This is a genomic window from Saccharothrix sp. NBAS 001, assembly GCF_056640475.1.
This window is the reverse complement of sequence record NZ_CM153251.1, coordinates 4,180,337-4,238,007: the sequence shown is the minus strand read 5'-3', so window position 1 is coordinate 4,238,007 and position 57,671 is coordinate 4,180,337. Positions and strand designations below refer to the sequence as shown.

Sequence of the window (57,671 nt, the reverse complement as noted above, 5' to 3'; positions counted from 1 at the left end):
ACCCTCGCCGAGGCGACGGCGTTCCGCGACGGCGTGGTGGTCGTGCAGGCGGACCGGGTGGTGGACGAGTTGCCCAGGGTGGACATCCCCGGCGACTGGGTCGACCTGGTGGTGCCCGCCGACCGCCCGGCCGCGCTCGAACCGCTGTTCACCCGCGACCCGCGCCGGATCGGCGACGTGCACGTGCTCAAGGCGATGCTCGCGCTGCGAGGCGTCTACGAGCGGCACGAGGTGGTGACGCTCAACCACGGGATCGGCCTGGACACCGCGGCGATCGAACTGATCCTGCCCACCTACGGGCAAACGTTGGGGCTCAAGGGCCGCATCGCCCGGCACTGGGCGCTCAACCCGCACCCCACGCTGATCCCCGCCATCGAGTCGGGCTGGGTCGAGTCGGTGCACAGCTTCGGGGGTGAACCCGGCATGGAGCGGTACACGGCGGCCCGCCCGGACGTGTTCTTCACCGGCCGCGACGGGTCCTTGCGGTCCAACCGGCTGCTGTGCCAGCTGGTCGGGCAGTACGCGGCCGACCTGTTCATCGGCTCGTCCCTCCAGATCGACCGGGACGGCAACTCCTCCACCGTCACCGGCGGCAGGCTGACCGGCTTCGGCGGCGCGCCGAACATGGGGCACGACCCGCGCGGGCGCAGGCACGCCTCCCCGGCCTGGCTCAGCCTCCTGCACGGCGAGGCACCGGCGTTGCGGGGGCGCAAACTCGTCGTGCAGATCGCGCAGACGTTCCGGGCCGGTGGCACGCCCACGTTCGTGGAGCGCCTGGACGCGGAGGAGGTCGGGCGGGCCGCCGCGATGCCCGTGCCACCGGTGATGATCTACGGCGACGACGTGACGCACGTGGTCACCGAAGAAGGCGTCGCGTACCTCTACAAGGCGCACTGCCTCGCCGACCGGCGGGCCGCGCTCGCCGCCGTGGCCGGGCTGACCCCGATCGGGGCAGGTGCGGCGGGCCGGGTGGAGGCGCTGCGGCGCGACGGGCTGGTCGCGTTCCCCGCCGACCTGGGGGTCGACGTCCGGCTGGCCGACCGGTCGTTGCTGGCCGCGCGCAGCATCGGCGACCTGGTCGAGTGGTCCGGCGGGCTCTACGACCCGCCCGCCCGGTTCCGGGACCGGTGATGCGGGATCCGGAGTGGATCGCCGACGCCGCCGTGGCGGCGTTGCGGGCGGAAGCCGAGCTGACCCCGAAACCCGGCCTGGTCGACCGCCGGGGCTCCGGGGCGCACGCGGACATGGACCTGGCGACGCTGCTGGCCTCCGCCGAGGCCCTGCGCGCGACGTTCGAGGAGTGCGCGGTGGCGGGCCGGGAACTGCCGCCGGGCCTCGGGTTGCGGGCGCGGCTCGGGGCGGTCGGCCGCGCCGGGGAGTCGCGCATGGCCGACGTGACCGGCGGCGTGAACACCCATCGGGGCGCGATCTGGGCGTTGGGCCTGCTGGCCGCCGGGGTGGCGGCGGACGTGACCCACGGGCCGACGTGGTTCGCCGCACGCCTGGCGCGCCTGCCCGACGTCGGGCTGCCGCAGCAGGCGCATCGGTCCCACGGCGCGCTCGCCCGTGCCCGGTACGGCGTTGCCGGGGCCACGGGCGAGGCGTGCGCGGGCTTCCCGCACGTCACCACCATTGCGCTGCCGGTGCTGCGGCGTGGCGTGGGGGAGACCGCGCGGCTGGACGCGTTGATCGCCGTGATGGCCGTCCTGCCGGACACCTGCCTGCTGCACCGCGGCGGCGCGGCCGGGCTGGCCGCCGTGCAGCGGGCCGCCGGCGACGTGCTGGCCGCCGGCGGCTGCGGCACACCCGAGGGCCGGCGGCGACTGGACCGGCTCGACCGCATCACCGCGCGGCGGGGCCTCTCGCCGGGCGGCAGCGCCGACCTGCTCGCCGCCGCGCTGTTCCTCGACACGTTCGAACCGGGAAGGACACCCATGCAGACCTTGAACTTCCGCTTCCCGGCCGACCGGGTCCCGGACCGGCGGGCGCACGTCGGCGTCGTGGCGTCCGGCGACCTGGAAGTCCTGCTGGACCGGCCCGGGTCCGACGACCACGCCGAGGTCCGGGTCCGCACCTCGATCGACGGCACCGCCGATCTCTGGCACGCGGTGCTGACCCGGTTCTTCGCCGACACCCCGTTGCTCGGCCGCTGGGAGATCAACGACTCCGGCGCCACGCCGGGCGTGGTCGCGCTCAGGCTGCGGCAGGTCGCCGACGCGGCGGTGTCGGGGTGACCGGGACCCGGGACTTCGCGGAGCTGCCCGCACGGGCTCGGGTCGAAGCGCTGCTCGACCCCGGCACGGCCCGCGTGCTGTGCGGTCCGTTCGACCGGCAGGAGTCGCGGTGGCTGGTGCGGCAGGGGATCGTGCCGCAGGCCGACGACGGCGTGGTGGTCGCCCGTGGCGCGCTCGACGGGCAAGCCGTCGTGGTCGCCGCCGTCGAACAGGGCTTTCTCGGCGGCGCACTGGGCGAGGTGTCCGGCGCGAAGATCCACCAGGCGCTGCACCTGGCCGCCGGGGACTGCCGGGCCGGGCGGCCGACCGCCGCCGTGCTCCTGCTGGAAAGCGGGGGAGTCCGACTCCAGGAGGCCACCCTGGGGCTCGCGGCGGTCGCCGACATCTGTTCGGCCCTGCTGGACCTGCGGGCGCTGGCACCGGTGGTGGGCGTGGTGGCGGGCGACGTCGGCGCGTTCGGCGGTGCCGGGATCATCGCCGGCCTGTGCGGCCACCTGGTCGTCACGCCCCAGGCGCGGGTCGGCCTCAACGGGCCCGCCGTCATCGAGCAGGAAGCCGGCGTCACCGAGTTCGACGCCGCAGACCGAGCACTGGTCTGGCAGGTCATGGGCGGCACCGGCCGGCACGCGGCAGGGCTCGCCGACACCCTGGTCCCGGCCGGCGCGCTCCGGGACGCGGTGCGTGCCGCACTCCGCGCCGACCACACCGACCCGCGCAGCCGCCGCATCACGCGGACCGAAGCGCCGGCGGTCGGGGAGGAGAGGCCGGCGGTCGACAGCCGGGGACGGACCTGGCTCACCGCGCTGGCGTCGCGGACCCACGCGGTCGTCCCGTCCGTCCTGCGCGGCGACGCGGACGGCGTGGCCTACCTGGCGGTCGTGCCCGACCCCGGGAACCCGTTCCCCCGCGCGCGTCGAGGAGAGGTCGGCCTGGCGGAGTGCTCGGCGCTGGCCGCCACCGTCCGCCAGGTGATGGCCGACGACGCCGGCGCGGCGCGCAAGCGAGCGATCATCGCCGTGGTCGACACGCCGGGACAGGCGTACGGCCTGGCCGAGGAGACGGCCGGGCTGCACCAGGCCATCGCCTCGGTGATCGACGCCTACCACGGGGCAAGGGTGGCCGGTCACCCGGTGATCGCCCTGGTGGTCGGGGCGGCGATGTCCGGTGGGTTCCTGGCCCACGGCCTCCAGGCGACGAAGATCCTGGCGCTCGACGACCCCGGCGTCCACGTGCACGCCATGGGCACCGACGCGGCGGCCCGCATCACCGCCCGGACCACCGGGCAGCTCGACGAGCTGGCGCGCACGGTGCCGCCGCTGAGCCACCGGATCCGCGACTGGGCCGAACTGGGGTTCACCGACGCCCTGCTGACCGCGGAGAACCCCGACCGCCCCACCCCGGCCGACCTCGGCGCAGTGCGGGAGGCGCTGGCCGACGCCGTGCGGCGGGCGCGCCTGGACCCGGCACGCCTGCCGTCACCGCCGTCGAAACGAGTTCGTGAGCTGATGGAACGCCAGTGGAACTGAGGCCGCACGACCTGGTGCGGCTGGCGCTCCCGGCGCTCCCGGCAGGCACGCCACACTGGGCAAGTGCCGCCTTGGCCGTGATGCCTTGGGCGGTGGTGCGCCGAGAAATGTCCACTGTGGACGAAGTTCCGATCGGCGTCCGGGGGTGGCGTCGGTCGCAGCGCCTCGCCACGCGGATCCCCGCCACCACCGTCGTCTCGGTCCGCCGCCCGGAGGACCTCGTCACGCGTGTCGGTGACTTGCCTGAGCTGCCCGCGATCCGGACCCTGCGCGCCGTCCGGGCGATTTTGGGCGGCCGCGAGCTGTCCTGGGGGCCGACCGGGAGCGTGGGGTACCACCTGGCTACCCGTGCCGATGTGGTTACCACGTCCAGCGACCTGGACATCGTCATTCACCTGCCGCTGCTGCCTGACCGGCGTTCGCTGGTCGCGTTGCACGACGACTTCCGTGCCCTGCCCGCCGTCGTCGACTGTCAGATCGCCCTGCCCGCCGGAGGACTGTCGTTGGCCGAGTTGGTCGGCTCTCGTGACCAGGCCATGCTCCGCAGCGACACCGGCCCCCGGCTGGTGACACTGCCCTGGACCCTCCAGAGCCGCGCACGGCACTTGAGCCCGCCCTGACGTAGGTGACGTAGTGCCCCCTGACAATCGCACCACGCCCTGCGGTGAGCCTGTTCGTCACCAGCGAAGGGCTCGGCCACCCTGCGGTCGGCACCACCGTCCGCAAGACCGCCGACGGCGTGCCGGAGGACCCCGCAGCCGGCTGATCCGGATCGCGTACCGGAAGGTGGTCGACCTGCTCCGCTCCGACCAGGTCCGGCGTCGCGAACGGACCGCCGGGATGGCCGAACTCGTCCTGCGCGAGCCCTCCCGCCAGGGCGACCCGCCGCCGGACACCGACGACAGCCCCACTCTCCTGCTGCTGTGCTGCCACCCGGCGCTGAGCACCACCTCCCCGGTGGCGCTCACCCTGCGGGCGGTGGGCGGCTTGAAGACCGGCGAGATCGCGCACGGGACGACCGAGGCCACGACGGGCACCCGGATCAGCCGCGCCAAGCAGCAACTGGCCCGCGCGGGCGCGCGCTTCACCCCGCCGACCGACGCCGACCGGGACAGCCTGGTGGCCGCCGTGGCGCAGGTGCTCTACCTGATCTTCAACGAGGGCTGCACGGCGACCGCCGGCGACGAACCGGCCCGGGTCGACCTGACCCGAGAGGCCATCCGGCTCACCCGCGTGCCGCACGACAACCTGCCCAAGCACGCCGAGGTGACCGGCCTGCTCGCGCTGATGCTGCTCACCGGATCGCGGCGGGCCGCGCGCCGGCCGTGACCGCGAGCTGGTGTCACTGGACGATCAGGACCGCTGCCGGTGGGACGCCGACCTCATCCGCGAGGGCACCGATCTGGTCGACGGGGTCTGGGGCCGGCGCGAGGTCGGCCCGTACCAGCTCCAGGCGGCGATCGCGGCCGTGCACGCCGTCGCCGTGACACCGGAGACCGACCGGGTGCAGATCGCGGTGCTGTACCTGTGGCTGGAGAAGGTGAACCCCACCGGTCCGGTGCGGTTGGGCCGGGTGGTGGCCGTGGCGCGCGCGTACGGACCGGCCAGGGGGCTCGCCCTCCTCGACGACCTCGACCGGCGCTACCGACTCGACGGGGAACGCCTGACGCGCCAACGGGAACGCGCCGTGCGCGCCCACCTGCTCGACCTGTCCGGCGACGCGCTCGCGGCGGCGGGCCCGCACCGGCAGGCGGCGGCGTTGACCGACAACCTCGTCGAAGGGACCTACCTGCTCGACAAAACAGGAGGCTCGGCCACCACGTCGGCTGAGACTCCAGCCTTCGCCGATGAAGGTGTTGCCGATCCTGTCGGAAGCCGTTCACGCACAGGGGGTCCTGTCACCGATGGTGAGCACGGTGGTCTGCGCGGTCCTGGCCGGGGCGTCGTCCTTCGCGGCGATCAGCGACTGGCTGCACGATCTCGACGGCCCTGCCCGTTACCCGGTTCGGTTTCGATCGCATCCCTTCCAGCGCAACGATGTAGCGGCTGTTCACGTCAATCGCCGTGGACGGCAGAACCCTGCGCGGCGCCCGCCTCGACAACGGCTTCTCGACGCTGTCCGCAGGGTCGTGGGCTCCTGGATCGTGTGGTGTTCGTCGCCGACGCCCTGCACTCCCAAGCCGGCCACGCCCGGCAGATCGCCGCCCACGGCACCCATCTGATGACCGCGGCGAAGGGCAACCAGCCGACGCGGTCCGCCCAGTTCAAATCCTTGCCCTGGCCCGACAACGCCGTCGGGGACCGCACCCGCGACCGTGGCCACGGACGCCGCGAGATCACGTCGTGGCCGGTCGAGTCGCACGCACCTTCCGGTGATCCTCATACCGTAAGGCACACGCCATCGGATGCGAATTGAGCGTGTTCGGACGCCCGAAGCGCTCTCAACACCCTGCCCCACCACCGCGAGCCGTTGGATCTTCCCGTCGCCGCGGGTAACGGCCCGGCGAGGCGGGCGCGATCGTCGGGGCAGCGCGTTCGACCTCGGGTATGCCGACGGACGAAGTGCGCCACGAAGCCCATTATCGGCTGTTGCCCACACCCCGGTGCGGCTGTCAACCGCCATCCGTAGATTTGCGGTGCTGGAATTCGGCGGATGCCGGTACAGGTCGCCGCGAATAGTTTGGCAAACTGGTAAGGGCCGTGTATATCTCGAATAAGAAGTCACGGGATCGGCGATGGAATGGTCGCGTGGAATGGGGGCGGCGCCTTGGTTGCGTCAGAAGTCGCGAAGGTGATCGAGACCTTCGCGTCCGGGTGGAACGATCACGACATAGTCAGGCATTTCTCGGTGTTCGCCGAGGATGCGGATTTCGTCGACGTCGTCGGGCGGCGACTGCGCGGTCGGGAAGCGATGTTCGCGGACCAGTCGGCCCGCCATGCGCAACGGTTCGCCGAAAGTTCGGTGCGGACTCTCGACCTGGACGTCCGATTGCTCCGAGAGGACGTCGCAGTGGCGCACTACAGCTGGGAGATGATCGGCGCCCGCGGGCCCGACGGGGCGGCAGCCGGCACCCGCCGCGGGATCTTCACGTTCGTCCTGTGCCGTGACGCCGGGCATTGGCTGGTGGTCACGGCGCACAATACCGAGTCCGTCGTCTGACGACGGCTTCTCGATCTGGGGGAACAGTGCGCGAATTTCACGTGATCACTCACCCGATGTCCGATAGGCGCGAAACGGTGCCATTGTCGCGGTTGTCGCCCGAGGTCGCACAGGCGGCGCAGCCGGTACTGGGCGCCCGCCCGCTGGAGGTCCCGCTGCTGGTCCTGGAGAGCGCTCGGCGCTCGGAGGGTGTGCTCGCGCTGGCACCGCCCGGCGGTGTCCTGCCCGACTACGACACCCTGGGGCCGCTGGCGGCGACCGCGTCGCTCGTCTCGACCGAGACGGGATTCCTCCAGGCCAGCCCGCCGGTGTTCCGGTTCGAGGGGCCGCTGGGCCGGGTCGTGGACATGTGCCGCGAGGCGGGCGCCGAGATCGTGCGACACGACCAGGCCGAGTTCCGGTCCTGGTTCAAGGCCGAGGTCGGGCAGTTCCCACCGGTGGACGTGCTGTGGCAGTACGCGCAGCCGCTGCCCCCGGGCAAACTCGAAGCGCTGCTGGTCCCGTTGATCTACCTCAACCACATGTGGCGGCAGGGCAATCCGGAGGACGCGCCGGCGGTCGGGGCCAGCGCCATGCCCGAGCCGTTGCACGAGTTGCTGGTGCTCGTCACCGACAAGGTCGGCGCGATCCCGAGGTTCAGCCAGATCGTGATGACGATGATGGCCTGGCAGCTCGACGACGCGGCCGAGGACGAACCGGTCACCTACCGGGACCTGGTGTCGCTGGATCGGATGCGCCACCCGTTCTGGCTCAACGACGGCAACCAGAGCGAACTGGACCTGTACCGGTCGTTCTTCGCCGTGGAGGCGTTCGGCGCGCCGTTGTACGCATGGGGCGCCTACGCGCTGGAGTGCGCGGCGATCGACGACCGGGCCGGCGGCACGCTCGCGTTGACCATGGTCCGCGCCACGCTGCGCAACGTCTACACGTACACCAAGATGTTGATCCCGCGCATTGACGCGCACCAGTTCCGCCGATTGCAGCTCACGTTCGGCTGGGTCGGCGACGAGGTGAATGGCGTCGCGTCCGGCTACCAACTGCCATTCATGCTGATGCTCGACGCGCTGTTCCACGTGAACTACCGGCACGAGGGCGTCGTCGCCGCGCGTGCGAACAACCTGCGATTCGTGCCCGAGCACTGGAAGAGCTATTTCCGCATGATCTACAACCGGCAGCCCGCGGTGAAGACCTGGGTCACCGCGAGTGGCGATGCGGAGCTGGGCGCCGCCTACCTCGGCTGCGTCGAACTCTTCGGCCTCTTCCGGAAGATGCACCAGCACCTGGGCGGCCAGGTCATCAAGGGCGGCACGACCACCGGCCGCATCTTCGCCGACGAGCAGGACAACTACGGGAAATTCATGGCGGAGATGGGCGCGCTCGTCGCGGACACGAACGCGACCGGCGACCTGGCCGAGCCCGTGCTGCCGGACAGCCCAGCCGCCGCGGCCAGTCGCGGCGACCGGCGATGACCGAGGTGACCATCGCCGGTGTGCCTTTCGAGGTCCCGGCGGGCACCACTCTGCAACAGTTGTGCGACACCCACCCGACCCCCGTCGTATTCGGCTGCCGTGCCGCGCAATGCGGTGCTTGCGTCATCCGCGTGACATCGGGTGGAGAACACCTGAGCCCGCCCCGTGACGACGAACTGGACGTCCTCGACGTGCTCGGCGTGGATTCCGACCACCGCTTGGCCTGCCAATGCACCGTGTTCGGTGACGTCTGTCTGGAAGTCGCGGAATAGCGCGACCGCTCCCCGTGTACCGGAGGAATTTCCATGACCCCGCGCAACCCCGACCGCGTCGTCATCGTCGGCGGTGGTACGGCCGGTTGGATGACCGCGTCCTACCTCAAAGCCGCGTTCGGCGAACGCATCACCGTCACTCTCGTGGAGTCCGACGCGATCGGCACGATCGGCGTCGGCGAGGCGACCTTCAGCGACATCCGCCACTTCTTCCAGTTCCTGGGGCTCAAGGAAGAGGACTGGATGTCGGCGTGCAACGCGACCTACAAGCTCGCCGTCCGGTTCGAGGACTGGCGGCGTCCGGGCCACCACTTCTACCACCCGTTCGAGCAGATCAAGTCGGTCGGCGGGTTCCCCCTGACCGACTGGTGGCTGCAACACGGCCCCACCGACCGGTTCGACAAGGACTGCTTCGTCATCGCCTCGCTGTGCGACGCGGGGCGCAGCCCACGTCGGCTGGACGGGACGCTGTTCGAGGAGGAGCAGTACTCCGACGCTGAGAGCGCTGCCTCGGTCACGATGTCCGAGCACCAAGGCCGCACGCAGTTCCCCTACGCGTACCACTTCGAGGCGGCGTTGCTGGCGAAGTACCTCACCCGCTACTCCGTCGAGCGCGGCGTGCGGCACGTGGTGGACCAGGTGGTGGACGTGCAACTGGACGCGCGTGGCTGGATCGACCACGTGGTGACCAAGGAGCACGGCACACTGGAGGGTGACCTGTTCATCGACTGCACGGGCTTCCGCGGGCTGCTGCTGAACAAGGCCCTGGGGGTCCCGTTCGAGTCCTATCAGGACACTTTGCCCAACGACAGTGCTGTTGCGCTGCAGGTGCCGTTGGACATGCAGGAGCGCGGCATCAGGCCGTGCACCACCGCGACGGCCCAGGAGGCGGGCTGGATCTGGACGATCCCGCTGTTCGGCCGAATCGGCACCGGCTACGTCTACGCAAGTGACTATTGCTCGCCGGAGGAGGCCGAACGCACCCTGCGCGCGTTCGTCGGGCCGGAGGCGGCCGATGTGGAGGCCAACCACATCCGGATGCGCATCGGTCGCAGCGCCGAGTCGTGGCGGGCCAACTGCGTGGCCATCGGGCTGTCCAGCGGGTTCGTCGAGCCGCTGGAGTCCACCGGGATCTTCTTCATCCACCACGCCATCGAGCAGTTGGTGAAGCACTTCCCGGCGGCGGACTGGCACCCCCGGCTGCGGGAGCGGTACAACGCGGCCGTGGCCAACGTCATGGACGGTGTGCGGGAGTTCCTCGTGCTGCACTACAAAGGCGCCGCGCGCAACGACACGCAGTACTGGCGGGACACCAAGACCCGGGCGATCCCGGACTCGTTGGCCGAGCGGATCGAGCAGTGGCAGGTGCAGCTGCCCGACAGCGAGAACGTGTTCCCGTACTATCACGGGCTACCGCCCTACTCGTACATGTGCATCCTGCTCGGCGCCGGTGCGATCCCGGTCCGGCCCTCGCCCGCCCTGGCGCTGGCCGACGACCGCGCCGCGCGGGCGGAGTTCGCCTCGATCCGGGCGACTGCGCAGCGGCTCGTGGACACCCTCCCGACCCAGCACGAGTACTTCTCCAGAATGCGCTGAGGCCGCCATGTCCGACGCGATGACAGCACTCGACCTGGCCGACGGGTTCCGGACGATGATGCGAGGATTCCCGACCGGCGTGGCGGTGGTCACGACGACCGATCACGATGGCAGGCCGCGGGGCATGACGTGTTCGTCGTTGTGCGCGGTCACCATGGAGCCCCCGACCCTGCTGGTCTGCCTGCGCGCTGCCAGCCCGACACTCGCAGCCGTCCGGCGGCACGGGGCGTTCGCGGTGAACCTGCTCGACGACGCGGCCGGGCCGGTCGCGGAACTGTTCGCCTCGGCCGCCGTGGACCGCTTCGACCGCATCGACTGGCGGCACGACGAGCGTGCGGCCGGACCACACCTGCACCGCGACACGCACGCGGTGGCGGACTGCCGCACCACGAGCACGGTCCCGACCGGCAGCCACGTCGTGGTGTTCGGTGAAGTCACTCGAATCACCCAATCCGACCGCGTTCCGCTCGTGTACGCCGACCGCGGCTACCGCCGATGGCCGGTCCCGCTGACACCCACACCCTTCCCGCGCAGCCCCACCGCGACCTGAGGTCACGTGCAGGGGCGGCAAGCACGTGGCGTTCCGCAAGCCCGGGACGGGTTCGAGGGTCCGGTGCTTGGCTGTGGCGTCCGTAGTCGGCGGTGACGTGGAGCGTCTGTGGGGGCAGGAGGATGCGGTGGCGGAGGGTGTCGAGTCCTGCGCGTCCGTGCGTCTGTCCCGTGGGGGAGCGCTCAACCCGGAGGTTGTCCGCAGTCGCCGCCCGAGCGCGGCCACTGCGGACTGCTCTGGCAACACCGCACACGCCGGCGGGAAGGCCGCGTCCCGGCACCAGACCGTTGGTGCCGGGACGCGGCGAGGGTGGGCGGGGGCTTGCTGGTATTGATCGGCGCGCGTGCGCGCTGCCCTTGCCCGGCGCGCACCGTCCCGGTCGGCGTGTGAGCGCGGGTCACAAGGCAGCGAGCAGGTACTTGATCCTGGGCGCGAAGCAGTCGCTGCTCTCGCGGGTCGCGGTGTAGGTGAAGCCGGCGGGGACGGTGCACGCCCACAGGCCGGTTTCGGGCAGCCGGATGTAGAACAGCGGTTCGCACCAGATGTCGGCGCGCACCGTGATGTAGGTGTATCCGGCCGGCACGCTGCCGCACGACCACCGCCCCTGGTCCGCCGTAGCGGGCGTGGCCGCCACGGCGAGCGAGAACACCGCCGACAACAAGACTCCGAGCACTCGTCCGATCCGCACGACTCCGCCTTCCGCCGCTGTGGTGGACCCGTCGCGGGCCCGCTACAGCACAGCAGGTGGGTCGACGCCCGACCATCAGCCGATTGGTTCAACCAATCCGCAATCCCGTAGCCCGAAACCCGACATGGCACCTCGACCGGTCCCGACGCCCGCCCCGTGACGGCGCGACGGACCCCTCGCCGACCAGCGGTCGTCAGGCGGGCACTCCCGGCTTGTGGTGTCGGACGTGGCCGACCCGCGAATGGCCCTCGACCCATTCCGGATCCGCACAAATCGGGGTCGACGGTGTTGAACCCGTTTGGCCCATGGCACAACAGGTGGTGGTCGGCGAACCCACCAGCCAAGCGCGGCGCGCACCAGGGCCGGCGGCATGGCGACCGGGTGTTCGGCACCGGACACGGTCGTGTCGCTCGATCGAGTGGAGCACCCCGAAATCCGTGTGTCGAAGTGGCGTCCCGGCACTCGACCGGATCTTCTCATCCGGTCAAGCGTTCGAGGATTGGTGGTCCAGGTGCAGATCGCGCACAGCCGGAGATGTCGATCCCGTCGGGACGACCGGAGGCGACGGCACCGGGCGGACCGGCCGTCCTGTGCGCCCGGCCGTTGCGCCGACGTCGGGGGCGGGCTGACGTGACGAACGACGAAGTGCACTTCCCGAACCCGGTCATCGCCGCCCAGGCCGCCGAGCTGCCGCTGGTCGCCGATCCCTTCGAAGGCCACACCATGCCCGCCGGGCAGGAGTTCCTCGGCGAGCACGGCCCCCTTTCCGCGGACGACGTCGTCGCGGAGGCGAAGCACTCGGGGAAGCCGGTCATCCTCAACATCGGCGACTCGTCCACGTCGGGCTGGGACAGCGACGTCGTCACCCGCAACAGGGAGTTGCGCGCCCGGAACGAGCCGCTGCTGTCCGCCTTCTTCCAGTACCGCACCTATTCCGACCTCCTGCGCGACGTGGTGGGCTCGGACTACCTCGTGGTCAACGCCGGCGTCCCCGCGCACACGGCGCTCCAGGGCGGTCGTCGGCTCAAGCGCCTGCTCGACCGGCTCCAGCGCGACGGCGTCGAGGTCCACTGGGTCACGGCCTACTACGGCAACAACGATTCCGTGTGGGACCTCAGCAGGCAGGACAAGGACTGGCTCGGCATCGACGTCGACTCGTTCGCCGACTCGACCGGTCACGCCGAGCAGGGCATCGCGGTCGTCACCAGGTCGCTGCCGGGCGACTACCGCGCGGCGCTGGGCCACATCGTCCGGACGTGCCGCGAGGCCGGTGCGGTCCCCGTCGTGATCGAGCCGGTCACGCCCCTGTACTGGGAACCGGCCACGCGGGTGCGCGGCGAGAACCTGGTCCACCACCGGCAGCCGACCGCGAGTCCCGCCTACCGCCTCCTCGACGAGGCGCGAGACCTGTGGTCGCTCGGGATGGGCGTGGAGGGGCGATCGGACCTGCGGATCGCCGTGCTCGCGGAGGCCCGGGAGAAGGACTTCGTGCTCCCCCGGATCAAGCGCCCCCACCTGGTGGCGCTGGCCGAGATCGTGGAAGCGCTGGAGGTCCCGACGGTCCGGGTCGACCTCGACCGCACCGAGGACGACTCGCGCTACTTCGTCGACTACTGCCACCCCGTCGGGGACGCCAACCGGATGATCGCGGACGAGATCGCCGCCATCGTGCGGGCCGGACGCCCCGAAGCCGGCACCGCGCGTGCGGCGGTCCCCGGCAGCGAGGAGCCGCCGAGGCTGGATCCGTTGCCGGTGGACCACTACACGCTCTACTGACTGCGGACGGAGGACGATCGTTGCGCGCTTCGACCTGGCAGCCGTACGCCTTCTCGCCGCCGGAGCTGGCTCCCGTGCGGAATCCGACGATCCTGGCGTTCTCGTGCTACTTCCACGACAGTTCCGCCTGCCTGGTCGAGAACGGCCGCCTGGTCGCCGCGGCCGACGAGGAGAGGTTCACCCGCAGCAAGCACGACCCCGGATTCCCCGAACACGCGATCCGGTACTGCCGCGACGCCGCGAGCGGCGAGGAGATCGACCTCGTCGTCTTCTACGAGGACCCGGCCGCCAAGTGGGAGAGGATCCAGGACACCCTCCGGCGCAGGCCGCCGAGCCCCGCGACCGCCGAGCGGATCCGGCAGGTGTGGCGCGAGGTCAAGTCGAGGGACCGGATCCAGGCCGAGTTCACCCGCAGGACCGGCCTGCCCCACCGCGTCGTCTTCCTCGACCACCACGTCTGCCACGCGGCGAGCAGCTTCTTCGTCAGCGGCTTCGACCGCGCGGCCGTGGTCACCGTCGACGGGGTGGGGGAGCGGGTGACGACGTCGTACGGCACCGGTGCCGGCAGCACCCTGGTGATGCGGGAGTGCGTCGGCTTCCCGCACTCCATCGGTCTGCTCTACACCGCGTTGACAGTGTTCCTCGGCTTCCGTGCGAACGATCACGAGTACAAGGTCATGGGCCTCGCGCCGTACGGGGAGGTGGACCGGGCCCGCAACCCCTACTACACCAGGCTGCGGGACGCGTTCGCGCTCCACGAGGACGGCAGTTTCGCCCTGGACATGCGGTACTTCGGTCATGACGATTTCGAGTCGAAGGCGTACTCCGAGCAGATGGCGGGTCTCCTTCGCCTGCGCCCCAACGCCAAGGACGGCCCGATCACCGACGACCACGCGAACCTCGCCGCCGCGCTCCAGCTGTGCACCGAGGACCTCGTACTCAACCTCTTGGGCGCGGTGCGGGAGAAGACCGGCGAACGACGGCTCTGCTTCGCCGGCGGCGTCGCGCTCAACAGCGTCGTCAACGGCAAGATCCTCTCCCGCACCGGTTTCGAGGACGTGTTCATCCAGCCCTCCGCCGGCGACAGCGGAACGGTCGTCGGGGCCGCCAAGTACACCCAACACCTCGTGGACCCGGCCGCCCCGCGCGAACACGTGGTCCACTCGTCGTACGGTCCCGCGTACTCCTCCGACGCGATCCGCCGGTTCCTCGAATCGGGGGGAATCGCCCACAAGGAGTTCGCCACCGACGACGACCTCCTGGCCGAAGTCGCGGACCTCCTCGCCGGCGAGCACGTCGTCGGCTGGTTCCACGGCCGGATGGAGTGGGGCCCGCGCGCCCTCGGCAACCGCAGCATCCTGGCGAGCCCGTTGCGCGACGGCATGCGCGACGTCCTGAACCTCAAGGTGAAGCACCGCGAGCAGTTCCGCCCCTTCGCCCCGGTGGTGTGCGCGGACGACGCGGAGGAGTTCTTCGACTGCGACTCGCCCGTGCCGGAGCCGACCGACTACATGCTCATGGTCTACCCCGTGAAGCAGGAGCACCGCGCACGCATCCCCGCCGTCACCCACGTCGACGGAAGCGGCCGGCTGCAAACGGTGCGAGAACCCCAGAACCCGCTCTACTACCGCCTCATCAAGAAGTTCGGCGAACTCACCGGCGTCCCGGTCCTGGTGAACACCAGCTTCAACATCCGCGGCGAACCGATCGTCTGCACCCCCGAAGACGCCTACCGCTGCATGATGGGCACGGAGATCGACTACACCGTCCTGGGCCGCTTCCTGGTCAAACGCGACGACAACCTGCGCCATAGCTGGACACCGGAAGTCGTGGACTAGCACCACGACTCCGGTCGACGGTGTTCCGCGCTAGCACACTGCCCTGCAACGATTTGGCCGAGCCACCTTGGACGCGTTGGCCGCCTACCGCGCCGGAGGTGGAGTCGCACATCGCACGTGGGCGCCGGCCAGGACCAGCAGGTGCCCCACCGCAGCGGTGGACGACGGTGAACTCTCGGCGGGTTCGGCGATTAGGCGCTGGTGGAGATCATCGCCGCCGGACCGGCGCTGAACGTGGCCAGATCCTGCCCGCCGTCACCGGAAAGATCCACGGCGGGAGGCCGGTGACGTCACGGAACCGGCCGGACGTCGAGTGCGGAGTTCGCCGACGACCGGGTGACGAGCGGTGCGCCGCCTGGCAAAGCGCGAGAACATGCGTGCGGGCTCTCCGCCGTCCGACGGGCGGGTCGGGGTGCGGGGCAGTACGACAAAAGGCTGAAGCCGGCAACCGTGAAACCCGAGAGGGAAACGTGATCAGTCGACGAGGTGTGATCAAGGCAGCGGGGACGGTGGTGGCGGCTGCTGGGGCACCGGCCCAGTTCGGCACGGCGCAGGCAGCGCCGCGTCCGGCACGCGCCGCTGCGGCCGGTGGTGACGTGTTGGCACTGGTGGAGAAGGGCGACCGCCGCCTGGCGTTCTTCGACGTCGACACGGGGCGGCGGCTGTCCGAAGTCGTGCTCGGTGATTTTCCGCATGAGGTGGTCGCCGACGCCGAGCGCAAGTTCGCCTATGTCGGCCACTACGGCGTCGAGTTCTCCTCGGTCATCGGGCAGGGCGGGGCTGCGGTCTTCGTCGTGGACCTGCGGGCGCGGAAGCTGGTCCGGACGATCCAGGTGTCGCCGTTCAACCGCGTTCACGGCGTGGGGATGGACGGTAGCGACCGGCTGTACGCGTTGAGCGAGGAGAAGGGCGTCCTGCTGGGGTTCGACGCGCCGGCGACCGCCACCGAGCCCTCGCGCGCGGTCGACACCGGCGGGATCAAGACCCACCTGTTCGCCCTCACCCGCGACGGCGAGCGGGCGTACGTCACCGGACTGCTTTCGCACACGGTCAGCCTGGTCCGCCCGCACGACGGCTCGGTGCGACCTCTCCTCGCGACGCCCGGACAGTCGCCGGAGAGCATCTGTCTGAGCACCGACGAGCGGACGCTGTACGTGGGTGCGCGCAAGACGCCGGCTGTCATCGCGATGGACGCGCGCACCCTGAAGATCAAGGACCAGGTCACGGTCGCCGGCGACCCGCTGCGGGTGTACCCGGTCTCCGATGATCAACTGCTGGTGACCGACGTGGCCAACCGGAAGATCTCCTTGATCAGCACCGGGTTCCGGCCGATCTGGACGACGGCTCTGGCGGGCCGGCCGTCCGGGGCCACGTTTCACGCGACCAAGCCGATCGCCTACATCTCCCTGCTCGACACCCAGCAGGTCGTCATAGTCGAGCTGGACAAGGGCGCCATCACGGGCTCCTTCGCGACACTTCGCCAACCCGATGCGGCGGTGCTGGTCCCGGGTTGAGCGGTCGGACCGGTCCGGTGCCCAGGGTCGGCACGACCGCCCCCGCGTAGCAGCCGGGCCGCCACGACGACCCCCAAGTCGTCGCGGCAGTCGGTGATCTGGTCTCGGCGACAACAGCATCGGAGTGGCAACCCGGCGGGGCGAATCCGATGGAGTCAAGCCAGCGCGCCGGTGCACACCGGCTGCCGCCGAACGGCCTCGCCCGGTGCGCCGGCACGATCGGCACGCGCTCGTGGGAACGACCGCGCTAACGATGCGGGCCAGCCCGAGAAGTGGAGCGCGGTGGTGGACTACGCGACTTGGCCGAGGCCGTGTGCCTGTCTTTGGCGGAGGAGCACGGCGTCCGCGCCACCGCCGAGCCGGCCGGCGGCGCAGTGCTCGCGATCCAGCCGACCCGCGCATCCAACTCGGCCGCCGTCGCGGCGGTTTCGGCCAACGTGCGTGGATCGGACGATCCGGCGGCGGCCGGTACGACCGCGTCCCCGGCCGCCGTCCGGCTTCGGTCCGCCCCTCCCGCGCCGTCCGCGCCAGTGCGGGGCCGATCGGCTCGGCCACGACCACGCCCGCCGTTCCGCTCGCCATGACCTGAGGCAGGTCCATCCGTACGTGGTACCCGGCGGCCAGGAACGCGGGCACCACGACCGCCGGGCCGGCCAACCCGCGCAGTGCGGTGGTCAGGTCGGGCCCGCAGACGTCCGCGAACTCGACCCGAACCCCGGCGTCCACTCGGGCGCGCACGGCGTCGGCGATCTCCTCGACCACTGCCGCGCCCGCAGGATCGCACGTGCCGTGCGCCACCAGCGTCAGCGTCGACTGCCGGACCAGTGCGCCAATCCGCGCCTGTGCGGGCCACAGCACACGGGTGAAGTGCGGGGACGGTCCACTGTGCTGCTGCACGGCGATCCGCCGACCATCCACATCGGACCGGATGAGGTGGTCCAGCAGTTCGGCGTTGCTCTGCGAGCCCGGCGACCAGGTCTCGGCCAACCCGCGGCGCGCACCGCGGCCTTCGCCTTGTGCCCTCGGGCCAGGTGCGTCGCCCGCCTCAACCAGGCCAACAGTCTCGGGCGCAGCCCCCAACCCTCGGCCGCCTCGGTCCAACCCCGGAGGCCGATCCCGGTGCTGACGGCCACGAAGTCCATGGGCGAGCGCGCCAACTGTCTCGTCACGGCGGTCACCCCGGCGGTGTAGCCGGCGAGCAGGGCCGCGTCGCACGGGTTCACCGGCGTCTCACCTGCACGAGTCCGCACCGGCGACGGCGCGCAGGGCGTGCGCGGTCGGTGTTCTGCCAGGGCCGGTCGGCGTCGGTGTGCTGATACGGCCCCGCTTCCGGAGGATCGGCCACGGTCGCCGCATTCCGTGGAACTCCGTCGGCTTCGCCGTCCGGTTCGACTCCGCTCAGGACCGGCCGAGTCGTTGTGGCCAGGGCGGTGAAGACAGTTTCCGAACTGCCGCCGACCGGCCGGTGAAAGCGTGCTCGCAGTACTGCGGAGTACACGTCGGACAACGAGATGGCCATAGTCGGGCCGCGCTGCGGAACACCTTGCCCAGTTGCTCGCGGAACAAGTCGACCGGTGCGTTCTAGTTGGCGTGGTGCGGCGCGTGCCGGTGTTGTGCCGTAACGCACAGGCGTCGGGTCGGTGGTTCTTCGTCGGGCGGAATTTGCCATATTTGCGGTCTGGGAAACCTCCGGTGCTGATAGCGGTGTGTCGTGGCGGACATTGATCATGAAGTGGTGGAGACCACTGGTTCGGTACACCCGGATGGAGGATTGTGTCGGTCTCCGACAATGGGACACCGTGGTAGGTGCACCCGCTCTGAAGTGCGATGGACACTCGACGAGGGGCCCGGTCGGCACCTGATGCTCGTGTGCCCGCCAAGAGCCTGGACAGCGTTGAGATCGTGGTTCGAGCTGGTTGGAGGTGTATTGTGTAGCGACCTTCCGGTGACGGGTCCGATGGGTTTCCAGTGCGTTCGCGGGTGCACTGCAATTAACCTGTGCAACGTTCTGCGGCGACTCCGGCGTAAACGCGTCGGTTGTGTTGTGCGATATCTGGAGTCCTGGGGATTCGGGTCGATCGAGGGGCTTGGTCGAGGCGTCCGGATCGTCGAAGTCGGCACTTCGTGTCCGCAGAAGTTGTTGCCGATTGCGCTGCTCGTACTTGGTGCCTGAAAAAGGGGAGAAGGCATGACCGATCCAACCGATCGGCGGCGCGAGGTGGCTGCGGTGGTGCGGTCCCGGTGGGGTGATCTGCTCGCCGAGATCGGGGCCTCGGTGGTCGACCGGGACCGGAGCGGCACGACCGCGCCCGCGGACCTGCTGGCGGAACTCGGGTCTACCGGCCTGCTCGCGCTCGGCCTGCCGGAGCGGGTGGGGGGTCGGGCGGCCGACGAACCGACCTGGGGCGTGGTGCTGGAGCAGATCGGCTACCTGTGCGCGGACTCCGCCCTGCCGCTGATCCTCAACTGCAAGATCGACATCGCCAGGCTGATCTGCGAGTCGGGGCGCGACGACCTGATCGACCGCTACGCGAAGCCCATCGCGCAGGGGCAGATGGGTGCCGGCTTCGCCTACACCGAGGGCGCCGACGCGTTCTCGTTCACGACGGTGCTGCGGCCTCGTGGGAGCGGATATGTCCTGTCGGGCCACAAGTCCTACGTCACCGGCGGTGTGATGAGCGGGGTGTTCCTGGTCTACGCCGCCGACGATGACGGGGACCTGCTGGCGTGCCTGGTGGAGCCGGACGACCCCGGCGTCACGGTCACGCCGGCCGACCCGACGGGGATGCGCACCGCCGGTCCGGCGTCGGTGACGTTCGAGGACGTCGTGCTGCCGGCGTGGCGTGTCCTCGTGCCGTCCGATGCCCTCGCCCACGCGCAGCGGTTCCTGCAACGGCAGCGGCTGTGGATTCCCTGCGGACCGCTGGGACGTGCCCAGGCGGTGCTGGAGGAGTGCGCGGTCCGGACGTCGGGCACGGTGCGGTACGGCGAGCCCGTCGCGGAGTTGTCCAGCGTGCAGGCGTCGTTGGGGCGCATGTACATCGCGATCGAGTCGGCGTGGGCGATGGTGCACCGCGCGTTGGCCTTGGCGGCGTCGGGTCGGGAGGAGCCGGTGTTCGACCCGGTGATCGCGGCGGCCAAGCACTTCGCGGTGGAACAGGTCCGGTTCGTCCTGGACCGGGCGCTGAACGTGTTGGGGGGACACGCGTTTTACGGGACGCCGGACCTGGGCCGGTACCTCCGCGACTTCGCGGGGTTGGTGCTGCTCGCGGGTACGCAGGACGTCCTGGAGGTCAACCTGGGGGCGGGCGTGGTGGTCAGGACGAGGGAGAGGATGGGTGAGGGTCGTGGTGTTCGAGTTGAACGGGATGCTCCTGCGTTCGGCGGGCAACCAGCGGACGGTGTCGATTCCGGCGACGACGCTGGAGGGCGCGGTCACCGGGCTGGCGACCCGCTTCCCCCAGATGAAACGGCTTCTGCTGGGCAACACCGGGCAGCTGCGCTCGGCGCACCGGGTCAGCCTCAACGGTGAGTTCCTCGCCCGGCCCCGGGGCGATCTGGTGCTGGCCGAGGACGACCGGGTGGAGTTGTTCACCGCGGTCGCGGGGGGCTGACACCGCGTCATGGGAGTGGCAGAGGACAACGGGACGCTGTGGGGGACCCGCGCGGAGGACTGGGCGGTGGTCCAACAGCACACCGCCCGGCCCGTCTGCGCCGCGGTGTTGGACGAGGCGGGGCCGTGGACTGGTGTGCGGGTGCTGGATGTCGGCTGCGGGGCGGGTGAGTTCGCCCGGATGGCGCACGCGCGGGGCGCGGTGGTGAGCGGCTTGGACGCCAGCGCCGCGTTCGTCCGGCACGCCCGCGAGGCAGTGCCGGACGGGCGGTTCGTGGTCGCGGACCTGGAACGGATGCCGTTTCCGGACGGGGAGTTCGCGGTGGTGACCGCGTTCAACAGCCTGCACTTCGCGCGGAGGCCCGTGCACGCGGTGGCCGAGGCGGTCCGGGTCACTCGGCGGGGAGGGCGGATCGTGGTGGCGACGTGGGGCCCGCCCGAGGAGTGCGACGCGATCGTCTACCTGCTCGACCTGGGTGGGCTGATGCCCCCGACGGCGGACCCGGCGGGGGAACTCGCGGACCCGGAACGACTCCGGGGCGTGCTCGTCGAGGCGGGGCTGGCACCCACGCGCTACCGGGTCGTGTCCTGTCCCTGGTGGTACCCGGACCTGGACACCGCCCTGCGGGGTCTGCTGTCCACGGGCCCGGCAGCGCAGGCGATCGGCTATTCCGGGTGGGAGCCGGTCCGTGCTGCGGTCCGCGACTCGATATCGCCTTTCCGGCACGACGACGGCTCCTACCTGCTGGCCAACACCTGCCACTACACCGTGGCCACAGTGGACTGGTGACCTGACCCGTCCACCACCGCGTCCGTTGTCGTGAACGACATGGCTCCCAGACAGGGCGACGAACGGCAGCGCCGGCGACGGCGCACCACTTCGTGGAACCCGGGCGGTTCGGCCGGGTGCGTGCGGAAGCCGCGGTTGTGGCCCGTTTCCGTGGACTTCGTCGGGCGCGTGCGGACTCGTTCACTTGGCGTACCGGCGGGGCGGCGGTTCCCGACTGGCCGGCGGGCTCGCGGGTCGGTGTGAGGCACCAAGGAGGGCTTCGGCCGCAGTTCGGTCGTCCTACCCGATTGGTGGATCCTGCGCGGTCTGTCGGACGGAACACTCCAAGTCGTGGACGCATCAACGACCGCACCGCATCCGCCTGTCGCGGTGTTCAGGGACCCTCGACCCGGCGGGGCCGTCCCCGATTTCGGCCTTCCGGTCCGCGTCCTGGCGCAGCGGGTCACCGCCGCGTTGATCGCGGTGCCGACGCACGCCGGTCCGGTGGAGCGCACCGCCGCCCTGCGGCGGGCGGCGGCGGTCGCGGACGGGTTGGTGGCGGCGCTGTCCGCCCAGGGCGCGGCGGTCGTCGGCGAGGACCTGCCGGCCGGGTCGATCAGCGAGTCGTTCTTCCGCGTGCGCGAGGTGGACCTGTCCGACGACCAGGCCGCCCTGCACGGGGCCTCGATAGTGCGGCGTGGCCTGGTGGACCTGTGCGATGCGCCGCTGTCGGGTGCCGACCTGGCCGTCGAGGTCGCAGGGATGGCGCAGGCCGTGCTCGACCTCACAGGCGCCACCGCCTCGGATACCCGACTCGACGTGCCGGTGGTCGACACGCCGGCAGTCGACGGGACGTCACTGGAAGAGCGGTGGACGGCGCGGTGGATCATCGGCCACCAGGTGCACGTGCTGTTCAACATCTGCGCGGCGGTCGCGGTGACCGACGCCGTGCACCATCTGCGCCACGGCGCGGTCCAAGCCGCTCTGCGGAGGCTCGGGGACGCGACGACGTTCGTGCGCGGCTTCCCTGCGGCCATGACGCACGCGAGCACTATCCCGGTCGAGTACTACACCGCTGCGGTGCGCCCCTCCATGCAACCGCCGGAGGTGGCGCGTCCGTTGAGCGGACGGCAACACCGTGGCTACAAGACGTTTCGTGCCGCGATGAAGGATCTGCTCGTCGTGTTGCCCGATCCCTACGAGCAGTTGGCCGCCCGCGATCCGCAACTCGCCGCAGCCCGTGACGCGTTGCTCGAAGCCGATCTGATCGACGGCGAACGGCACGTCACACTCGCCTATTCGATGGTGCACCTGCAACGCTCGATCGCCCAGTTGCCCGACGGCCCGGACAACGCGGTGGGGGAGCTGCGGCTGATGCGTCACCGGCGAGCGGCCCAGTACGCGCCACTGCTCCGTTTCGGTGATCACTACGTCGCCGACGCCGTGGCCGGCCTGCGGCACTGATCCGAACCAGCCGACCGCGCCGAATCCAGGGAGCCGACGCCGATGCCCGAGCCCGCCGCCACCGTGACCAGCGAGCTGGAGCTTGCGCCACCCGACACCGCTCAGGTGGAACGCTTGGCGCGTGACCTGTGCTCCGACGGCCGGTACCAGGTGGGCGCGCCGGAGTGGGTGGCTCGCACCCGGGACGCCTGGGACGAGGCCCCGCTGCCCCTGCGTCGCGCGGTGCGCCGGTTCCGGCGTCACTCGGGCACCCAGGGGGTGTTGGTGCTCCACGGGCTCCCGATCGACGACGCGGCGCTGCCCGCCACACCGTCCACACCGGACTCGGTGCAGCGCGAACCCACCGTCGCGGCGGCGGTGCTCGCGATGTTGGCCTGCGGGCTCGGTGACCCGGTCGCGTACCTGGCCGAGAAGTCCGGGGCGCTCGTGCAGGACGTCGTTCCCGTGCCGGGCAGGGAGAACTTCTCCGGCAACGCCGGGTCGGCGCTGCTGACCTTCCACAACGAGAACGCCTTCCACCCCCACGAACCCGATCACGTGCTGCTGCTGTGCCTGCGCGCCGACCACGACCGCACTGCGGGCCTGCGCACCGCCTGCCTGCGCGAAGTGCTGCCGCTGCTGCCCGACGCCACCCGTGAGGTGCTGTCCGCACCCGAGTTCATCCTCCGACCACCACCCTCCTTCGGAGCCGACGACACCGCCCGCACACCACAACCGGTGCTGTTCGGAGCGGCCGACGACCCCGACATCAGGATGGCCCAGATCGCCTCCGCGCCGGTCACCCCGCGCGCCGAGGCCGCGTTGGCCGAACTCGCCCGCGCCTTCGACACCGCGGCCCGCACCACGCGACTGGCACCCGGTGACATGGCGATCGTCGACAACCGGGTCACCGTGCACGGCCGGACCCCCTTCCGCCCCCGCTACGACGGAGCCGACCGCTGGGTGCAGCGCACCTTCGCCGTCACCGACCTCCGCCGCTCCCGCGACCACCGCCCCGACGACGGCTACGTTCTCGTCCGGTGACCACAGCCCTCCTCCGTCGCACGCCCGGATTCCGCCGGCGCACAACGGGGTTGCGGACGCGATGACGACGAATCGCGCTCGGGAATCGCCACCCGGGCGATACGTGGCCGGCCCGAGTCGGTCCCGATTCGGTCAGGACACGACTCCGATCCAGGACGCCGGCCCTGTGCCTCTGCCTCGCCCGAACCGGTCACCGTCCGCCAGGTCGACGGCGGGCCGGCGCGGTTCCCAGCAGCCGTGCGATCCCGTAGTCGAAGCGGGCGTCGTAGGAGTCGTCCACCATGACGTCCATCCCGACCGCCGCCAGCGCCGGGTACGCGTCGGCGTCGAGGGGCTCGGTGACCTCGCCCTGCGGGCGTCCCGTGGGGGTCTGCTGCTCCTGGGTCAGTCCGAGCGTGAGGTAGACGATCGACCAGCACAGCCGCGCGGCGTCGGCCTTCGGGTGGCCGGCTTCCAGGAGTGCGCCGACGACGACGTCGGCCACGCGGAGGGTCTTCCCGGTGCCGTTGAACGTGCCGGCGACCAGACGGCCGCCGTCGCGGTGGGCCAGCATCGCCGTCCGGTACCGGGCGGCGACGGTGCGGACGCGCTCCACCGGGTCGGCGGGCAGGTCGGCGGTGCGGACCGAGCCGATGATGGTGTCGGCCATCGTCTCGATCAGGGCCTGCTTGGTCTTGACCTGCCAGCTCACGGAGTTGAGGTGGGCACCCAGGGTGCGCGCGACGCCACGGAGGGAGAGCCGCTCCAGGCCCTCCTCCTCCAGGGTGGTGAACGCGGCGGCGATGACGTCGTCCTGGGTCCAGCGCATCGGATGCCCCCTACTGCTCCCGCGTTCATGGTCATCGTACGGATCAAGCGCCGTACGCCGCCCGGGACACCTCGTCCCAGGCTTCCCACTCGGTGATGCGGCCGGCGTACTCCTTCCGGATCACCGCGAGCGGGCCCTCCCCGAAGAAGACCCGCAGGGGCGGCTCCTCGGCGTCCACGACCCGCAGGATCGCGGCCCGGGTGGCGGCGGGGTCGCCGCGCTTGGCCGCCGGGCGGGACATCGAGGCGCGGCAGGCGTCGTAGGTCGGGGATCGTTCGGCGTGGACGGCGGACGGACCGGCCCAATCGGTGGCGTAGCCGGCGGGCTCGACCAGCGTGACCTTGATCCCGAAGCCCGCCACCTCGGCGGCCAGGCTCGCGGTGAAGCCCTCCAGCCCGAACTTGGAGGCGTGGTAGAGCCCGAGACCGGGCAGGGAGAGCACCCCGGCGATGGACGACACCTGGACGATGTGGCCGCCGCCTCGGGCGCGCAGGTGCGGCAGGACGGCCTGGGTGATCCACAGCGGGCCGAACAGGTTGACCTCGATCTGGTCGCGGGCCTGTTGTTCGGTCACCTCCTCCACCATGCCGAACAGGCCGTAGCCCGCGTTGTTCACCACGACGTCGAGCCGCTCGAAGCGGGCGACCGCCTGCTCGACGGCGGCGACGACGGTGGCCCGGTCGGTGACGTCGGCCCGGAGGGGGAGGACGGCGTCCCCGTATTCGGCGACCAGCTCGTCGAACGCGGTGGCGGATCGGCTGAGCGCGGCGACGCGGTCGCCGCGTTCGAGGGCCGCCTCCGTCCAGAGGCGACCGAATCCCCTGGACGCGCCGGTGATGAGCCAGGTCTTTCCGGGCATGGCCGGTCTCCTCGGTTCTCGGGGTCTTCCTCGGGATCTGGCAGGTGCGGGCGTGCGGGGCGGCGTCGACCAGACCCGGGCCGGAGTCGGCGCTTTCGCGTCCGGCACGACCACCTCGCACTCTTGTGCAGTGACCAAGTGTCCGGGTCAGTAAACTTGGTCACTGCACAAGTGTCAATGCGGATGCCTTGCCTTATCGGCCAGACCGGCCGTTGAGGGCGTGGACGAACGTGACGGTCTCGTCCAGCGGTGCCCTGCCCACACGAGTGCTCTCGACGCCGGGGTCCTCGTAGCCGATCGACATGCCGCAGTAGAGGATGACGCCGTCGGGCGGGGACAGGATCTCCGCGACGGTCGTGTGGTAGACCGACCACGCCATCTGCGCGCAGCTGTGCAGCCCTTCGGCGCGCAGCAGCAGCATGATGGTCTGGAGGTACATGCCGACGTCCGACCACTGGGGCCGGCCCATGCCGCGGTCGATGTAGCAGAACAGGGCTGCGGGCGCGCCGAAGCACTGCCAGTTCTCGGTGACGGCTTTTTGGCGCGCCTCCCAGTCGTCGCGGGAGATCCCCAGCGCGCCGTAGCGCTTGTCGCCGAAGTCGGACCGGCGCTCGTGGTAGGGGGACTTCAGGTCCTCCGGGTACATCCGGTACTGCGGCTCGTCCCACGGGTCGCCGGCCGTCGCGCGTTCGCCCGCGCGTTTTTTGAGTTCGGCCAGCGGTTCGCCGGTCAGCACGTAGGAACGCCACGGCTGGAGGTTCGAGCCGGACGGCGACCACGCCGCGGCGGTCAGCACGCGCTCCAGCGCCTCCCTCGGGACTTCCCGGTCGGTGAACCTGCGGACCGCACGCCGGCTCGTGACCGCCTCGTAGACATCCACGTGAACGCATCTCCCTGGTAGATGTGGGTTTGCGGGCCACCCGCGATACCTGCCGCCGCCATCCGTAGCCGACCGTCATCTGACGGACGTCCGCTGCCCGTCCGCCGCCTCATGCGCCAGGATCGGGATCAGCGTCTCGCCCCGGACACGGACCAGATGCCGTGCGCGGCCGGATGTCCCGCCATCATCGCGGTTTCGATCATGCCGGCGGGTGCTCCACCTCGGCCACCGGTTTCGGGCGGCGTTCGGGATTTCCGACCGTGCACGACGCGGCCGAGCCCACTCCACCGTCCTCGGTGAAGCGGGCTCGGCCGTTTTGTTTGTGGTGTCAGGTTTTGAGGCCGTTGCCCCAGGTGTCGTGGTGGGCGGTGTGGTTGTCGTCGAGCCACCAGTGGGCGAGGTTGGTGGCGGTGTCGCGGGCGAACACGGTGGGCCGCCCGGTGTAGAGGATCGCGGTGGGGTCGCCGGCGAGCCCGCCGGCCCAGGAGTCGCGTCCGGTGGGCGCGCCCGGCCGGTACCACCAGTGCGAGAGGTTCCCGTCGACGTCACGGGCGTAGACGGTGAGTTCGTCGCCGTTGAACACCAGCGCGGAGGGGTCCCCGGCGACCCCGCCGCCCCACGAGTCCCGCCGCGCGGTGCCGCCGTCGTCGAGCCACCAGTGCGACAGACTCCCGTCCGTGCCCCGGGCGAACACCGTCAACCGGCCCTTGTACACGGCCACCGCAGGATCCCCCGCGACCCCGCCGCCCCACGAATCCCGCCGCGCGGTGCCGCCGTCGTCGAGCCACCAGTGGTGCAGGGAACCGTCGACCGAACGCGCGAACACCGTCAACCGGCCCTCGTACACGATCGCCACCGGCCGCCCCGCCACACCCCCGCCCCACGAATCCCGATGCGTCGGCTCACCCGGCACATACCACCAGTGCTGCAACGAATCGTCCGTACCCTGACCGAAGAACGTCAACTGCCCCCGAAAATCCACCGCAGACGCACCAACGTTCGGCGTGGCGGGCGTGCCCGGTCCGAGATCGTTGAAACGGTAGAGGTCGTAGTCCCGCATGTAGCGGATGATCTTGTCGGAGTAGGTCGGGTCGGTGGCGTACCCGGCCCGGTGCACTTCGCGGATGAACTGGTCCGGGTCGTTGACGTACTGGAACGCGGGCGCGTACCGGCTCGCCGTCGACAGCAGGCGGCCGTAGTCGGCGAACGAGTCGCCGACAGACGCATACACCCGGAACCACGCGGTGACCGTGTGGCAACCGCTCGCGTCGCACTCCTGCGTCGGGTAGTCGTTGCAACCGATGGCGATCGGTCCGGGATCCGTCCCGACGCACTTGATGCCGAAGTAGTTCTTGTCGTTGACCGCCAAGGTGCTGCGGCCCCAGTTCGACTCGTGCAGCCCCTGGGCGATGCCGACCGAGGCGGGCACCCGGTAGTTCCGCTGCACGTCCTGTGCCGCAGGGGCGACTGCGGCGATGAAGTCCTCTTGGAAGCCGAGCGTGCCGATTCCCGCACTCTGCCAGGCAGAGTCGCGCACTCGGTCCTGGTTCACCACGTCACCCGTGGCGGCCGCGCCGGTCGTGGGGCCCAGGACGGCCGCTGTCGCCAGCAAGACCATGAGCCATCTCATACGCATGATTCCTCCGTGTCACTGTGGTTCCACGTCGGAAGCTAGGAACTCGTCCTGTGAAACTCCTTCGCGCCGGCTCGAAGGAGTTTCGAAGGTGCGCCCCCCATCGTTGTGCCCAGTCCAACCCGGAAGGGGAGCACGACCATGAGGAAACTCTTGGTAGCCGCGATAGGAGCGGCAACCACGCTGGCCCTGTTGAGCCCGACGGCGCACGCGGCACCGGTGTACGGGGGCCAAGGCCCGGAACTGAACGCCACCGCGGTCGCCGACGTCGTCGTGAACGCGGCACCGATCACCCGCAGCGAGGTGATCGCGAGAGCCCAGGGGTGGTTCAACCCGCCCATCCCGTACAGCCAGAACAACTGGCACAACGGCTGGCGCGCCGACTGCTCCGGCTACGTGTCGATGGCCTGGAACCTCGACACCTCGCTGTCGACGGTAACCCTGCCGGACGTGTCGCACCGCATCGGCAAGGAGGAGCTGCGTGCCGGCGACGTGATGATGAACGGAGGTCCGGGAACAGGCGGTGACAACGGCCACGTCGCGATCTTCGAGCGATGGGTCGACGACTCCCACACCGCCTACTGGGCCTACGAACAGACCCCGCCGCAGACGGTGCACCGCCAGGTGCCGTACCCGTACTTCGGCAACGACACGAGGTTCCTGCCCTACCGCTACAACCTGATCCAGGAAGATCCCCAGCCGCAGCAGGGCGTCAACGTTGGTGCGTCTGCGGTGGATTTTCGGGGGCAGTTGACGTTCTTCGGTCAGGGTACGGACGATTCGTTGCAGCACTGGTGGTATGTGCCGGGTGAGCCGACGCATCGGGATTCGTGGGGCGGGGGTGTGGCGGGGCGGCCGGTGGCGATCGTGTACGAGGGCCGGTTGACGGTGTTCGCGCGTTCGGTCGACGGTTCCCTGCACCACTGGTGGCTCGACGACGGCGGCACCGCGCGGCGGGATTCGTGGGGCGGCGGGGTCGCGGGGGATCCTGCGGTGGCCGTGTACAAGGGCCGGTTGACGGTGTTCGCCCGGGGCACGGACGGGAGTCTGTCGCACTGGTGGCTCGACGACGGCGGCGTGGCGCGGCGGGACTCGTGGGGCGGCGGGGTCGCCGGGGACCCGTCGGTGACCGTGTACGGGGACGGCGAGGAACTCACGGTGTTCGCCCGTGACGTCGACGGGAACCTCTCGCACTGGTGGTACCGGCCGGGCGCGCCCACCGGACGCGACTCGTGGGGGTCCGGGGTGGCCGGGGACCCGGCCGCGCTGCTGCACCTGGGCCGGTTGACCGTGTTCGCGCGTTCGGTCGACGGTTCCCTGCACCACTGGTGGCTCGACGACGGCGGCACCGCGCGGCGGGACTCGTGGGGCGGCGGGGTCGCCGGGGACCCCTCCGCGCTGGTGTTCAACGGCGACGAACTCACCGTCTACGCCCGTGACGTCGACGGGAACCTCTCGCACTGGTGGTACCGGCCGGGCGCGCCCACCGGACGCGACTCCTGGGCCGGCGGGCTCGCCGGCGACCCCACCGCGATCCTCTACACCGGGCGGCCCACCGTGTTCGCCCGCGACACCGCCACCAACCTCGCCCACTGGTGGCTCGACGACAACCACACCGCCCACCACGACACCTGGGGCAACGGCCTCAAAACCTGACACCACAAACAAAACGGGGCGGGTGGCCGACGATGGCCACCCGCCCCGCTCCACGTCACACCGAAAGCGGCTCGTCGGCCAGGGCGGCGCCGAACGCCCGCACCAGGCCGCTCATCCGGTAGTGCACCGTTCCTGATCCGTCCACACCGGACACGTCCAGCAGCCGGTGGTCGACCAGACCCTCCACCGCTTCCTCGACCACCGGCACCGGCAGCCGCAACCGCTCGGCGACCCACGGCACCGGGTCGGCCAGGCCGCACTCCGCGACCCGCCGGAACACTCGCTGTTCCAAGGCGTCGAGATCCTCGTACGCACGCCGGATCCCGGCCCGCACCTCCAGCCCGCCGGCGGCCAGCTCGCCCAGCACGCGGTCGGGATCGGCGAGCCGGTCCGCCAGCAGCCGCACGGACCAGTGCGGTCGGGCGAGGAGCTTCGCGCCGGCCACCCGGAGCACCAGCGGCAGTCCTTCACACGCCCGCAGCACGGCCGCCGTGGCGGCGGGTTCGGCGGAAACCCTGGCCGTGCCGACGATCCTGGCCAGCATCCGGGCGGAGAGCCGGTCGTCGAACGGCGTCAGCTCGACCGGCTCGACCCCCTCCACCCCGCTGAGCCGCTGCCTGCTGGTGACCAGGACCGCGCAGCTCCCGGTGCCGGGGAACAACTTCCGCAGCTCCTGGTCGTCACGTGCGTCGTCGAGGACGACGACGAGGCGACGGCCCGCCGCCCGCATCCGGTACAGCTCCACGCGTTCGTCCGGGTCGGCGGGCAGGTCGGCGCGCGCCACGCCGAGCGCCAACAGGAACCGGCCCATCACCTGTCCGACGGTGGCACCGCGCAGATCGGCGAACAGCTGCCCGTCCGGGAACTCCGCGCGGAGTACGTGGGCGGCGTGCACGGCCAACGTCGTCTTGCCCACGCCACCGACACCCGTCAACACCACCGTCGACGCCATCGCACCACGCCGGGCCCGCAGCACGTGCAGGATCTCGGCCAACTCCCGCTGCCTGCCCAGGAGATCCGGGATGGCGGGCGGGAGCTGGTTCGGACCGCCGGCCGTCCCCTGCACGGGGCGCACGCCGCCCAGCACGAGCGCGTGGTGCGCCCGCAGCTCCGGCCCCGGCTCGACCCCGAGTTCGTCGATCAGCCTGCGGCGTGCCGCGGTGTAGACGGCGAGCGCGTCGGCCTGCCGCCCGGACCGGTGCAGCGCGTCCATCAGCAGCGTGATCAACGACTCCCGCATCGGGTGCGCCGCCACCAGCGCGAACAGCCGTGGCACCAACTCCTCTTGCCTGCCCAGTGCGAGTTCGGCGTGCGCTCGACCTGCTTCCGCGGCCAGCCGCAACTCCTCCAGGCCACTACGCAGGTGTTCCGCGAACGGCGCGGCCACGCCGTCGAAAGCGGGACCGCGCCAGAGCGCCAGCCCCTGGTCGTAGTACCTGGCCGCCAACGCGTGGTCGGCGTCGTCACGGGCCGCCCGTGCCCGGCCGACGAGGTCGCGGAAGACCTCGACGTCGTTGTCCTGCGGCCCGACGTCGAGCAGATAGCCCGGAGCGCGCGTCAGGAGCACGTCGGGTCCGACCGCGCGCCGCAACACCGACACGTAGCTGTGCACCATCGCCATGGCGGACTCCGGCGGCTCGCCGTCCCACACCAGGCTCACCAGGCGCTCCACCGGTACGACCCGGCGCGGCTCGGCGAGCAACGCGGCGATCAGCGCCTTCGGCTTCGGGCCGCCGAGTTTCGCCGGACGCGTCCCGACGACGGCCTCCACCGGTCCCAGAGCCAGGAACCGCACTGTGCCTCCTTCAGTTCGTGCCCGACAGGGCGAACACCGCGTATCCCCGCGCGGGCAGGTCGAGCGTGTGCGACGCGCCGGTGATCGGGTCGGCCGGACCGTCGCCGAGCAGGTCGACCGGTGTCTGCGCGGGGATGCCGGACCCGGTCAGGTCGATCGTGACCTGTTGTGCGGTCGCCTGGAAGTTCAGCACCACGAGGGCTTTGTTCGAACCGTCGCGGCTGGTCCGCACGTAGGCGTAGAACTTCTGGTCGTCGTTGGTGTGCAAGCGGACCCGCAGGCCGGACGGGGCCAACGCCCGGTGGGCGCTCTGGGCGACGACGAGGTCGCTCAGTCGCCGCTGGTCGGCGGTGGGCCAGTTCGGGATCTTCTGCACGTGCGGCAGGACCGTGTGCATTCCGTTGTGCAGGTAGAACAACGTGCCCAGGGTGGTGATGTTCGCGATCTCCAGCAGGCGTTCCGATGGACTCGCGTCCGGCCACGGTCCGGCACCGTCGCTTTCCCACTGCGGCGCGGTGAGGGTGACGCCGCCGACGGCGTTGACCGCGTCCCGGGAGAACTTGAGTTCGTAGTCGACGTTGTTCGGCGATTGCCCGCGAATGGCGTCCGTCAGCAGACCTTTGACGGCACCGGTTCCCCACGGGGAGACGCTGATGTCGTGCATGACGTTGTAGCCGAGATCGCGCACCCAGCCCGCGTACTCTTCGCGCCCCTTCACGCCCTCCGGGTTGGTCATGATCCCGTAGTTGCCGAGGGTGGCGGCGATGACCTCGTTGCTGCGCGCGCTGTCGATGTAGTGGTAGTTGCGCGGATCGTCGAGTGCGATGCCGTCCACACCCAGTTCAGCCCAGAACTTGAGGATGTTCCTGGCCTCCGCGCGCCACTCGGGGCTGTTCCAGTTGTACGACGGCGCCGACCCGCCCCAGAAGCCGTAGTAGTCGGCCTGCGCGATGTCGCTGTGGTGCCATCGCGGCTTGGCCGTCCCGTCGGAGGGTTGGAAGTCGAACCAGCGCCGCTCGACGCTGTCCACGCCGTCGTGGTAGTCGCGTTCGGCCTTGCGGAAGAACGGGGCTTCGGCGTGCGCGTAGCCGAGGTTGCCGAAGAAGACCACCTTCAGACCTTTGCCGTGCGCGGTCCGCACGAGATCGCGGAAGTCCTCCATGGTGCCGATCGACGGGTCGATCGAGTAGTTGTCGGTCGGGCCCAGGCCCGCGTAGAGCGAGGCCGGTCCGGCATACGGGGCCATCAGTTCGATCGCACTGTATCCACTGGCCCGCAACGAGTCGAGTTCGCTCTTGATGTCGGTGAGCCGGTTCCCGTAGTACTTCGGGTAGTACCGCATCACACCGGAGGACCGCTGCCACCACTGCGCTCGGTGGGGTGATCCGATGCCGAACACCTCCAACGACTTCGAGCACGCCCAACGCCCGTCCGTGCTGCCCGACACGGTGAGCCGCACGTAGCGGTACTGCCCGGAGCCGGTGCCGGTGAAGACCCGCCCGGTCAGCCCTGCCGCACCGTCGAGCAGCGTCTCCCAGGGCCCGCCCTCCCGCGAGCCCTCGACCCGGAACCGCCACTTCGCGTCGTCGACGAAGGTCTGCCGAACCCCGGTGATCTGGCTGTCCTGCCCCAGGTCCACGGTCAGCTCCTGCGGCATCGCGTTGCCGGAGGCGATCCAGGCCGTGGCGGGGTCGCCGTCGACCGCTCGGCCCGGTTCGTGACCGGGAGCGTGGCTGGACGACGTGGTACGCGTGCCCAGGGCGAGATCGCGCACGACCGGCGTGCCGAACACGGCGAACTCCTGGCTGCACGCCCAGTGCGAGCCGCCGTGCACGGTCAGCCGAACATACCGGTACACGCCGCTCACATCGGACCCGAACACCCGGCCGCGACCGGCCGGTGGCGGCGTGAGCACCGTCCAGCTGCCGTCATCGGCCAGCCCTTCGGCCACGAAGCGCCATGCATCTTCGTCCACGAAGGTCTGTTCGATGCGTCGCAGTGCGGTCGGGACGCCCAGGTCCACGGTCACCGTGTGGGGCATGGCCGCGTTCTCCGCGATCCACGCCGTCTGCGGATCTCCGTCGACGGCCAGCGAAGCCGGATGAGCGGGCGACGCGCTGTCGGCTTCGACTGCCTTGCCACGCGCGACGTTCTCGAATCCGATCACCTTGAACTCGGCGCTGGCCGCCCAGAAATCGACCACGGACGTCACGGTCAGCCGCACCTGCCGCAACGTCCGGCCGACCTCCGTGCGGAAGTGGCTGCCGGAAGCCGAGACTGTCGACAGAGCGTGCCAACTGCCGTCCGCGTCCTGGCCTTCGATGCGGAAGCCCCAGGTCTGTACGTCGGTGAAGTCCTGTTCCACAGCGGTGACCAGACTCGGGCCACCGAGGTCGACCAGCAGCCACTGCGGCGTTTGCCAAGACCCCGCGATCCAGTTGGTGCCGGTGTCGCCGTCGACGGCGCGTTCCGGGCCGTGATCGGTCGAGGAGGACGACGCGGTCACCGCCTTGCCCAACGCGATGTTCGTCTCACCGCCCGCGACCACGAACTCCAGGCTTGTGGTCGTGTACAGGCGGACGTACCGGTAGGTCCCGGTCACGTCGTCGGCGAACGTGTTCCCGGCCTGTCCTGCGGCGCGGTCGACCAGCGTCGCCCAACGCACGCCGTCCACCGATCCTTCGACGCGGTACCGCCAGACCGCCCGCTCAGGGAACGTCTGCCGCACGGCGGCCACCGCGCGCGGCGTGCCGAAGTCCATCTGGAGCCACTGCACGCCAGTTGCGGACGCGGCTCGCCACCCGGTGTTCAGGTCGCCGTCGAACGCCTTCTCCGGCGTGCTGCCGGGAGCGGACGACGACGCGGTCACCGCGCCCGGCGTGGAAGCGCCGGCGGGTGCGGGTACTACGAGTGTCGCGACGACCAACGCCGCGACGGTGAACAACACTCTCATTCCGAACCCCCTGGTCGGTCTGTCATCCCTTGACCGCGCCGACCACCGCGTGCGCACCCTCGACCCTGCGACCCAGCGCGAGGTGCAGCACGAACACCGGCACGGTGTACAGCAGCGAGAACGCGGCCAGCCGGCCGTAACCGGCTTGGCCGTTCTGGTAGAAGAACTCGAACACGCTGACCGGCAACGGTTGTTTCGCCGGAGACTGGAGCAGCGTGAAAGGCACGAAGAAGTTGCCCCACATCGAAGTGAAGGTGAGCAGCGCGACCACGCTGATCCCCGGCCTGGCGGCGGGAAGCACCACCTGCCACAGCACCTGCGAGGGCGTCGCGCCGTCCACCGCCGCGGCCTCGTCCAACGTCCGGGGCACGGCGTCGATGTAGGTGGTCACCAGCCACACCGCAGACGGCAACGACGTGGCTGCGAGGAACAGCACCGTGCCACTCATGGTGTCGGTCAGCCGCAGCCGCGCGAACAGGCCGTAGACCGGCACCAGCAACGCAGTCACCGGCAACCCCGCCGCGAACAACAGTGCCAGCAGGAACGGCCGTCGCATCCGGAATCGACGACGTGACAACGGGTAGGCCGCCATCGATGCGCACAACAACGTCAACGCCGTGCCGAAACCGCACAACACCACGCTGTTGAACAGTGGTCGCAACGTCGTCCTTGAGGTGAGCACGGCGGCGAAGTTGTCCAGCGTCGGTTCGCGCGGCAGCTCCACCCGCAGCCCGGCGCGAGCGTCGAAAGCGGCGGTCAGCAGCCACACCAGCGGCAGCGTGAACAACAGCGCCACCGACGACAGGGCGAGACCCCGGACCTGCCCGCAGCGGGTTCTCACACCGCACGACCAGCGCGCAGGTGCACCGCCGACAGCAGTCCGCCCAGCAACAGCATCACGAGCGCGACGGCTGCGGCGTAACCGATCCGGCTCAGCTGGAACGCCTGCTCGTACAGGTAGATCGGCAACGTCCGGGTCCGATTGCCGGGCCCGCCGCGCGTCATCACGTACACCAGACCGAACGACGCCACCGTCAACGACGTCGTCAACGCCAGGTTCGTCGCCACCGCACGGCGGATCAACGGCAGCGTGATGTGCCGGAACCGGCGCACGAAGCCCGCGCCGTCCACGGTCGCCGCCTCCAGCACGTCCTGATCGACCGCCGCGAGCGCCCCGGAGTACACCAACATCGAGAACGCCGTGCCCCGCCACACGTTCGCCAGCGACACGGCGAGCAGGGGAGCGCTGAACAACCAGTCCCGCGCCGGCACACCCGCCAGCCCCAGCAGGCCGCTCAACGTGCCCTCTTCGCGAAGGAACGCGAGCATCACGTAACCCGCGACCACCTCGGGCACCAGCCACGCGGTGAACACCGCGCCCGTCACCACCCGACGCGTCACCCGGCTCGCGCGCCGGCACGTGGCCGCGAACGCGAGCCCCAGCGCGTTCTGGCCGGCGACCGACACCCCGACGAACCCCGCCGTGACCGCGACCGCATCCCGGAAATCCCGGTCGGCCAACGCTTCCGCGAAGTTGTCGAACCCGGTGAACGAGGTGCCCGCACGCCCGGTCAGCACCATGTCGGTGAACGCGGCGTAGCAGCAGTACGCGAGCGGTCCGCCGAGCAGCAGGGCCGACAGCAGCCCCGCCGGGAGCAGACCCCGGCGCGAGGCCTGCTTCATCTGGCGACAACCTCGCCGTCGACGACACCGGGCAGGGCGGCGTCGTAGTCGGCGGCGGCCTCGCCCGGCGAGCGCAGCCCGGTGGTGACGGCTTCCATCGCCTCCTGCACCAGCACGGACACCCGCGGGTAGGCCGGCAGCGCGGGGCGGAACGTCGAGTACCGGGTCAGGTCGGTGAACGCCGCGTGCACCGGCCCGGCCGCGAGGTAGGCCGGATCTGCCGCCACGTCCCCGCGCACCGCCAACGTGGACTGCGCGAGCGTGAGCGAGGTGGCGTTCCTCGTGGTCTGGGTGAACGCGAGGAACCTCCACGCCAGGTCCGGTGCCGGCGCGGACGTCGGGATCGCCCACGTCCACCCGCCGGAGAGGGTGACCGCGCCTGGCTGTTGGCCCGCCCGGGTGGGCATCGGCGCGATGCCCACCGAACGCTCCCAGCCCGGCCAGGCGTTCGCGCTGCCGGGCTGCCACACGGCCTTCAGCCACGACCCGTTCAGCGCGATGCCGATCCGGTGCGCGGGGAACCACTCGGTCGCGAGCACGCTCTCCGAGGTGGGGCTCAACGCGTCGGACAGCTTCGCGCCCAGCCCCTCCCGGTACACGGTGTCCACGAACCCGAGCGCGTCGCGGAACCCGTCCGCCCCGGCCACCCAGCGCTGCCGGTCCGCGTCGTAGAGCCGGTCCCCGGTGCCGGCGAGCAGCATCTGGAAGCTCTGCATGGCGGTCGCCTCGCCGTTGGCCTTGCCGTTGGCCAGGTACAGCGGCACCGTGTCGGGTACCCGGTCGCGCACGGCACGCGCCGCCGCGAGCACGTCCTCCCAGGTGCGAGGCTGCCACTCGGCCGGCAGTCCGGCCCGCGCGAAGACTTCGCGGTCGTACCACAGGGCCCGGGTGTCCGTCCCGACCGGCACGGCGTAGACCTGCCCGTCCCGCGCGGTCACCGCGGGCTTCACGGACTCGGTGAACTGCCGCCACTCCGGCCACGCCGCCAGCCGGTCGGTGAGCGGCGCGAGGCGCTTGGCGGCCACGTCGGCCTCGATCCGGAACGAGTCCTCGTAGACCAGGTCGGGTGCTCCGGACGGCGAGTCCTGCATCAGCGCCAGCTTGGTGTGGTAGTCGCCCTCGGCGGCCTGGATCGGCAACAGTGCGACCCGCACGCCCGGGTTTTGCGCGGAAAACTCCTTCGCCATCTGCTCCAGATGGCGGTCGAACTCCTGGTTCTGCCCGATCTGCCGCCAGTAGGCGACGCGTATGACGCCATCGCCCCCACCAGGGTCCCGGCCGTATGCCAGGTATCCCACCGCCCCTAACAGCCCGAGGACGACACAGGCCAGTACCCCACTGCGCATGGCTCCCCCTTACCACGTCAAAGCGGGCCCCAAAGTAGCGTTTTACGCCTTAAAGCGTCAAGGACGATTCAGTGTGCCGCCAAACGCGCTACGCTTTGACACGTCAAACGTCTCCACAGGGTTGGTTGGGGTGTCATGAACACGGCCGACGACGGTGTCCCGCTGTACCGGCACGTCAAACGCGAGCTGATCGAGGCCATCGCGAAGGGGGAGTTCGTCCACGGCGAGCCGTTCGTAACCCAACGCGAGGTGTGCGAACGGTTCGGGGTGTCCACGACGACGGCAGCGCGCGCGCTGAACGAACTGGTCGTCGAGGGCCTGCTGGTGCGCCGGCGCGGCCTCGGCACGTTCGTCAACGAGGAGACCAGCCGCCCCCCGACCACCTCGGGCGACCGCACGATCGCCTACATAGGCCCTTACGGCTGGTACGTCGACGGCAACGGGCCACACCACACGGCGATCGTCAGCGGGATCGACTCCGTCTGCCACGAACTGGGCTTCCGACTGTTCATCACCACCTCCGTGGAGAGCGCGGCGGACGAACGGCGTGCCCTTCAACTGGCGCTCGACACAGGAGCCCAGGGCATCGTCGTCTACCCGTTCGACGGGCAGGACAACGGCGACGTCTACGCCGAACTGGGCCGTCGGAAAATCCCCGTGGTGATGGTGGACCGCTACCGCCAAGACCTGGCCACGGACGTCGTGGTGCCGGACAACTACGAGGTCGGCCGTCAGGTGACCGACCACCTCGTGCGGGCCGGACACCGCCGGATCGCCACGCTCTGGTCCGACCCCGGCAGCACCAGCGTGCGCGACCGCCTGGTCGGGCACCTACGCGCGTTGCGCGACCACGACGTGCCCGTGTCGCCGCAGTTGACCGCGCTGCGCAACTACGTGGGACTGGACGAGGAGCGGCGGCGCAAGCTCATGTCCGAGCTGCTGACCTCCGCCGACCCGCCCACGGCATTGCTGTGCGTCAACGGGGGCGTGTTGACCACGGCCGTGCACGACCTGATCATGGTCGACCCGACTGCGGTGGAGCGGATCTCGTTCGCCGCCATGGACGACCAGGCCCCGTACCACCTGATGCCGTTCTCCAACGTCGCCGCGGTGCTGCCGTCACAGAAGATGGGCGTGCGGGCGATGCGGATGCTCGCCGACCGGATCGGCGGCGACCACGAAGCCGATCCCCAGCACGTGGTCCTGCCCATCGACCTGGTGGTGCGCGACCCGTTGCCGGGGACGATCCTCACCGGACAGAGGCCGCGCACGAGCTAGCTGTTGCGGGTCATGACGTTGGTGACGGTTTGTTGGGGCTGAGACGTGGGGATGGGTCTTTCGGCGGCAGGATGGAAGTGCGACCACCACATCCGCCGAGCAGAAAGACCCGTCCGTGCTCCACCGTAACGCCCCGCTGTCCGTCGAAGGCCGCCACCGCCTGGTCCGGCGCTGTAGGACCCGCCCCTCTCGCCCACGTCGCGGCCGAGACCGGCACCTCACGGCAGTGCGCCTCCACATGGGTCAACCGCCATCGCCGCTCCGGCGAGGCCCGTCCGGCCGACCGCGCCAGTGCCCCGCACCGTCAGCCCACCACCACCCCCGCCGAGGTGGCCGCCCGGATCGAGCGGCCGCGCCGGGACCGCAAGCGGTCGGCCCCCCGCACCACCCCCGGAACCCGCCGCCGAAGGCACGGCCGTCTCGGAGCGCACCGTCGGCCCGCACCCGGCCCACCCGGGCCTGAACCGCCGCCGTCTCCTCCACCCGACCGGGAACGACAACCGCACACCGCGACGGATCACCACCCACCGGCCCGACCACATGGCCCACCCCGACGTCACGAACGCCGGGATGACTCCCGACAACGGCGGGCGGCGGATCCACGGCAACGACAGCGACCAGACGAAACACGCCGAACACACCACGGTGCCCGGTACCCGGTGCCCGCAAGGCCCACACCCACCCACACCCCGGCCGTCCGGAAAACCCACTACAACCACCATCGACCCCACACCACCGCCGGAAACCGACCACCAGCCACCCGGCCCCACACCGGCACCACCAACGTCCTGGCCTCGTACAGCCAGCGGCCAAGGTGTCGGCAGGGCGCGGAACTCCGGCCCCGTCGGGCAGATCTCCGTTGCGCCGCAACCGGATCGAGGAGTACTCCGGGTCGTCGGAGTACTCCTGTCCTGCCCTCTGAGCGCTGTCCGCGATCCTCCTGATGCCGGGGACGGCCGAGCGCTTGGCGGCCCTCGCGGTCAGGTCGGCACGCCGTCTGGCTCCGGCGCTTCGTCGCCGGTGAGGCGGTGCAGGGTCAGGGCTTGGTGGAGTTCGCCTCGTTCGTGTGCTGCCACGAAGTCGGACGCGACGTCGCGGAGCTTGCGGTTGGTGTGCTGCGAGGCTTGGCGCAGCAGGCTGAAGCCGCCGTCGGTGTCACAGGAGAAGTGGCGCATGAGCAGACCCTGGGCCAGGCCGATGGTGTGACGCGTGTCGAGCGCGGTGGTCAGGTGCCGCACCATCGTTCTGCTGTTGTGGAGCAGGTCTGCGTTGTCGAGCGCGATGCCGGCGTGCAGTGCGATCAGGAGGATGACGTCGTAGGAGTGGTCGTTGAACCTGTGCGGCTCGCGGGACAACAGGGTCAGCGCCGAGGTGGGGGAGCGCTCGGTGGGCAGGGGAAGCACCAGGCAGCTGCGAAAGCCCCGCAGTGCCAGGCGGGAGGCGAACAGCGGCCAGCGGCGGTCCTCCGAGGTGTCGCCCAGGCGACGGGGCTCGCGGTAGCGGAGCACCTCGCGGATCGGGTCGTCGGGTGCCGCTCCGTCGCCGACCGTACCCTCCTCCGACGTGACCGACAGCGGGGGTTGTCCGGTGGTGACGGCGATCTCGAAGCCGTCGTCGCTGGTGATCACGAGGAAGGCCAGGTCACAGCCGGGCACGGTGCCGACCAGGTGGTCGACGAACCGGCGTGCGACGGTCTGGTGCTCCTCGTCCTCGACCAGCCGGGCCATTTCGGCCAACTCGTGGGCCAGCCCCGGGACGGGGACATCCTGGTGACGTGTCATCTGCTGTGCATCCCTCGGCAGGCGGTACTCCCGCACGGCGACCGTGGGTCGGCGGCGGGGGCTCGTGGGTCGGGGTGCTGCTGTGTTGAACACCCGCCGGGTGTCCAATCTAGCGCACGGCTGGATCGGGGAGGCCGGTCCGGGTAGCACCACGGTTCACACGGCAACGTCGTGCGGATGATTCCGGAGCCGGCCGTCACCGTCGAACAGGGCGACGACACGATCGGATTCTGGTCACGGGTGGTGGCCACAGCCGTGGCGTGAGGCGGCGGCCCGGCATTCGTTCCTCGCTCACTAGCACCGGCTCGCGGGAGGTGTGGATCACGCACCTCGGTGGAGTCGAAGATCTTCACGTGGTCGGCAGCTGCCCGTGCGCGGCGGGATTCCAAGCCACCGTTGTGTGGTGAACCGCGCTTCCTGTCCAAACCCTTGCCACGTAAGCACTTCTTCGGGTCAGCAAGGACACCGATGTCGGTCGGGAGCGCCAGTCGGGTCCCGCATCCGTGCCGGAGCCGCTTGGGTGAGTCGGCCAGTGAGGCGGTTCCGCACCGGCAGGTCCGGGAACGCGGGTAGTGAGCCCTGATTTCACCACCATCAGAAGGAGGAGTGTCTTGTCCCGCAACCTGGTACTCGACATGTTCGAGCAGTCTCTCCGGAAAGATCCCGACAACACCGCAGTGGTCGATCGCGGCAGGGCGGTGAGCTATCGCGAACTCGCCGAATCGGCCGACCGGATCGCCGGTTGGCTGAGTCGCCGGGGTGTCGGGTCGGGAGATCTGGTTCCCCTGGTGGGTAAACGTTCTGTCGAACTGATCGCGGCGACGGTGGGCGTGTCCAAGTGCGGTGCCGCCTACGTCCCGGTGGACGCCGAGTATCCGGCCGAGCGCCGCGAGAGCATGATCGCGCAGTGCCGGCCCAAGGCGGTGCTGGCGGCGGCGTGCGGTGACGAGGACACCGGTGCGGCGGTGGACGTCCAGGCGATCCTCGGCCAGGACCACGACGTGCGACCAGAACCGGCGGAGATCCAGGGCGGCGACGCCGTCTACGTGATCTTCACCTCCGGCACCACGGGAGAGCCGAAGGGGGTCGTGGCCGAGCACCGGGCGCTGGCCCGGCTGATCGAGTGGCACAACGAGCGCTTCGCGATGGGACCCGGCTGCCGCAGCACGCTGATGGTCGGCGTGGGTTTCGACGTGTCCCAGTGGGAGATCTGGTCGGCGCTGGGGTCGGGGGCCACGCTCCACGTCGTCGACGAGGAGGTCCGCGCGGAACCGGCTGCGCTGCTCGACTTCTACGCCGAGCACGGCCTCACCCACGCCTACGCGCCGACGGCCCTGGTGCCCCTGCTGGCCGACGCGCCGCAGCCGTCGTCGCTGCGGCTGCGGTACTTGTTCTGCGCCGGCGAGAAGCTGCACCCGTTGGAGACCGCTCACCTGCCGTACGAGCTGGTCGACTACTACGGACCGACGGAAGCGACGATCTACGCGACTTACCGCGTGGTTCCGCCGCACAGCCAGCACGAACCGTCCTCCATCGGCGTTGCCGTGGCCGACACCGAGGCGTTCGTGCTGGACGACGTCCTTGACGACGTGCCACCGGGCGACGTGGGCGAGCTGTGCCTCGCGGGTGCCGGCCTGGCTCGCGGCTACCTGGGCAGCCCGAAGCTCACGGCCCGGCGGTTCGTGTACAGCAGGCGGCTCGACCGACGCCTCTACCGCACGGGCGACCTGGCGCGTCGGCTGCCCGACGGCACCCTCCAGTTCGTCGGCCGCCGTGACGAGCAGATCAAGATCCGGGGCTACCGCGTGGAGCCCGGCGACGTCGAAGCCGCGCTGCTGAAGAACTCCCGGGTTCAGATGGCGGCGGTGGTCGCCGAGGGCGAGGGGGCGGCGAACAAGCGGCTCGTCGCGTTCCTGGTGCCGGGCGACCCGTCCGAGGCGGAGGACCGTCTCGTCACCGACGTGCGCGCCGGCCTGCGGCGGGAACTGCCGGACTTCATGCGACCGGCCGTCTACCGCCTGCTCGCGGAGTTGCCCACTGCGGCCAGCGGCAAGACCGACTACGCCGCGCTGCACCGCCTCGCGCCGACCGGGCGGCCGTCCGGGGAAGACCAGGACGGCTTCGACAACGACGTCGAGCGCGGTATCGCCTCGGTGTGGCAGGAGGTGCTCGGGCACCACCACTTCAGCGCGGACGACACCTTTGACGACGTCGGCGGGAACTCGATGCTGGCGGCCTCGACCGTCCAGCGGATCACCGCGCGCGTTGGGGTGAAGACCCGGATCCGCGACGTGTACGAGTTCCCGAGCGTGCGATCCCTCGCCGCCGAGCTGGAACGCCGCGCCGGCGACGAGGCGGGCGGCGGTGACGGCGAACCCGTGCACGAGCTGCGACGCGACATCCACCTGCCGCCCGGCTTCGCGGTCAGCGGCCACTTCGACCCGGAGGTGCTCGCACGTCCCCGGCACGTGCTGCTCACCGGGGCCACCGGGTTCGTCGGCATCCACCTGCTCGCGGAGCTGCTGGCCACCACCCGCGCCCACCTGCACCTGCCCGTCCGGGGCACCGACGTCGCGCTCGCGACCGAGCGGCTCCGCCGGGTCGCCCGGCGCTACCAGGTCGACCTCGACTTCGACCGGATCTCGGTCCACGTCGCGGATCTGGCGGAACCGCGTTGGGGCCTCGCCGACGAGGACTACCTGCGGTTGACCGAGCAGGTCGACGTGGTCTACCACTCGGCCAGCGCCGTCAACTTCATCCAGCCCTACTCCTACATGAAACGCGACAACGTGGAGGGGCTGCGACAGGTGATTGCCTTCGCCGCCGAGGGCCGGACCAAGGCGCTGGTCCTGCTCTCCACCATCTCCGTGTTCAGCTGGGGGCACCTGTTCACCGGCAAGACCTTGATGCGGGAGGACGACGACATCGACCAGAACCTGCCCGCCGTCAGCACCGACCTGGGCTACGTGCGCAGCAAGTGGGTCATGGAGAAGATCGCGGACCTGGCCGCCGATCACGGCCTCCCGCTGATGACCTTCCGCCTGGGTTATGCGACCTGCCACAGCCGCACCGGGCACTGCGCGGACTACCAGTGGTGGGGACGACTCGTGCAGACCTGCACCGCCCTGAACGCCATCCCCGATTTGCGGGAGCTGCGCGAGGGGTTGACCACGGTCGACTACATGGCCCGGTCCATCGCCGCGGTCTCCCGGCGGCCGCAGGCGCTGGGCGGTCGGTTCAACCTCGTCCCCTCACCTGAGCGGGCGATGACCCTCAAGGAGTTCTTCGAACTCGTCGGCCGCCATCGCGGCCAGGACTTCGCCGTGCTGCCCTACCGGCAGTGGGTCTCGTTGTGGGAGAACGACCCCACGGCCCCGCTCTACCCGCTGCGCGGCATGTTCACCGACGACATGCACGAGGGGCAGTCCACTGTCGAGCTGTACCAGAACACTTACCGGTGGGGCACCGACACCCTGCGGCACCACCTGGTCCCGAGTGGAATCCGCGAGCCGGAGTTCACCCCGGAACTGCTCGACCGCTACCTGGACCGGCTGAACGTCGACCAGTACTGACCCGATCGGCGGGCGGGTCTGCGAGGCATCGCCACCGCCGCCGTCACAGCGCGATCGCGCCCGCGACGGCGATTCCCACCAGGACGACGAGGATCAGCACGACGATGACCGGGTCCGCCTTCTGCGCGCGCCGCTCGGCCTCGACGTCCGTGGTGAAGACCGCCGGGTCGTCGGGCGCGTAGTGGATCGTGACGGCGCGGCCGTTGGAGTGCGCGGGGTCGGGCAGGTCCGCGCGGAGGTGGGCGGTGACGGCGGTGCCGTCGAGGGTGGTGAAGGCGACCACCGGCACCAGACGGGTCGACGTGTGGCCGTCCTCGGTGCTGACGCGCTTGAGCACGGCGACGACCCGGCCGGGGACGGCGGACATGGCGTCCAGCCTGGCGAGGCGGCGGCGGGCGGCGCTCGTCGCGCCGGGGAGGTAGCACGCGGTGAGGATCGCCGCCGGGACGCCGACACCGATCAGCGCCCACGGCCAGGCCCACCCGATCGCCGCGAAGGTCACCAGCCCGGCGTAGACCAGGACGACCGCGAAGCTCGGCCAACCCAGCCCCCGCCCGCTGTCGTCCAGGTAGGCGGTGAGCCGGTAGGCGTGCGGCCTCCCGGGTGGGTAGCGGACGCCGATCTCCCGACCGACCCAGGCCGCCGTGATCGTTTCGCCGTTCTCGTCGTCGTTCGTCACCGTCCGCGCTTGCCCGGTGGCCGGGTCGCGGTAGGTCACGACCACGTCGATCCCGGCACCGGGGGAGCTGCCGTGCCGGGGTTCGCGCACCCGCTCGACCCGACCGACGACCCGGACCTCACGCTGCGCCCGCGTCATCCCGGCCAACGACCGCGCGTAGCCGACCAGCGCCACCAGGCCGAACACCCCGCACCACAGCGCCGGCCACACGTGCCAGTCCATGCGTCTTCGCTCCTGATCATTCGGGGATGACGACCCGCCGGCGGGTCACCGTGCGGGGGTGCTGCGCACGACATGACCCCCTGCGTCCGTCTCCGACGCGGTCGTGCCGAACTGCGCGGCCGGTGCACTCGCGCGAGCGAACTCGACCGTCGACTGGTCGGGGACGTCGTGCGTCTGAGGGGAAGGAGGCGGTGGGGAAGCGTTGTGCGCCATGAGGTCCGTGCGGAACAGCAGGACCACGACGGCCGCGCCGAGCAGCAGTCCCAGGAGCGTGACGAGGCAGGAGCCGCGCTCCTCCGGCTCGCTCGCCAGGACCGGCCCGGCCGCCGAGACCAGCCGGGCGTCGATCGCCCGCTGCTCCCACTGGGGTGTCGGTCGCTTCACGATCCGCACCCGCCACGGTTCGTCCGGCGGGTAGCGGACGACCAGGACACCTCCCGGTCGGTAGTCGCCGAGGTCGGCAACGTGGACGTCCTGCGTGACCTCGACGCGGTACGCCGGCGCGTCGTCCGGCGCGACCGTGAGGTCGAAGCGGACCGACACGTCGCTGCTCGGCTCCTCGCTCTCGGTGACGTCGCGGCTCTCGATCATCGCGAGCGCCACCCGGGGCGCGATCGCACCCTCCCGCGATCGCCGCCGCGCACCCGCGATCAGCAGGAACAGCCCGCAGACGGCGGGCACGCCCAGACCCGTGCCGATCAGGGCGCCGTTCTCGACGATCAGGCCGACGACCAGGCAGGCCAGTGACGCGCCGACCGCCCCGCCTCCCAGGAACCCCTGGGCCGGCGCGACGGTCGTGGCGCCCGCGTTGATCCCCATGCGGGTGATCGTGCCAGGCCACTGATGGCGACGGGGAAAGTTCCGGCGGACCGCGGCGGACCCGCCGAGTCGCCCAACGGCTGTGCGCCGCCGTCGCAGCGTGAGTTCGCGGATGCCGTCGTGGGGCTGATGGCACCGTCGGAGATCAGAACTTTCTGAATGCCCGCCTTGGGCAGCGTCGGTAGGGTCTGAGCATGTCCAGTCACGGCTTTGAGTTGGTCTGTGAGATCGAGCCGCCCACCCGTCCGGATCTGACGCGGGTGCGTCACCAGATCGGGGTGCTGAACCCGGTGGCGGACTCGTTTCTGATCCCGGACAACCACATCGGGCGGGCGACGGTGTCGAGCGTGGCGGTTGCCCACGAAGTGCAGGCGATGGGTGCGCGCGGGATCGCCTGCCTCAACTCCCGTGACCGCAATCTGCTGGGTTTTCGCCGGGATCTGCTGACCGCCGCCGCGTATGGGGTCGACCGGTTCCTGTTCGTCTACGGCGACAAGCCGACCGAGGGCGGGCGGACCAGCGAGCTGACGGTGCGGGCCATGGTCGAGGAAGCGCGTGCCGCGGCCGAGGAGCCGACGTTCGACGGCTGTGGCCCCTTCCGGGTCGGGGTGACCTCGGGGCTGCGCCCGCTGCCCGCTTGGAAGGCCACGGCCGACTTCGTGTTCGTCCAGGTCAGCTACTCCCTGGACAGCCTGCTGCGCTGGCGGGAGAGCGTTTCGCTGGACGTACCGGTCTTCGCCGGGGTGATGGTGCTGGCCAGCGCGAACATGGCACGCGACCTCGCCGCCAAGATCCCGGACATCGACATCCCCGACCAGCTCGTCGCCGACGTCGAACGCGACCGGGACGCGGGGGTGGCCGCCGCGTGCGATCAGGTCCTGGCCATCCGCGACAGCGGTGCCTTCGACGGGGTGCACCTGGTGCCGGTCAGTCGTTACCGGCAGGTCGCAGCGCGTCTTGAACGCGAACTGTAAGAACTGGGTCGCGTGGATGCCGGTGTTCTTGAGGCGTTGGCCGAGGTTGCCCGGGGGCTGAGGGCTGCCCGTCGGCCCAGCTCGCGGGCCAGGATCGAGGCATCACGGTCGATTGCGACAGCCCCGGGGCCGAGCGGGTGAACTTCGTGGTCTGGCCGTTGCGGCGGCTCTCACCGGGCGACACGGTGAAATCGGGTCACCTCGCCAACGTGGTGACCGGACGAAGGGATTGGTCTGGTGGAACTCGAATTCCTCTGGAAAGACCTCAACAGTGGCGACGGAAGCGGTTCTGGCGACGGTTGCCCTGCTCTGTACCGGACGGACGGGGGCTACGTCGTGCAGGGCTTGGTCCTGAACGCGGCGACTCGCGCCCAGCTCCGGCAGGTCGACGTCGGTGAGGACGCGGTGTTCGTCCCGGACAACGTGTTGGACAGGCTCCGCGACCTGACCTGATCCCCGCTCAGTGGGCTACGAGTCGTGGTCGGAGCGGGACCGGCTGGTGCTGTTGGACTTCTACCCCGCAGTGGTGGGGATCGCGTGACAGTCGTTCTGGCTGTTCTTCACCACGGTGGAGGGCAAGCGTCGTTCGCACGAGCCGTCCGTGCCCCACGGCCGCTTGGCCGTGGGGCACGGTGCGGCTACACGGCGGCCAGCAGGTACTGCACGTCGGTGTCGGGCCGGCAGTTGGAACTGGGGCGGGTCGCGGTGTAGGTGAATCCTGCGGTCACCTTGCACGCCCACAACCCGGTCCGGGGCAACGTGACGTAGTACAGGGGCTCGCACCCCTGGTCGGCGCGCACCATCGTGTAGGTGTAGCCGGCCGGCACCTTGCGGCACGACCAGAACGGCGAGTCCTGCGCCGACGCCTGCCCGGCCAGGGCCGTCATCGCCAGCGCCGTCGCCGACGCGACACCGAGCATCTTCCCGATCTTCACGGAGTTCCACCTTTCGCCGCAGCCGGGCCCGGTGCGGGCCCGCTCAAGCACAGCAGGCCGCGCGGCTGCGGTCATCTGCCGATTGGTTCAACCAATTTTCGTATGGGTCGCCCGGGTGACCATTGAGAACGGTGATCCCGTGGTCGTGCGGATCGGCGGTGAACGGCTCGGGCACGGGCGCGTGGAGCCCGCACCGCCGCATCCTCGGAGGTGTCCGACGAGGCCGCCTTCGCCGCAGCGCAGACCTCCGGACGGGCGCGCCCGGACACCGCCGACGACACAGCCGTACAGGTGAACCTTGTGGTGGGACAAGGCATTCAGGGTTACCCGTGTTGGTTCTGTCGGCGCTCCGTTCGTTCTTGGCACGATGAAGCAAACGTGCGGAACGGTTGTCCAGCAAGGGGAGAACATGCGCCAACGTCGAACAACCAGCCTTCTTGTCGCACTGCTGCTCGCGAGCGGCGTTCCGGTCGCCGTCGCGACGGGCGCTTCGGCCGAACCTTCGGACCCGGTCGCCGTCGCGCTGCGGCGCGACGTGGGGATCTCGCCGGATCGGATGTCGGACCGGCTGGCGCTGGAAGCCGCCGCACCCCGGACGGAAGAGGTGCTGCGGTCCCGCCTGGGGTCCGGGTTCGGCGGTGCCTGGATATCGGGGGACGGTCGGCAAGTCGTGGTCGGCGTCACCACCCCGGACGCCACGCGGGCGGTCCGCGATGCCGGCGCCCGACCGGTGCCGGTCGGGCGCGCCGAACAACAGCTCAAGGGGCTCAAGTCGGCCCTCGACCGCGCTGCCGCAGCGGTTCCGGCGTCGATTTCGGGGTGGTACGTCGACCTGCCGCGCAACGGCGTCGTCGTGGTCCACGAGCCCGGGCGGCTCGATGCCGCGCAGCGGTTCGTCGCCGACGCCGGGGTGGACGTCGGCGCGGTGACGTTCGCGGCTTCCGGGCAGCGGCCCGCGTTGTTCTCCGACCTCAACGGCGCCGACCCGTACTACATCGGCTCCTCGCGCTGCTCGGTGGGCTTCGCCGTCGAGGACGCCGTGACCGCGCAGCCGGGTTTCGTCTCCGCCGGGCACTGCCGGACCCTGACCTCCGGGCCGCTCACCGGGGCCGGTGGGGTCGCGCTCGGCAGTTGGTCCGGTGCTTCGTTCCCCGGCCACGACTACTCCCACGTCCGCACCACGTCCGACTGGTCGCCGCAGGCCGCGGTGAGTGGTCTGGGCGCGGTCGCCGGGTCCCGGGAAGCCTTGGTGGGCTCCTCGGTCTGCCGCTCGGGGTCCACGACCGGGGTGCGGTGCGGTGTCGTCGAAGCGGTCGACCAGACCGTCAACTACCCGCAGGGCGCGGTGTTCGGCCTGACCCGCACCAGCGCCTGCGCCGAGGGCGGTGACTCCGGCGGGCCGTTCATGACGGGTGACCAGGCCCAGGGCGTCACGTCCGGCGGGAGCGGCAACTGCCGCGACGGCGGCACGACCTACTTCCAGCCGCTCACCCCGATCCTGAACGCTTACGGCCTCACCCTGCGCACCCGGTACGACGCCCGGATCGGTGTCCGGTTGACCGATGGCACCGCGCTGGTGAAGGAGGGCGGTCTCGGCGCGGCGTGGGCCACCGAGTGGACTGGGAACGCGACCGACGTCGCCCTGTCCGGCAACCGGATCGGTGTCCGGTTGGACAACGGCACGGTCCTGGTGAAGGAGGGCGGTCTCGGCGCGGCGTGGGTCGCCGAGTGGACCGGGAACGCGACCGACGTCGCCCTGGCCCGCGACCGGATCGGCATTCGGCTGGACAACGGTGCGGTGTTGGTGAAGGAAGGCGGGCTCAGCACCGCTTGGGTCACCGAGTGGCCGAGCGGTGCGACCGACGTCGTGTTGGCCGGTAATCGGATCGGCATTCGGTTGGACAGCGGTGCGGTGTTGGTGAAGGAAGGCGGGCTGAGCGCTGCCTGGGTCACCGAGTGGCCCAGTGGCGCGACCGACGTGGCGTTGGCCGGTGACCGGATCGGGATCCGGCTCGACAACGGCACGGTCCTGGTGAAGGAGGGCGATCTCGGCGCGGCGTGGGCCACCGAGTGGACCGGGAACGCGACCGACGTCGCCCTGGCCCGCAACCGGATCGGCATTCGGTTGGACAGCGGTGCGGTGCTGGTGAAGGAAGGCGGGCTGGGCGCGGACTGGGTCACCGAGTGGCCGAGCGGTGCGACCGACGTCGTGTTGGCGGGCAACCGGATCGGTGTCCTGTTGGACAACGGCACCACCCTGGTGAAGGAGGGCGGACTCGGCGCCGCCTGGGCGACCGAGTGGACCCGGAACGCGGACAGGTTGGCGTTGACGTAGGTACGCGCCCGCAGGAGGACGGCGTCAGGTGGTCTGGGCGGTGATGAGTTCGTCACGGCCACCGGCGCTGGTCTCGCGGGACCCCGCCGTCAGGCGGTCGTCGACGGCGTGGGCGACACGTCGAGAGGTGCCCGAGGGCCTGCTGCTCCCGCCGACCTCGCCTGGGATCGGCGGCTGTGGGTCTCCGCTGGTTCGGCACCCGACCTGCTATTGCCACCACAGTGCAAGTGTGCGATCGAGTGAACCCGTGAACCGTGTCCCGTCCCTTGCCGAACCGGTTGCGTCCTGTCCGTGCGGCGGGTTGCGCCCCGGACAGGTGTCGATCCGAAGGGATGGAGCATGTCAGCACCTCCTCCCACGCGTCGTCGACGACGCGTGGCGGTAAGTCTGATCGCGGTCGGGAGCACGGTGCTCGCCGCCGGTTTGATCGGTGGTTCCGGGCCGGCCGGTGCGTCGAGCCACCGGGAAGCGCCGTTGATCGCCGGTGATCCGGCGGTGGACAACACGGACGTGTACGCGTTCGTCAGCCCCGACAAGCCCGACATGGTGACGTTGGTGGCGAACTGGTCGCCGTTCCAGGAGCCCAACGGCGGGCCGAACTTCTACCCGTGGGCGACCGACGCCCACTACGACATCAACATCGACAACGACGGCGACGCGCGCGCCGACCTCACCTACCGGTGGACGTTCCGCACCGACGACCGGCGCGGGAAGTCGACCTTCCTCTACGACAACGGCCCGGTCACGTCGTTGGACGACGAGAACCTGCTGTTCAGGCAGTCCTACACGCTGGAGCTGTGGGACGCCGACGGCCGCGACCGCAAGTTGATCCGCTCCGGGAAGGTGGCCCCGTCCAACACCGGCCCGGCCTCCATGCCGGACTACGGCACGCTGCGCGCGCAGGCGGTGACCGACGTGCCGGGCGGCGGGAAGAGCTACGTCGGGCAGGCCGACGACGCGTTCTTCCTCGACCTGCGGGTGTTCGACCTGCTCTACGGCGGCAACCTGTCCGAGGTAGGGCAGGACACCCTGGCCGGGTACAACGTCAACACCATCGCGTTGCAGGTCCCCAAGTCCCAGCTGGCGCTCAAGGGCGACGCGGCGCGCAACCCGGTCATCGGGGTGTGGAGCGACACCGAGCGGCAGTCCATGGCCCTGAGCCCCGGGGAATCGCGCGCGTTCGGCCCGTTCGTGCAGGTGTCGCGACTGGGCAACCCGCTGGTCAACGAGGTGGTGGTGCCCGCGGCGCTGAAGGACAGGTTCAACGCGTTGACACCCGACCGGGACGGCAAGGTCCCCGAGTTGGTGAACCGGGTGACCGACCCGGAGGTGCCCAGGCTGATCCAGGCGATCTACGGCCTGCCCGCGCCCGCGACACCGCGCAACGACCTGGTCGAGATCTTCCTGACCGGGATCACGACCAAGCTGGGCGGGCCGATCAAGGCCGACTTGAACTCGCAGCTGAACAACGCGGACGTCAACCCCCGGCGGTTCACGCCGTCCGAGCAGTTGCGGCTCAACGTGTCCGTGCCGCCCACGGCGACGCCGAACCGGTTGGGCGTGCTCGCCAACGACCTCCAGGGCTACCCGAACGGGCGACGCCTGACCGACGACGTCGTGGACATCGGCGTGCAGGCGCTGGAGGGCGCGGCGGTCACCGGCATCGTGCCCGCGCTGGCGGCCGGGGACAAGGTGAACGCCAACGACAAGGCGTTCGGCGCGACGTTCCCGTACGTGGCGTTGCCGCACAACACGGCGGTCAACTCCACGGCCGGCGGGGCTGTCCCGCCTGCCGGTGGCGGTGGCGGCGGTGATGGCGGCGGAGGTCTCCCGGCCGGGCTCGTGCTCAACGCGGCGTTCGCCGCACTGCTGATCGGTACCGGTGCCTGGCTGTTGCGCAGGCGTCCTCAGTGGACTGTTCCGGCAATGTCCTAGCACCACTCGCGGCAGGTGCGTCCGCTGCGGCTCGCCTGCCGCACCCTCCCTTTTGGAGTGTCATGACCAGGCGCAGGATCTTGGCCTTGCTGGTGATCGCCTCGGGCGTCGTGCTGCTGGTGACGACGGTGACGGCGTCCCGTCGCGACGACCCGCCCGCGTCGCCGTCCACACCCGTCGCGCGCGGCGGCGTGGCGCGCACGGTGTCGGCCGCGCAGGAGCGCCTGCGCCGCGTCCCCGAGGACGCCGAGACGTGGGCACGACTCGGCGCGGCCTACGTGGAACAGGCGCGCCTGACGGGGGACCCCGCCTACTACGCCAAAGCGCAGGGCGCGCTGGACACGTCGTTGCGCTACCGGCCAGACCACAACGGGGCCGCCCACATCGGCCTGGGCTCGCTGGCCAACGCGCGCCACGACTTCGCCGCCGCCCGCGACCACGCCGAGCAGGCCCGCCTCGCGCTGCCGGACACCGCCGAGGTCTACGGCGTCCTGGCCGACGCCCTGACCCAGCTCGGCCGCACCGACGACGCGCGCGCCGCCGTGCAGCACATGGTGGACCTGGAACCCGGCGTCCCCGCCTTCACCCGCGCCGCCTACGACTTCGAACAACGCGGCGAGGTCGAGTCCGCCCGCGCCGCACTCGTCCGCGCGCTCGACGCCGCGTCGACACCTGCCGAGGTGTTGTTCATCCGCTACCACCTCGGCGAACTCGCCTTCGACAACGGCGACCTGGACGAAGCCACCGACCAGTACGAACGGGGACTGCTCGTCGACCCGCACGACGTCCCGCTGGTGCAGGGCCGCGCCAAGGCGGCCGCCGCGCGCGGCCTGCTGGAGGAGGCACTGGCCGGGTACGCCGACGTCGTCGCGCGCGTCCCGGCACCGCAGTACGTCCACGAGTACGCCAACCTCCTGCGCGCGACCGGACGCACCGGGGACGCCTCGCGGCAGTTCGAGCTGCTGACCACCCAGGAACGACTGCTCGCGAACGCGGGGAGCAACGACGACCTGACCCGGTCCGCGGTCGCCGCGGACCGGGGAGACCCGGCGACCGCGCTGGCCGCGGCACGTCAGGAGTGGAGTCGCCGCAACCACCCGCTGGTCGCCGACGCCCTGGCCTGGGCGCTGCACCTGAACGGTCACGACGCCGAAGCCGTCGAGTACGCCGACCTCGCCGGACGCACCGGGTGGCGCAACGCCGCCTTCGCCTTCCACCGGGGCGTGATCCTCGCCGGCCTGGGCCGCACCGACGAGGCCGTGACCGCCCTCGACCGGGCGTTGACGATCAACCCGCACTTCTCTCCCGTCGACGCCCCTGCCGCCCGCGCGGCACTGGCGGGCCTGCGATGAGGGCTGTCGCGGTGCTGCTGCTCGCCGGACTGGGCCTGGTCCTGGCCCCGGCCGTCGCCTCCGCGCACCCGCTGGGCAACTTCACCGTGAACCACCACCACGCGATCACCGTGCACCCGGACCGCGTCGACCTGGTGTCGGTGATCGACCTCGCCGAGATCCCCACGCTCCAGGAACACCCCGCCGCCCAACCCGCTTACGCCTCCCGCGAGTGCGAAGTCCTGCGGCGAGACATGGACGTGCGCGTGGACGGCGGCGCGCTGGCACTGACCGCCCGTTCGGCCGACGTCGAGTCTCCCGGCGGCGAAGCCGGGCTCGCCACCACCCGGCTGACCTGTTCGTTCACCGCGACCGCCGACCTCGACCGGAGCGCGGTGCTCGACGTGCGCGACGCGTACCGGGGCGACCGGGTCGGCTGGCACGAGATGACCGCCGTCGGCGACGGCACGGCGCTGGTCGATCCCCCCGTGCCGGCGTCGAGCACCAGCGACACCCTGCGCGCCTACCCCGACGACCTGCTGTCCGACCCGCTCGACGTGCGGTCGGTCAGCCTGCGCGTCGAACCCGGCACCTCCACCGCGTCGGGCGCGGTCGCCGGACCGGGCGGCACCTCGCTGCTCGGCACCGCGACCCGCGCGTTCACCGACCTGGTCGGCGAACAGCACCTCACCCCGTTGGTCGGCGTGCTCGCCGTGCTGCTGGCCCTGCTGCTCGGCGCGTCCCACGCGGCGTTGCCCGGCCACGGCAAGACGGTGATCGCCGCCTACCTCGCGGGCCGTGAGGGCACCACCCGCGACGCCGTCGTGGTCGGGGCGACGGTCACCCTCACCCACACCCTCGGCGTTCTCGTCATCGGCCTGGTGATCAGCGCCACCAGCACCCTGGCGGGCGAGTCGCTGCTGCGGGTGCTGGGCGTCCTCAGCGGCCTCCTGGTGGCCACGATCGGAGCGGTTCTGCTGCGCTCCGCGCTGCGCGCCGCCAAACACCCCGCAGTCGTCGGCCACGGGCACGGGCACGGCCACGGACATGGGCATGGCCACGGACATGGGCATGGCCACGGACATGGGCATGGGCATCGGGTCGGCCGCGCAGGTCTGGTCGGCATGGGGGTCGCGGGCGGACTCGTGCCCAGCCCTTCCGCGTTGGTGGTGCTGCTCGGCGCCGTCGCTCTCGGCCGGACCTGGTTCGGCGTCCTGCTCGTGATCGGCTACGGGATCGGCATGGCCGCCACCCTCACCGCGGTCGGCCTGCTCCTGGTCCGGCTGCGTGACCGACTCGCCGCCGCCGAACGCCTCCGCGACCGCTTCACCGCCCTGCCCACCGTCACCGCCGCCCTGGTCCTGCTGGTCGGCCTCGGGCTGACCGTGCGCGCCACCCTCGGATAGGAGCCACCATGCGCACCACCGCCCTCGCCCTGTGCGCGGCCACGTTGCTCACCGCCTGCACCACCACGGCCGACCCCGGCCCGATCTTCGACACCGAAGGCGCGGCCGACATCACCTGCCTGAAACACCAACCCGCACCGCCCGGACCGCGCTACACCGACGAGAACCTGCGCCGCACCGACGAAACGCTTCCCCTCCTGCGCTACTACACGGCGCACGGACGCAAACCCTTCTGCGACGGGCAACCGCCCGCCGACCCCGACCGGCAGTGGGCGCGGACCTACGTCCAACTCGGTGCGGACCGCGCCAACGTGGCGGGCCTGACCGGCTGAACCGCCTCCACGCGACGAAACAGCCCCTCGACCGCTCCGCGACCGTCCCGTGAGAGCCGTGCGGCGGCCGGTGCCGGGCCGCCGCTACGGCTTCCACCCACGTCGGGCCACGAGGATCCCGGCCAGTCCGACGGCGACGAGCGCCAGCCCGACCAGGCCGAGCTGCGGCCACCCCTGATCCAGTCCGGTGGCGGCCAGCGCCGACTCTCCGTCACGGCGACCGTTTCGCGCTGGTGACGTGCCCACGATCGACGTCCCCGTCGGTGGCGTGGAGTGCACGGTCGTGACACCGGTCGCGGTCGTGGTCGACCCGGTCGAGGTGATCGGCACCGTGGTCTCGCCGGTCGTGGTGGTGGACGAATCCGTCGTGACGGTTGTCGTGGTGGTGGTGGTGGTAGTGGTGGTGGTCGGGAGGGGACTCTCGCACTCCACCCTCACCTCGCCCAACCGCATGTCGGTGACATCGCCGTCGTAGAGCAGCGTGCCGGAGGTGTCGTAGAACCTGCCGTCCACCTCGATGTCCAGCCACGCCTCGGCCGTCGCCTGTGGGGACTGGTCGGCCGGATCCTGATGCGGGGCGACTGTCACGGTGAGCACGCTCGCCCCGATGTCCGCCACCCCCAGCTCGGCCCCGGTGACGGGGACCTCCGTGACGCCCACTGTCACCAGGTGCCCCAGAACGGTGATCTCCGCCGCGTCCGTGCGGTTGTAGGCCAGCGCCAACGGGCCGATCGGCGGTGGTTCGCACTCCGCGTACGAGTCCATCGACGCCACCCCTCCCACCGCCTGCCCGACCCTGATCAACGCCCGCTGGTTGTGCAGCACCTCCAGCCCGGTCAACTGGGCCTGGGCGTAGGTCTTGGACGCCTGGGCGGACGTCCGGGTGGTGTCCGTCGAGATCGTCATCCGGGTCAGGACGCCGTCGGGGTCGCTGAAGTCCCCGTTGTCGTCCACTCCGATCGCCGGGCTGACAGCCGTGCCGTAGCGACCGCTGAACGCCGACAACCCGATCGCCGGGACCTCTTGGTTGGTCAACCGCACCAGCGTCGCCTCGGCCGGCACCGCCTGCACCGCAGCAGTCGGTACCGCTCCGGCCAAGGAAGCGAGCAGCACTGTCCCGGTCACCCCCACCGAGGCGGACATCCACGCTGCGAAGGCCAACGACTTCTTCGACTGCACACCCACGGGAACGTCTTAACAGGACTCTCGCCGCACCGCTCGGCCAGATCCGGTTGCCATCCGATCGGGGAGTACCCAGGTGTGTCCGATGCCGCGTCGACCGGCAGCGCCGGCCTCGCCCGTGGCGTTGGCGAGTCTGGCGTCCGGTGTGGACAGCAGTTCGGACAATCTGGTCTCGACCGTGCCCTGTGGGTCGGGCAGCGGGACAGGATCTCCGGCACGGCCGGGTGGGTGGGCCTTGGCCCGATGGCGCGTTCGAGTGCGGGGTGGTTGCCGGCGGGCAGGCTGCGGAGGCGGTCGGCGAGGCGGCGCATCGCCAGATCGGGCAGGGAGGCCACCCGGTGACCGGGCGGCATCGGGCGGCGCGCTTGTCGGACATTGCTTCGGTTCGCCCTCGGGAAGCGGTCTGTCGTGCAGCGCTTTCCGGTGGGTCCATGATCGCGGCGCGGTGTTCGCCCTTGTCCACGCCCAGGCTCGGGAACACCTGGTAGTCGCTGGTCATCGGTCGTGCCGTTGGTCCGTCCCCGGGGTGGCCGTGTCCCTGTCGGCGGTCCGGGCCGCAGGACGACAGCGCCGGTCCCGCCATCGGTGAGGTCGGCAGCACCGACATCGACGTGCCTGGTTTGTCCTTGCCGGGCGCGTGTGGCGCAGTAGTCTCGGGGGGAAGCGCGCATTGAGCGGGAGGCGCTGAGTAGAGGAGCGGGGAATTGGCTGGTCGGGCGCGAGCCGTTGGTGAGTGGATCGGCGAGGTGCTGCCAGAGCTTGCGGCTCGGAACTGCCTGCCCGGGATCCAGGTGGCGGTGCTGGTGGACGGGGAGGTCGTCGACGCCGCGACCGGTGTGCTCAACCTCGCCACCGGCGTGCCGGTGACCAGCGACGCGTTGTTCCAGATCGGCTCGATCACCAAGGTGTGGACCGCGACGCTGGTGATGCAGTTGGTGCGCGAAGGGGCCGTCGACCTGGACCGGCCGGTGTCCCAGTACCTCGACGGGTTCCGGCTCGCCGACGAGGTCGCGAGCCGGACCGTGACCGTTCGGCAACTCCTGAGCCACACGGGAGGTTTCGACGGGGACATCTGGACGGACACCGGCCGCGACGACGACGCGGTGCGGAAGTACGTCGAGACCCTCGCCGACGCCGTCCAGTTCTTCGCACCCGGTGAGTGTTTCTCGTACTGCAACAGCGGTTACGTGGTGCTGGGCAGGCTGGTGGAGGTGCTGCGCCGGAAGCCTTACAACCGTGCGTTGCGCGAGCACCTGATCACCCCGCTCGGCCTGGCCCACGCCGCGACGTGCGTCGACGAGGCGATTCTGGGCTTGCCCGCCGTCGGGCACGAGCTGGTGCGGCCGGACGGACCGCTTGAGCCGGTGAAGAAGTGGTCGCTCGTGCCTTCCACGGCTCCTGTCGGTGCGATGCTCGCGATGAGCGCGCGTGACCTGCTCTGCTTCGTCCAGCACCACCTGTCGACGTCGGAGTACGACGCGATGCGAGAGCCCCAGGTCGAGGTGCCGGAGCCCGGGTTGATCAACGGCCATTGGGGCCTCGGCTGGTCGATGCCCGACTACGGCGGTCCTGTCGTGGTAGGCCACAGCGGCTACACGATGGGGCAACGTGCGTTCCTGCGGGTAGTACCCGAAGCCGGTGTCGCGGTGGCGATGCTGACCAACGGCGGCGACGTGTACCCGGTGTTCACCGAGGTCTTCGGGCACCTGCTGCACGAGCTGGCGGGCGTGCGCCAGCCCGAACTTCCCGCTCCTCCGCAGAATCTCCAGCCCGTCGACGCGAACC

44 protein-coding genes and 3 pseudogenes (2 of these 47 running past the window's edge) are annotated in these 57,671 nt (G+C 70.8%); 31 read left to right on the top strand and 16 right to left on the bottom strand.

Features of this window, described 5'->3' with window-relative positions; genetic code table 11:
• The 11 genes from mdcA to AC0HI0_RS17545 form a co-directional block, all read left to right on the top strand.
• Positions 1-1,131 carry the 3' portion of a malonate decarboxylase subunit alpha gene (gene mdcA / locus AC0HI0_RS17595; protein ID WP_480933454.1) on the top strand. 495 nt of this gene lie to the left of the window's left edge, so only the last 1,131 of its 1,626 coding nucleotides appear in the window; its start codon lies off the left edge, out of view; its stop codon occupies positions 1,129-1,131.
• Complete coding sequence (locus AC0HI0_RS17590; protein ID WP_480933453.1) at positions 1,131-2,234, top strand: triphosphoribosyl-dephospho-CoA synthase; 1,104 nt, start codon at positions 1,131-1,133, stop codon at positions 2,232-2,234. Before mdcA ends, AC0HI0_RS17590 begins: the two co-directional genes overlap by 1 nt.
• Positions 2,231-3,760 carry a biotin-independent malonate decarboxylase subunit beta gene (gene mdcD / locus AC0HI0_RS17585; protein WP_480933452.1) on the top strand — a complete coding sequence of 510 codons (1,530 nt, stop codon included), beginning with the start codon at positions 2,231-2,233 and terminating at the stop codon, positions 3,758-3,760. The genes AC0HI0_RS17590 and mdcD overlap by 4 nt, the downstream gene beginning before the upstream one ends.
• A complete protein-coding gene (locus tag AC0HI0_RS17580) occupies positions 3,751-4,380 on the top strand; it encodes a malonate decarboxylase holo-ACP synthase (protein ID WP_480933451.1) in 630 nt (209 codons plus the stop codon). Before mdcD ends, AC0HI0_RS17580 begins: the two co-directional genes overlap by 10 nt.
• 166 nt (positions 4,381-4,546) lie before the next feature.
• Complete coding sequence (locus AC0HI0_RS17575) at positions 4,547-5,089, top strand: DUF6596 domain-containing protein (protein WP_480933450.1); 543 nt, start codon at positions 4,547-4,549, stop codon at positions 5,087-5,089.
• A gap of 10 nt (positions 5,090-5,099) precedes the next feature.
• Positions 5,100-6,176 carry an RNA polymerase sigma factor gene (locus AC0HI0_RS17570; protein WP_480933449.1) on the top strand — a complete coding sequence of 359 codons (1,077 nt, stop codon included), beginning with the start codon at positions 5,100-5,102 and terminating at the stop codon, positions 6,174-6,176.
• A gap of 324 nt (positions 6,177-6,500) precedes the next feature.
• Positions 6,501-6,920 (top strand): SgcJ/EcaC family oxidoreductase, encoded by a 420-nt coding sequence (locus tag AC0HI0_RS17565; RefSeq protein WP_480933448.1) that lies wholly within the window; start codon positions 6,501-6,503, stop codon positions 6,918-6,920.
• A gap of 77 nt (positions 6,921-6,997) precedes the next feature.
• The gene (locus tag AC0HI0_RS17560; RefSeq protein WP_480933447.1) at positions 6,998-8,389 is read left to right on the top strand and encodes a hypothetical protein; all 1,392 of its coding nucleotides are present in this window, start codon (positions 6,998-7,000) and stop codon (positions 8,387-8,389) included.
• Positions 8,386-8,661, top strand: a complete 276-nt coding sequence (locus AC0HI0_RS17555) for a 2Fe-2S iron-sulfur cluster-binding protein (RefSeq protein WP_480933446.1) — start codon at positions 8,386-8,388, stop codon at positions 8,659-8,661. Before AC0HI0_RS17560 ends, AC0HI0_RS17555 begins: the two co-directional genes overlap by 4 nt.
• Positions 8,662-8,694: 33 nt before the next feature.
• The gene (locus tag AC0HI0_RS17550) at positions 8,695-10,257 is read left to right on the top strand and encodes a tryptophan halogenase family protein (RefSeq protein WP_480933445.1); all 1,563 of its coding nucleotides are present in this window, start codon (positions 8,695-8,697) and stop codon (positions 10,255-10,257) included.
• Positions 10,258-10,276: 19 nt separating this feature from the next.
• Positions 10,277-10,807 carry a flavin reductase family protein gene (locus AC0HI0_RS17545; RefSeq protein WP_480933444.1) on the top strand — a complete coding sequence of 177 codons (531 nt, stop codon included), beginning with the start codon at positions 10,277-10,279 and terminating at the stop codon, positions 10,805-10,807.
• Positions 10,808-11,204: 397 nt separating this feature from the next.
• Here AC0HI0_RS17545 and AC0HI0_RS17540 read toward each other — a convergent pair whose 3' ends face one another.
• Positions 11,205-11,495 carry a hypothetical protein gene (locus tag AC0HI0_RS17540; protein WP_480933443.1) on the bottom strand — a complete coding sequence of 97 codons (291 nt, stop codon included), beginning with the start codon at positions 11,493-11,495 and terminating at the stop codon, positions 11,205-11,207.
• 630 nt (positions 11,496-12,125) lie between these two features.
• On the opposite strand from AC0HI0_RS17540, the gene AC0HI0_RS17535 reads away from it, so the two are divergent.
• From AC0HI0_RS17535 to AC0HI0_RS17525, 3 genes are all read left to right on the top strand, one after another.
• On the top strand, positions 12,126-13,271 hold the full coding sequence (locus tag AC0HI0_RS17535) for a hypothetical protein (protein ID WP_480933442.1): 1,146 nt from the start codon (positions 12,126-12,128) through the stop codon (positions 13,269-13,271).
• A gap of 20 nt (positions 13,272-13,291) precedes the next feature.
• A complete protein-coding gene (locus AC0HI0_RS17530; RefSeq protein WP_480933441.1) occupies positions 13,292-15,109 on the top strand; it encodes a carbamoyltransferase family protein in 1,818 nt (605 codons plus the stop codon).
• Between the two features lie 596 nt (positions 15,110-15,705).
• Positions 15,706-16,623, top strand: coding sequence for a YncE family protein (locus tag AC0HI0_RS17525; protein WP_480933440.1), 918 nt, complete (start codon positions 15,706-15,708; stop codon positions 16,621-16,623).
• Between the two features lie 549 nt (positions 16,624-17,172).
• Here the strand turns inward: AC0HI0_RS17525 and AC0HI0_RS17520 are convergent.
• Positions 17,173-17,421, bottom strand: a pseudogene (locus tag AC0HI0_RS17520) (CbiX/SirB N-terminal domain-containing protein); the annotation flags it as partial.
• 1,390 nt (positions 17,422-18,811) lie between these two features.
• Between AC0HI0_RS17520 and AC0HI0_RS17515 the strand changes: the two are divergent.
• The 5 genes and pseudogenes from AC0HI0_RS17515 to AC0HI0_RS17495 form a co-directional block, all read left to right on the top strand.
• A pseudogene (locus AC0HI0_RS17515) lies at positions 18,812-19,909 on the top strand (acyl-CoA dehydrogenase family protein); the annotation flags it as partial.
• Positions 19,910-19,991: 82 nt separating this feature from the next.
• The gene (locus AC0HI0_RS17510; protein WP_480933439.1) at positions 19,992-20,237 is read left to right on the top strand and encodes a MoaD/ThiS family protein; all 246 of its coding nucleotides are present in this window, start codon (positions 19,992-19,994) and stop codon (positions 20,235-20,237) included.
• Between the two features lie 9 nt (positions 20,238-20,246).
• Positions 20,247-21,026 (top strand): class I SAM-dependent methyltransferase, encoded by a 780-nt coding sequence (locus AC0HI0_RS17505; RefSeq protein ID WP_480933438.1) that lies wholly within the window; start codon positions 20,247-20,249, stop codon positions 21,024-21,026.
• A gap of 483 nt (positions 21,027-21,509) precedes the next feature.
• Complete coding sequence (locus AC0HI0_RS17500; protein WP_480933437.1) at positions 21,510-22,469, top strand: hypothetical protein; 960 nt, start codon at positions 21,510-21,512, stop codon at positions 22,467-22,469.
• A gap of 42 nt (positions 22,470-22,511) precedes the next feature.
• Complete coding sequence (locus AC0HI0_RS17495) at positions 22,512-23,492, top strand: TauD/TfdA family dioxygenase (RefSeq protein ID WP_480933436.1); 981 nt, start codon at positions 22,512-22,514, stop codon at positions 23,490-23,492.
• A gap of 190 nt (positions 23,493-23,682) precedes the next feature.
• Here the strand turns inward: AC0HI0_RS17495 and AC0HI0_RS17490 are convergent, their stop codons facing one another.
• From AC0HI0_RS17490 to AC0HI0_RS17475, 4 genes are all read right to left on the bottom strand, one after another.
• Positions 23,683-24,300, bottom strand: a complete 618-nt coding sequence (locus AC0HI0_RS17490; protein WP_480933435.1) for a TetR/AcrR family transcriptional regulator C-terminal domain-containing protein — start codon at positions 24,298-24,300, stop codon at positions 23,683-23,685.
• A 43-nt stretch (positions 24,301-24,343) separates the two neighbouring features.
• Positions 24,344-25,159: an SDR family NAD(P)-dependent oxidoreductase gene (locus tag AC0HI0_RS17485; protein ID WP_480933434.1), complete on the bottom strand. Its 816-nt coding sequence runs from the start codon at positions 25,157-25,159 to the stop codon at positions 24,344-24,346.
• Positions 25,160-25,352: 193 nt separating this feature from the next.
• A complete protein-coding gene (locus tag AC0HI0_RS17480; protein WP_480933433.1) occupies positions 25,353-26,039 on the bottom strand; it encodes a nitroreductase in 687 nt (228 codons plus the stop codon).
• 328 nt (positions 26,040-26,367) lie between these two features.
• Complete coding sequence (locus AC0HI0_RS17475) at positions 26,368-27,657, bottom strand: glucosaminidase domain-containing protein (RefSeq protein WP_480933432.1); 1,290 nt, start codon at positions 27,655-27,657, stop codon at positions 26,368-26,370.
• Between the two features lie 156 nt (positions 27,658-27,813).
• Between AC0HI0_RS17475 and AC0HI0_RS17470 the strand changes: the two genes are divergently transcribed.
• Positions 27,814-29,328 (top strand): DUF8189 domain-containing protein, encoded by a 1,515-nt coding sequence (locus AC0HI0_RS17470; protein ID WP_480933431.1) that lies wholly within the window; start codon positions 27,814-27,816, stop codon positions 29,326-29,328.
• A 55-nt stretch (positions 29,329-29,383) separates the two neighbouring features.
• Here AC0HI0_RS17470 and AC0HI0_RS17465 read toward each other — a convergent pair whose 3' ends face one another.
• Genes AC0HI0_RS17465 through AC0HI0_RS17445 form a run of 5 tightly spaced genes read right to left on the bottom strand, consistent with a single transcriptional unit; the run spans position 29,384 to position 37,105 of the window.
• Entirely contained in the window at positions 29,384-31,123 is a 1,740-nt protein-coding gene (locus tag AC0HI0_RS17465) for an AfsR/SARP family transcriptional regulator (RefSeq protein ID WP_480933430.1), read from the bottom strand.
• A gap of 10 nt (positions 31,124-31,133) precedes the next feature.
• Complete coding sequence (locus AC0HI0_RS17460; protein WP_480933429.1) at positions 31,134-34,076, bottom strand: discoidin domain-containing protein; 2,943 nt, start codon at positions 34,074-34,076, stop codon at positions 31,134-31,136.
• Between the two features lie 22 nt (positions 34,077-34,098).
• On the bottom strand, positions 34,099-34,917 hold the full coding sequence (locus AC0HI0_RS17455) for a carbohydrate ABC transporter permease (protein ID WP_480933428.1): 819 nt from the start codon (positions 34,915-34,917) through the stop codon (positions 34,099-34,101).
• The gene (locus AC0HI0_RS17450; protein ID WP_480933427.1) at positions 34,914-35,759 is read right to left on the bottom strand and encodes a carbohydrate ABC transporter permease; all 846 of its coding nucleotides are present in this window, start codon (positions 35,757-35,759) and stop codon (positions 34,914-34,916) included. Before AC0HI0_RS17450 ends, AC0HI0_RS17455 begins: the two co-directional genes overlap by 4 nt.
• Positions 35,756-37,105: an extracellular solute-binding protein gene (locus tag AC0HI0_RS17445; RefSeq protein WP_480933426.1), complete on the bottom strand. Its 1,350-nt coding sequence runs from the start codon at positions 37,103-37,105 to the stop codon at positions 35,756-35,758. Before AC0HI0_RS17445 ends, AC0HI0_RS17450 begins: the two co-directional genes overlap by 4 nt.
• 135 nt (positions 37,106-37,240) lie before the next feature.
• Between AC0HI0_RS17445 and AC0HI0_RS17440 the strand changes: the two genes are divergently transcribed.
• Complete coding sequence (locus AC0HI0_RS17440) at positions 37,241-38,383, top strand: LacI family DNA-binding transcriptional regulator (RefSeq protein ID WP_480933425.1); 1,143 nt, start codon at positions 37,241-37,243, stop codon at positions 38,381-38,383.
• Between the two features lie 115 nt (positions 38,384-38,498).
• Positions 38,499-39,186 (top strand): annotated as a pseudogene (locus tag AC0HI0_RS17435) (transposase family protein); the annotation flags it as partial.
• Between the two features lie 177 nt (positions 39,187-39,363).
• On the opposite strand, the gene AC0HI0_RS17430 reads toward AC0HI0_RS17435, so the two are convergent.
• Positions 39,364-40,164, bottom strand: coding sequence for a GAF and ANTAR domain-containing protein (locus AC0HI0_RS17430; RefSeq protein ID WP_480933424.1), 801 nt, complete (start codon positions 40,162-40,164; stop codon positions 39,364-39,366).
• Between the two features lie 635 nt (positions 40,165-40,799).
• Here AC0HI0_RS17430 and AC0HI0_RS17425 point away from each other — a divergent pair.
• The gene (locus AC0HI0_RS17425; protein WP_480934317.1) at positions 40,800-43,736 is read left to right on the top strand and encodes an amino acid adenylation domain-containing protein; all 2,937 of its coding nucleotides are present in this window, start codon (positions 40,800-40,802) and stop codon (positions 43,734-43,736) included.
• 43 nt (positions 43,737-43,779) lie between these two features.
• On the opposite strand, the gene AC0HI0_RS17420 is transcribed toward AC0HI0_RS17425, so the two are convergent.
• Complete coding sequence (locus AC0HI0_RS17420; protein ID WP_480933423.1) at positions 43,780-44,637, bottom strand: DUF3592 domain-containing protein; 858 nt, start codon at positions 44,635-44,637, stop codon at positions 43,780-43,782.
• Positions 44,638-44,682: 45 nt separating this feature from the next.
• Positions 44,683-45,456: a hypothetical protein gene (locus AC0HI0_RS17415; RefSeq protein WP_480933422.1), complete on the bottom strand. Its 774-nt coding sequence runs from the start codon at positions 45,454-45,456 to the stop codon at positions 44,683-44,685.
• Between the two features lie 194 nt (positions 45,457-45,650).
• On the opposite strand from AC0HI0_RS17415, the gene AC0HI0_RS17410 reads away from it, so the two are divergent.
• Together AC0HI0_RS17410 and AC0HI0_RS17405 are read left to right on the top strand one after the other, a co-directional pair.
• Entirely contained in the window at positions 45,651-46,430 is a 780-nt protein-coding gene (locus tag AC0HI0_RS17410; RefSeq protein WP_480933421.1) for a methylenetetrahydrofolate reductase, read from the top strand.
• 237 nt (positions 46,431-46,667) lie between these two features.
• A complete protein-coding gene (locus AC0HI0_RS17405; protein ID WP_480933420.1) occupies positions 46,668-46,883 on the top strand; it encodes a hypothetical protein in 216 nt (71 codons plus the stop codon).
• Positions 46,884-47,068: 185 nt separating this feature from the next.
• On the opposite strand, the gene AC0HI0_RS17400 is transcribed toward AC0HI0_RS17405, so the two are convergent.
• On the bottom strand, positions 47,069-47,365 hold the full coding sequence (locus AC0HI0_RS17400; protein ID WP_480933419.1) for a hypothetical protein: 297 nt from the start codon (positions 47,363-47,365) through the stop codon (positions 47,069-47,071).
• 409 nt (positions 47,366-47,774) lie between these two features.
• Between AC0HI0_RS17400 and AC0HI0_RS17395 the strand changes: the two genes are divergently transcribed.
• The 5 genes from AC0HI0_RS17395 to AC0HI0_RS17375 all read left to right on the top strand — a co-directional run bounded on the left by AC0HI0_RS17395 (position 47,775) and on the right by AC0HI0_RS17375 (position 54,704).
• Complete coding sequence (locus AC0HI0_RS17395) at positions 47,775-49,700, top strand: S1 family peptidase (protein WP_480933418.1); 1,926 nt, start codon at positions 47,775-47,777, stop codon at positions 49,698-49,700.
• Positions 49,701-50,075: 375 nt separating this feature from the next.
• Positions 50,076-51,635 (top strand): DUF4331 domain-containing protein, encoded by a 1,560-nt coding sequence (locus tag AC0HI0_RS17390; protein ID WP_480933417.1) that lies wholly within the window; start codon positions 50,076-50,078, stop codon positions 51,633-51,635.
• 62 nt (positions 51,636-51,697) lie between these two features.
• On the top strand, positions 51,698-52,987 hold the full coding sequence (locus AC0HI0_RS17385; protein WP_480933416.1) for a tetratricopeptide repeat protein: 1,290 nt from the start codon (positions 51,698-51,700) through the stop codon (positions 52,985-52,987).
• On the top strand, positions 52,984-54,372 hold the full coding sequence (locus tag AC0HI0_RS17380; RefSeq protein WP_480933415.1) for a High-affinity nickel-transporter: 1,389 nt from the start codon (positions 52,984-52,986) through the stop codon (positions 54,370-54,372). The genes AC0HI0_RS17385 and AC0HI0_RS17380 overlap by 4 nt, the downstream gene beginning before the upstream one ends.
• Positions 54,373-54,380: 8 nt before the next feature.
• Entirely contained in the window at positions 54,381-54,704 is a 324-nt protein-coding gene (locus AC0HI0_RS17375; protein ID WP_480933414.1) for a hypothetical protein, read from the top strand.
• A gap of 84 nt (positions 54,705-54,788) precedes the next feature.
• Here the strand turns inward: AC0HI0_RS17375 and AC0HI0_RS17370 are convergent, their stop codons facing one another.
• A complete protein-coding gene (locus tag AC0HI0_RS17370) occupies positions 54,789-55,889 on the bottom strand; it encodes a hypothetical protein (protein WP_480934568.1) in 1,101 nt (366 codons plus the stop codon).
• A 743-nt stretch (positions 55,890-56,632) separates the two neighbouring features.
• Here AC0HI0_RS17370 and AC0HI0_RS17365 point away from each other — a divergent pair.
• On the top strand, positions 56,633-57,671 hold the 5' portion of the coding sequence (locus AC0HI0_RS17365) for a serine hydrolase domain-containing protein (protein WP_480933413.1). It continues 272 nt past the right edge of the window; the window shows 1,039 of its 1,311 coding nt (coding positions 1-1,039); it begins with the start codon at positions 56,633-56,635; the stop codon falls past the right edge of the window.

Excerpts from the sequence above, each read along its gene's own strand:
- AC0HI0_RS17485 (WP_480933434.1), bottom strand. The coding sequence starts at position 25,159 with ATGCCCGGAAAGACCTGGCTCATCACCGGCGCGTCCAGGGGATTCGGT.
- AC0HI0_RS17505 (WP_480933438.1), top strand. The coding sequence starts at position 20,247 with ATGGGAGTGGCAGAGGACAACGGGACGCTGTGGGGGACCCGCGCGGAG.
- AC0HI0_RS17420 (WP_480933423.1), bottom strand. The coding sequence starts at position 44,637 with ATGGACTGGCACGTGTGGCCGGCGCTGTGGTGCGGGGTGTTCGGCCTG.
- AC0HI0_RS17470 (WP_480933431.1), top strand. The coding sequence starts at position 27,814 with ATGAGGAAACTCTTGGTAGCCGCGATAGGAGCGGCAACCACGCTGGCC.
- AC0HI0_RS17450 (WP_480933427.1), bottom strand. The coding sequence starts at position 35,759 with ATGAAGCAGGCCTCGCGCCGGGGTCTGCTCCCGGCGGGGCTGCTGTCG.
- AC0HI0_RS17385 (WP_480933416.1), top strand. The coding sequence starts at position 51,698 with ATGACCAGGCGCAGGATCTTGGCCTTGCTGGTGATCGCCTCGGGCGTC.
- AC0HI0_RS17425 (WP_480934317.1), top strand. The coding sequence starts at position 40,800 with ATGTTCGAGCAGTCTCTCCGGAAAGATCCCGACAACACCGCAGTGGTC.
- AC0HI0_RS17565 (WP_480933448.1), top strand. The coding sequence starts at position 6,501 with ATGGTCGCGTGGAATGGGGGCGGCGCCTTGGTTGCGTCAGAAGTCGCG.
- AC0HI0_RS17440 (WP_480933425.1), top strand. The coding sequence starts at position 37,241 with ATGAACACGGCCGACGACGGTGTCCCGCTGTACCGGCACGTCAAACGC.
- AC0HI0_RS17460 (WP_480933429.1), bottom strand. The coding sequence starts at position 34,076 with ATGAGAGTGTTGTTCACCGTCGCGGCGTTGGTCGTCGCGACACTCGTA.
- AC0HI0_RS17495 (WP_480933436.1), top strand. The coding sequence starts at position 22,512 with ATGCCCGAGCCCGCCGCCACCGTGACCAGCGAGCTGGAGCTTGCGCCA.
- AC0HI0_RS17415 (WP_480933422.1), bottom strand. The coding sequence starts at position 45,456 with ATGGGGATCAACGCGGGCGCCACGACCGTCGCGCCGGCCCAGGGGTTC.
- AC0HI0_RS17490 (WP_480933435.1), bottom strand. The coding sequence starts at position 24,300 with ATGCGCTGGACCCAGGACGACGTCATCGCCGCCGCGTTCACCACCCTG.
- AC0HI0_RS17445 (WP_480933426.1), bottom strand. The coding sequence starts at position 37,105 with ATGCGCAGTGGGGTACTGGCCTGTGTCGTCCTCGGGCTGTTAGGGGCG.
- AC0HI0_RS17555 (WP_480933446.1), top strand. The coding sequence starts at position 8,386 with ATGACCGAGGTGACCATCGCCGGTGTGCCTTTCGAGGTCCCGGCGGGC.
- AC0HI0_RS17510 (WP_480933439.1), top strand. The coding sequence starts at position 19,992 with ATGCTCCTGCGTTCGGCGGGCAACCAGCGGACGGTGTCGATTCCGGCG.
- AC0HI0_RS17430 (WP_480933424.1), bottom strand. The coding sequence starts at position 40,164 with ATGACACGTCACCAGGATGTCCCCGTCCCGGGGCTGGCCCACGAGTTG.
- AC0HI0_RS17590 (WP_480933453.1), top strand. The coding sequence starts at position 1,131 with ATGCGGGATCCGGAGTGGATCGCCGACGCCGCCGTGGCGGCGTTGCGG.
- AC0HI0_RS17475 (WP_480933432.1), bottom strand. The coding sequence starts at position 27,657 with ATGGTCTTGCTGGCGACAGCGGCCGTCCTGGGCCCCACGACCGGCGCG.
- AC0HI0_RS17375 (WP_480933414.1), top strand. The coding sequence starts at position 54,381 with ATGCGCACCACCGCCCTCGCCCTGTGCGCGGCCACGTTGCTCACCGCC.
- AC0HI0_RS17550 (WP_480933445.1), top strand. The coding sequence starts at position 8,695 with ATGACCCCGCGCAACCCCGACCGCGTCGTCATCGTCGGCGGTGGTACG.
- AC0HI0_RS17380 (WP_480933415.1), top strand. The coding sequence starts at position 52,984 with ATGAGGGCTGTCGCGGTGCTGCTGCTCGCCGGACTGGGCCTGGTCCTG.
- AC0HI0_RS17545 (WP_480933444.1), top strand. The coding sequence starts at position 10,277 with ATGACAGCACTCGACCTGGCCGACGGGTTCCGGACGATGATGCGAGGA.
- AC0HI0_RS17395 (WP_480933418.1), top strand. The coding sequence starts at position 47,775 with ATGCGCCAACGTCGAACAACCAGCCTTCTTGTCGCACTGCTGCTCGCG.
- AC0HI0_RS17410 (WP_480933421.1), top strand. The coding sequence starts at position 45,651 with ATGTCCAGTCACGGCTTTGAGTTGGTCTGTGAGATCGAGCCGCCCACC.